The sequence below is a fragment of the Pseudoalteromonas sp. 78C3 genome (genome assembly GCF_002836695.1).
GTDB lineage: Bacteria > Pseudomonadota > Gammaproteobacteria > Enterobacterales > Alteromonadaceae > Pseudoalteromonas > Pseudoalteromonas arctica.
In genome coordinates this window covers 1-51,505 of the sequence record NZ_PJAV01000124.1, presented here as the reverse complement: position 1 = coordinate 51,505, position 51,505 = coordinate 1, and the positions used below count along the sequence as shown (strand labels likewise).

27 protein-coding genes, 1 tRNA gene and 1 pseudogene are annotated in these 51,505 nt (G+C 41.1%); 9 read left to right on the top strand and 20 right to left on the bottom strand.

The window, feature by feature from the left end; translation table 11 throughout:
* Positions 1 to 133 precede the first annotated feature (133 nt).
* Positions 134 to 21,421 carry an Ig-like domain-containing protein gene (locus CXF76_RS05930; protein ID WP_101163259.1) on the bottom strand — a complete coding sequence of 7,096 codons (21,288 nt, stop codon included), beginning with the start codon at positions 21,419 to 21,421 and terminating at the stop codon, positions 134 to 136.
* Between the two features lie 239 nt (positions 21,422 to 21,660).
* On the opposite strand from CXF76_RS05930, the gene CXF76_RS05925 reads away from it, so the two are divergent.
* The 4 genes from CXF76_RS05925 to CXF76_RS05910 all read left to right on the top strand — a co-directional run bounded on the left by CXF76_RS05925 (position 21,661) and on the right by CXF76_RS05910 (position 27,925).
* A complete protein-coding gene (locus tag CXF76_RS05925) occupies positions 21,661 to 23,637 on the top strand; it encodes a TolC family outer membrane protein (RefSeq protein ID WP_024589969.1) in 1,977 nt (658 codons plus the stop codon).
* Between the two features lie 120 nt (positions 23,638 to 23,757).
* Positions 23,758 to 25,896: a type I secretion system permease/ATPase gene (locus CXF76_RS05920; protein WP_101163258.1), complete on the top strand. Its 2,139-nt coding sequence runs from the start codon at positions 23,758 to 23,760 to the stop codon at positions 25,894 to 25,896.
* Complete coding sequence (locus CXF76_RS05915) at positions 25,893 to 27,314, top strand: HlyD family type I secretion periplasmic adaptor subunit (protein WP_101163257.1); 1,422 nt, start codon at positions 25,893 to 25,895, stop codon at positions 27,312 to 27,314. Before CXF76_RS05920 ends, CXF76_RS05915 begins: the two co-directional genes overlap by 4 nt.
* Before the next feature lie 23 nt (positions 27,315 to 27,337).
* Positions 27,338 to 27,925, top strand: coding sequence for a response regulator transcription factor (locus CXF76_RS05910; protein ID WP_010553236.1), 588 nt, complete (start codon positions 27,338 to 27,340; stop codon positions 27,923 to 27,925).
* 22 nt (positions 27,926 to 27,947) lie between these two features.
* Here CXF76_RS05910 and CXF76_RS05905 read toward each other — a convergent pair whose 3' ends face one another.
* The 3 genes from CXF76_RS05905 to CXF76_RS05895 all read right to left on the bottom strand — a co-directional run bounded on the left by CXF76_RS05905 (position 27,948) and on the right by CXF76_RS05895 (position 31,472).
* The gene (locus CXF76_RS05905) at positions 27,948 to 29,903 is read right to left on the bottom strand and encodes a bifunctional diguanylate cyclase/phosphodiesterase (protein WP_101163256.1); all 1,956 of its coding nucleotides are present in this window, start codon (positions 29,901 to 29,903) and stop codon (positions 27,948 to 27,950) included.
* On the bottom strand, positions 29,903 to 30,610 hold the full coding sequence (locus CXF76_RS05900; RefSeq protein ID WP_007583156.1) for a transglutaminase-like cysteine peptidase: 708 nt from the start codon (positions 30,608 to 30,610) through the stop codon (positions 29,903 to 29,905). Before CXF76_RS05900 ends, CXF76_RS05905 begins: the two co-directional genes overlap by 1 nt.
* Before the next feature lie 403 nt (positions 30,611 to 31,013).
* A complete protein-coding gene (locus CXF76_RS05895) occupies positions 31,014 to 31,472 on the bottom strand; it encodes an LPP20 family lipoprotein (RefSeq protein ID WP_008168853.1) in 459 nt (152 codons plus the stop codon).
* 140 nt (positions 31,473 to 31,612) lie between these two features.
* Between CXF76_RS05895 and CXF76_RS05890 the strand changes: the two genes are divergently transcribed.
* The gene (locus CXF76_RS05890) at positions 31,613 to 32,806 is read left to right on the top strand and encodes a flagellar assembly protein FlgT (protein ID WP_024609034.1); all 1,194 of its coding nucleotides are present in this window, start codon (positions 31,613 to 31,615) and stop codon (positions 32,804 to 32,806) included.
* Here the strand turns inward: CXF76_RS05890 and CXF76_RS05885 are convergent.
* The gene (locus CXF76_RS05885) at positions 32,803 to 33,702 is read right to left on the bottom strand and encodes a LysR substrate-binding domain-containing protein (RefSeq protein WP_010553232.1); all 900 of its coding nucleotides are present in this window, start codon (positions 33,700 to 33,702) and stop codon (positions 32,803 to 32,805) included. The genes CXF76_RS05890 and CXF76_RS05885 overlap by 4 nt on opposite strands.
* Before the next feature lie 112 nt (positions 33,703 to 33,814).
* Here CXF76_RS05885 and CXF76_RS05880 point away from each other — a divergent pair, with 112 nt between their 5' ends.
* The 4 genes from CXF76_RS05880 (at position 33,815) to CXF76_RS05865 (ending at position 37,865) form a co-directional block, all read left to right on the top strand.
* A complete protein-coding gene (locus CXF76_RS05880; protein ID WP_010553231.1) occupies positions 33,815 to 34,543 on the top strand; it encodes a glutathione peroxidase in 729 nt (242 codons plus the stop codon).
* A gap of 82 nt (positions 34,544 to 34,625) precedes the next feature.
* Entirely contained in the window at positions 34,626 to 36,074 is a 1,449-nt protein-coding gene (locus tag CXF76_RS05875; RefSeq protein WP_024589977.1) for a dihydrolipoyl dehydrogenase, read from the top strand.
* A gap of 144 nt (positions 36,075 to 36,218) precedes the next feature.
* On the top strand, positions 36,219 to 37,151 hold the full coding sequence (locus CXF76_RS05870) for an exopolyphosphatase (protein ID WP_024589978.1): 933 nt from the start codon (positions 36,219 to 36,221) through the stop codon (positions 37,149 to 37,151).
* Between the two features lie 120 nt (positions 37,152 to 37,271).
* Positions 37,272 to 37,865 carry a DUF4303 domain-containing protein gene (locus CXF76_RS05865; RefSeq protein ID WP_024589979.1) on the top strand — a complete coding sequence of 198 codons (594 nt, stop codon included), beginning with the start codon at positions 37,272 to 37,274 and terminating at the stop codon, positions 37,863 to 37,865.
* Between the two features lie 77 nt (positions 37,866 to 37,942).
* Here the strand turns inward: CXF76_RS05865 and CXF76_RS05860 are convergent.
* From CXF76_RS05860 to CXF76_RS05790, 15 genes and pseudogenes are all read right to left on the bottom strand, one after another.
* Positions 37,943 to 38,017, bottom strand: a tRNA-Arg gene (locus CXF76_RS05860).
* 72 nt (positions 38,018 to 38,089) lie between these two features.
* Entirely contained in the window at positions 38,090 to 38,758 is a 669-nt protein-coding gene (locus CXF76_RS05855) for a FlgO family outer membrane protein (RefSeq protein ID WP_101163255.1), read from the bottom strand.
* Between the two features lie 7 nt (positions 38,759 to 38,765).
* Positions 38,766 to 39,458: a FlgO family outer membrane protein gene (locus tag CXF76_RS05850; protein WP_007583141.1), complete on the bottom strand. Its 693-nt coding sequence runs from the start codon at positions 39,456 to 39,458 to the stop codon at positions 38,766 to 38,768.
* A gap of 13 nt (positions 39,459 to 39,471) precedes the next feature.
* A complete protein-coding gene (locus tag CXF76_RS05845) occupies positions 39,472 to 40,065 on the bottom strand; it encodes a FlgO family outer membrane protein (RefSeq protein WP_007583140.1) in 594 nt (197 codons plus the stop codon).
* Positions 40,066 to 40,121: 56 nt separating this feature from the next.
* Positions 40,122 to 40,751 (bottom strand): SPOR domain-containing protein, encoded by a 630-nt coding sequence (locus CXF76_RS05840; protein WP_024609028.1) that lies wholly within the window; start codon positions 40,749 to 40,751, stop codon positions 40,122 to 40,124.
* Between the two features lie 10 nt (positions 40,752 to 40,761).
* Positions 40,762 to 43,707, bottom strand: a complete 2,946-nt coding sequence (locus CXF76_RS05835; RefSeq protein ID WP_024589983.1) for a hypothetical protein — start codon at positions 43,705 to 43,707, stop codon at positions 40,762 to 40,764.
* A complete protein-coding gene (locus CXF76_RS05830) occupies positions 43,694 to 44,524 on the bottom strand; it encodes a fimbrial biogenesis chaperone (protein WP_024589984.1) in 831 nt (276 codons plus the stop codon). Before CXF76_RS05830 ends, CXF76_RS05835 begins: the two co-directional genes overlap by 14 nt.
* 9 nt (positions 44,525 to 44,533) lie before the next feature.
* On the bottom strand, positions 44,534 to 45,016 hold the full coding sequence (locus CXF76_RS05825; RefSeq protein WP_024589985.1) for a DUF4402 domain-containing protein: 483 nt from the start codon (positions 45,014 to 45,016) through the stop codon (positions 44,534 to 44,536).
* Positions 45,017 to 45,019: 3 nt separating this feature from the next.
* Positions 45,020 to 45,622, bottom strand: coding sequence for a DUF4402 domain-containing protein (locus CXF76_RS05820; RefSeq protein WP_024589986.1), 603 nt, complete (start codon positions 45,620 to 45,622; stop codon positions 45,020 to 45,022).
* A gap of 115 nt (positions 45,623 to 45,737) precedes the next feature.
* Positions 45,738 to 46,292 carry an SPOR domain-containing protein gene (locus tag CXF76_RS05815; protein WP_024589987.1) on the bottom strand — a complete coding sequence of 185 codons (555 nt, stop codon included), beginning with the start codon at positions 46,290 to 46,292 and terminating at the stop codon, positions 45,738 to 45,740.
* Positions 46,293 to 46,663: 371 nt separating this feature from the next.
* Positions 46,664 to 47,347: an SPOR domain-containing protein gene (locus CXF76_RS05810; RefSeq protein ID WP_024589988.1), complete on the bottom strand. Its 684-nt coding sequence runs from the start codon at positions 47,345 to 47,347 to the stop codon at positions 46,664 to 46,666.
* Positions 47,348 to 47,688: 341 nt separating this feature from the next.
* The gene (gene galU, locus CXF76_RS05805) at positions 47,689 to 48,567 is read right to left on the bottom strand and encodes a UTP--glucose-1-phosphate uridylyltransferase GalU (RefSeq protein ID WP_024589989.1); all 879 of its coding nucleotides are present in this window, start codon (positions 48,565 to 48,567) and stop codon (positions 47,689 to 47,691) included.
* A 23-nt stretch (positions 48,568 to 48,590) separates the two neighbouring features.
* Positions 48,591 to 48,890: pseudogene (locus CXF76_RS05800) on the bottom strand (thymidylate synthase); the annotation flags it as partial.
* A gap of 305 nt (positions 48,891 to 49,195) precedes the next feature.
* Positions 49,196 to 49,717, bottom strand: a complete 522-nt coding sequence (locus CXF76_RS05795) for a DUF2971 domain-containing protein (protein ID WP_232785102.1) — start codon at positions 49,715 to 49,717, stop codon at positions 49,196 to 49,198.
* Positions 49,718 to 49,767: 50 nt separating this feature from the next.
* On the bottom strand, positions 49,768 to 50,907 hold the full coding sequence (locus tag CXF76_RS05790) for a hypothetical protein (protein WP_101163254.1): 1,140 nt from the start codon (positions 50,905 to 50,907) through the stop codon (positions 49,768 to 49,770).
* Positions 50,908 to 51,505: the final 598 nt, after the last annotated feature.

Genomic DNA, 51,505 nt, shown 5'->3' with positions numbered 1-51,505 from the left:
CATTAAAAAAGCCTCATTGATTTATCAATAAGGCTTTTTTAATGTCCTTTATTCTTAAATTTCGTTATAAATAATATCAATTTTCTTAATAATGTAGCCCCCTTAATAAATAATTAAGAGGGCTCTATTAATATTAAATATCCGTTTGATTATTACTACTTTCAATTAAGTGTTTAATCATTTCCTCCGATTGATTTTGTACATCAACCGCAGGTGCTGCTGTATCAATGCTTCCCCCGCTTTGGGCTGGGGTATAAGCAATTGCAGAGCCTTCGTCTTCAACCAGTGTATTTAGCGCTATAAGCTGCTCTGCATCTTCGCTAATGATTACGTCATTAATATTAAGCGGTTCTGCCGAACTCATTTGCACCGTTTGCTCAGGTGTTGATAGACCACTCAAGTTACCTAAATCAATTGTTTCAGTGCTTAATACGTTGCTGCTTGAAACTTCATTAGGAATTGTATCGCCTAGAGCCGACTCTTCGCTAAATGATGCAGGGATTGTGTCGCTAGATGCTGAACCTGCTGTTGATATACTAGCAACTTCAGTACCTTCACCATCAATAGTTGTGGTATTACCAGCTTCGTCTTCAAATGTAATTCTGACATCTTTTAAGCCGTTACCTAGTAAAGCTAAAAGATCTATATCCACACTTGTGAAAGCCCAACTTCCGTCGCTTTGAACTGTCGTTGTTTCGTTTCCAACGCTTATACCTAATAGTAGCGAGTTATCTAAAGTAACTGTGGTACCAGGCTCTGCATCTGTAGTGCCATGAAAACCTATAACAGCTATTTTTATAAGTCCTGTAATACCACCGAGTAAATAATCAACTTCAAAATCATTTACTATAGGTGGTGTAGTATCAATAACCAATCCAGATATACTACCGCTTGAAGTTGTATTACCTGATGTATCAGTTGCTACCGCTGTTACAGTATAAGCCCCATCAGCTAAGGTAGTATTAGCTGTTACGCTCCACTCACCAGATGCATCAGCAGTTACTGTTTCCGTTGCCTCTGTAGCGCCACTAAAGGTAACAGTTACAGACTCACCAGGAGCGGCTGTACCTGTTATAACTGGGTTTTGATCTATAGTTAGTACCAATCCTGAATCGATTGTGATTCCTGAATCAACGGCACTGCTTGCTGATCCTTCTCCGATATTACCTGCACCATCAGCAATGCTTACATCAACGCTGTAGTTACCCTCAGGAAGTACTTCTGTAGAGGTCACGCTCCAAGTTCCATCAGGCTCAACTGTTGTTTGAACATTGTGAGTGGCACCTGCAGAATCGGTAAACATAACTATTACAGCCGCACCTGCAAAGCTTCCAGTTACAGAGCCTGTAATGGTAGGTGTTGTTTCTTGACCTATCGTAATAGGATCTATAAGCACAATTGGCGCTGTGTAATCGGTACTTGAAACCATAGTATCGCTAGCAGAGTTACCCGCTGTATCGCTTATTGATGCTGTTGCACTAAAGCTACCTTCACTGAGCGCGGTGGTAGCTGTTACTGACCATGTGCCATTGCCTGCAACTTGAGCGGTAATAGTTTGTGAATCGTTATTAGCATCAGTAATAACAACACTCACATTGGTACCTGCTGGTGCATCACTTATACCTGTTATCGTCGGTAGCGGGTTATTGGTTACAGGTAATTGATCAACTTCAACTGTTGGTGGTGTTAAATCAACAATGCCATCAAGACTTGTACTACTCGTAAGTGACAAGTTTTCAACAGTGGCATCGACTGTAAAAGCACCCTCTGCTAACGGTACTGTAGGTATTAAACTCCATATACCTGCTATAGCCGTGGTGTTATAGGTTGTTGCGGTACCACTGCTATCAGTAATAACGACTTCTACATTGCCATTTAATACATCTGTTGTGCCGCTAATGGTAGGTGTTGTATCGCTTGTATCAATTATTGGGTTTATCAACAAACTTGGCAGGGTTGTACTGACAGTACCTATTTGATTTACAGTGGTTGTATTACCAGCGCTATCGGTACTTATGGCCTCAACTGTAATTTCTCCTTCAGGTAATAAAGGAGCAATGACAGACCAAGTACCATCTCCTAAAACAGTAGTAGTAACTGTTTGTACTGCGGCTGTTGAGTCAGTGATATTTACAGTAATTAAACTCCCTACTTCCTCATCGCTAGAGCCAGTAATTGTTGGTGTTAGGGAATTAAGTACACCTAATGCATCTATTTCTAACGCTGGTGGAATGGTGTCTATAGTTACTTGTTCAATGGCTGACTGCCCAGTATTACCTGCGGCATCAGTAATACTCGCATACACATCATATACACCATCTGATAAGCTAGTTGTTACTAAAGACCACGTGCCGTCGCTACCAACTACAGCATCAAATACTGTTTCATTACCGTTACTATCAACCACTGTTACGTCAATATCTGTACCTGGTGCTTCTTCCGATGTGCCTGAAATAGTTAATAAATCGGTATCGCTAATGCTCAATGGTAAAATTCCAACTACTGGTACTAGCGTATCAACGACGAATTCAAGCGTATCAGTTACTACATTACCTGCTTCGTCTGTAATACTCACATTAGCAACGTGTTGCCCTTCAGATAATGCATCAACTTCAAGTGTAAATATTCCCAAAGCATCAACTGTAGTAGTTAGTACAGTGCCACCATCAAGTTGTATTTCAACAACACCGTTAATTAAATCACTGGTACCTTGGATGATTGGCGTGGAGTCTGATGTTGTGCCAATAACCTGTAAGCCAAGTGTTGGCGATATTGTATCCACCACTCCGGTAAGTAGTTGCGTGGTAGTAATGCCGACTTCACTTAACACGTCAACTGTTACGCTAAATGTACCTTCAGCTAATGATTGAGGAACCTGTACAGCCCACGTATTATCGGCTTGAACTATAGCCGTAAGCTCTTGTACTACATTTTCGCTATCTACCACTCTAACTAGCACTTCGGTGCCTGGGGCTTGGTCGGTCGTACCGCTAATTATTGGTAAATCTCCCTCGCCAGTTACAAAGTCAACCACCGCATTAAGTAACGGCGTTGAAGCATCTACATCTGCAGTCGTAATAGTGGTGGTGTTACCCGCTTCATCAGTTGCAGAGGCTTCAACAACTGATAGACCAATAACATTAACTGCTAGGCCTAATAGCTCCCAATCACCATTTGCATCTGTGGTTACATCGTATGTTAAATCGAGTAAATCACCTGCAAGCTCTAGAGTAACCGTAACGGTTTTACCTTCGCCCAAATCAGATGTGCCAGATAAAGAAACCAACTGACCTAATAGGAACGAAGGCACAATTGTTAGCTCTGGTCCCACGGTATCAACCTCACCACCGGTTTTATTGTCGACCGAAGTATTGCCCGCAGCATCGCTAATAGTTGCACTAACACTGTAAACACCGTCAGCTAAAATATTATTAGCAGCCGCTTGCCAGTCTCCATTGCCATCGGTTTGAACGGTCATTTGATGAGAAACTCCAGCAGAATCAGTAAAGGTAACTACAACGTTTGTATTTGGCTCGTTTGATGTGCCATTAATTAATGGCGTGCTGTCTTGGGTAAGTATTAATGAACTTTGATCAATACTAATTTTGGGAGCAATTGTATCAATAGTTGCTGTATTTGTTGCGTCCCCGGTATTACCCGCGCTATCAGTAACAGAGACTTCAACTGAATAATCTCCTTGTGATAGAGAGCTAGTTGCCTCTACAGACCATACACCACCCGTTTGAACAGTTGTATTTACAGTATGCTTATTCCCGAGTGCATCGGTAAATACCACAGCAACTGCATCCCCCACATTGGCACCTGTCACGTTCCCTGAAATACTTGGAGTTAGATCAGTACTTCCAACAATATCGTCAATAGTCACAACAGGTGCTGTTATATCAACTTCCCCTGTAATACTTGTGTTTACAGGATTACCTGCAGTATCTGTTGTTGAAGCTAAAACCGTGTAAGTGCCCTCGCTCAACTCTGTACTTGCAGCGACTGACCATGTGCCATTTGCACCAACAGTAGCATTAACCGTTTGCTCTGCACCTAAGCTATCTGTAATTAAAATAGCGACTATGGCGCCTTGTGGAGCTGTAGTTGTGCCTGAAATTGTTGGCGTTGTATCATTTGAAATTGTAAGCGGTGTAATATTAAGTGCTGGTGGAGTTAAATCGATAACACCGCTACCTGTTGTATTACTCGTTAAGCCTCCTTCAGTTACACTTACCGAAACAGTAAATTCACCTTCAGGTAGAATATCTGTCGCATCAACACTCCAGATCCCACCTACCACAGTTGTAGTTACAGTATGTGAAACGTTATTAACGTCAGTTATGACAACCGTGATTTCTGTGTTATCTGCCGCACTACTTGTGCCTGATATTGCTGGTGTTTGATCGTTTGTATCAACAATTGTATTAATATTAATTGTAGGCGCATTGGTATTTAACATTGCGGTACTATTTGCAACTGATTCATTCCCTGCGGCATCAGTAACACTTGCAGAAACTGTAACTTCACCATCAGTCAGTGCATCTGTAATATCTACAGTCCAAGCACCACCTGCACCAACAACAGTTGTGTAAGTCTCGGTACTATCTGCATCGGTCACAGTTACTGTAATACTCGTGTTTTCAGGTTCATTGGATGTGCCTGAAATAGTTGGCATGCTGTCATTAATTGTACCTAATGCGTTTATAGTAATACTTGGTGCTTGAGTATCAATAAAGCTCGAGCCTGTATCCACTCCTTGATTGCCAGCATCATCGGTAATACTTACCTCTACATCATAATTACCATCAGGCAAACTTGGCGCCGTAACTTGCCAATCGCCGTTAGCATCAACTATTGCGGTTAAAGTATGTATATCACCGTTGCTATCTGTAATAACTATATCGACCACCGTATCCTGTGGTTCAGTTGAAGTACCATTTATAACTGGTGTCTCAGTGTTAAATACAGTTATGTCATTAAGTACAATAACAGGTACTTGGGTATCAATTGTTAAATCAATAGTCGTGCTGCTGGTATTATTAGCATCATCGGTAACACTGACTTGAGCCGTATAATCACCATCAACAAGTGCTACGGGGACATCTACTTGCCAATTGCCATCAGCACCCACTGTTGCTGTTAGTGTTTGACCGCCGATAAGGATGGTTACATCAGCACCAATCTCATTACTCGTGCCTGAAATTGTAGGGGTTGTATCTATTGTCGCGTTAACTTCGTTCACAATTAATGTAGGAGCAACGCTATCTATTTCACCTTGAGTCTGCTGCGTTGTTAAATTACCAACACTGTCTCTAACCTCTGCAACAACGGTGTATTGACCTTGCGCTAGCTCTGCTGGTACATCTGCTGCCCAACTGCCATCGGCTTGAACAATCGCAGTAAACTCTTGGCTTTGCCCTGCACTATCGGTAACAGTCACGTCAATTACAGTGCCTTGCCCCATATCGGTGGTGCCGCTAATTACTGGGGTGCTATCATTCGATAAAGCATCAACACTAACGGTTAGTTCTGGCGCTACGTTATCAAAATCAAGCGTATTGACTGATGCAATATTACCTGCTGCATCAGTTGCTGTTGCAGTTACATAAGCAAGACTTAGTAAAGGTACTGTTATGTTTGCAAGTCCCCACGTACCATCAGGATTTGTTGTCGCTGTATAAGTTGCGCCAACTAACCCACCAACTAGGTACTCTGTAATAGTGATTACAGAGCCTCCCGGTAAATCAGAATCCCCCGAAAGAGAAACTAAATTACCTAATAAAAACGATGGAATAATTTCAAGATCCGGAGCGGTTATATCGACTTCGCCAGTGTCTGTACCCGTGCCTGTATTGCCTGCAGCATCGGTGATGCTGGCGCTGACGCTGTAGTTCCCTTCGGCTAAATCAGTCGTTGGTGTCGCGCTCCAGTTACCGTTGATATCCGTTTGTACATCAATGGTCTGAACTGAATTGGCAGCGTCGGTAAACGTAACGGTGATGGTACTGTTAGGTGCATCACTGCTACCCGTTACTGTTGGTGTGCTGTCGTTTGTTAATACTGGCGCATCTACACTCACACTTGGTGCTGTGGTATCAATGGTGCCGTTGCCGGTAATATCGGTGCTGTTTCCTGCCACATCGCTGATGTTGGCGGTGATCGTGTATGGTCCTTCTGCCAATGCAGTCGGTACTTCTATAGAGAAGTTGCCGTCTGCATCAACCGTGGTGGTGAACGTTTGTGTATTACCTAAATCGTCCACAACCGTGAAGTTAATAACGGTACCTTCAACCGCATCGCTTGTGCCGCTCAGTGTCGGGGTGATGTCGTTGCTTGAGCCTGGGCTGGTAAGTACAAGTGTAGGTGCGGTGGTGTCTACTTCGCCGGTGCCTGTAGCGGTGGTGTCATTGCCTGCTGCATCGCTCACGCTTGCGCTGATGGTGTATCCACCTTCTGCAATGGCTGCCGGTACAGGAATTGACCACGTACCATTAGCAAGTACGGTGGCGCTCATTGTTTGCGCTGCACCGCTGCTATCGGTCACGATAACCGTTACCGTACTGCCTTGCGATGCATCGCTGGTACCTGCAATCGTTGGCGTGGTGTCGTTGCCTACACCGTTGTTGGTAATAACAAGGCTCGGACCTGTTAGGTCGATCTGACCTGTCTCTGTGGCGCTGCCAATATTGCCCAGTCCATCATCTACCTGTGCGGTGACAGTATATTCACCTTCGGCTAAATCAATTGGTGCATCGACGCTCCATACACCACCCGTTACGGTCGTATCAACAGTCGTAATATTCCCTGCACTGTCTTCAAACGTTAAGCTAATGGTTGTGCCATCAGCTGCATCACTTGTCCCGCGAATTTCTGGCGTGGTGTCATTGGTGTCAACCAGTACATTAATACTGATGCTTGGCGCCGTGGTGTTGAGTGTTGCGTTTTCACTTAATGTAGTGGTGTTGCCTGCGCTGTCGCTTACGCTTGCTTCGATAGTGAGTGGACCATCAGTTAGCGCGTTCGGTACATCCGCTGACCAACTGCCATCGGCTTGTACTGTCGCGGTGAACGTTTCTGTTGTGGTGCCATCGCTCACGCTGATGCTAATAACAGTCCCCGCTGGCGCATTGCTGCTTCCGCTGATTGTTGGTGTGCTGTCATTCGTGGCGCCCACGGTATCCAGTGTTAATGTCGGTGCTAAGGTATCAAGAGTGCCTGATTGAACTGCGCCACCTGTGTTGCCTGCATCATCGGTGATACTGGCTTGTACGGTGTAGCTTCCATCTGGTAATTCAGGGCTAGTTGCTTGCCAATCACCGTTTGCATCCACAGTAGCGGTGATTGGGTGTTCATCACCGTTACTGTCAGTAATAACAATGTTTATAACCGTGCCTGCAGGCTCTGTTGAGGTACCACTAATCACTGGGGTGCTGTCGTTGCCTAAACCCAGTGCATCAACGGTGACAACCGGTGTAATGGTATCCACATTACCACTGCTGTTTGCGGTACTCTCGTTGCCTGCGGCATCGGTAATGCTGGCAACAACGCTAAAGTCACCTTGTGCAAGGGCTGTCGATACTTCGATTGCCCAGTGACCATCGCTGCCTACAACAGTGCTAAGGGTTTGATTGATGCCTTCGCTATCGGTGATGGTGAGTGTAACAGTGCCACCAATTTCATTACTGGTGCCCTGAAGCTCTGGTGTTAAATCGCTGACATCGCCCACGTTTTGAATGGTGAGTAGTGGCGCTTGCGTGTCGATAGTCGTGGTGTCACTCACGGTGGTTTCATTGCCGACACTGTCGCGCACACTTACTTCAATGGTGCTTTGACCTTCACTTAATGGTGTCGCTGGTGTGGCGATCCAATCACCGTTTGCATCCACAAGGGCGGTGATGGTTTGCGGGTTGCCTGCGCTGTCGGTCACTACGATAGTCACTTGTGCCCCCTCGCCCGCATCACTTGTACCGCTTATGATTGGCGTGTTGCTGTCGCTTTGTGCTGCAACATCAACAGTGAGTGTCGGTGGTGTATTATCAAAGTCGTCTGAGCTAATTGTACGGGTATTACCTGCGGCATCGGTCGCTGTTGCGATCACTGAGCCAACATCAAGTAATGATACATCTAATCCGACTAATGACCAGTTGCCATCCGCATCTGTTGTAGTGGTATATGTTGCACCAATACCACCGCCTACCAGTTGCTCGGTAATAGTAATTTCACTGGCTACTGGCAAATCAGAGGTGCCGCTTAGGGTAATTAATAAACCAAGCTCAAACGTTGGTGTAAAGGCAAGTGCTGGCGGGGTTACGTCTACTTCGCCCGTATATGTACCTGTACCTGTGTTGCCTGCGGCATCGGTGATGCTGGCGCTGACGCTGTAATTACCTTCAGCTAATGTACCTGTTGGTGTCGCACTCCAGTTACCATTAGCATCGGTTTGTACATCAATGCTTTGAGTAGCATTCGCTGCATCTGTAAACGTAACGGTAATGGTGCTATTAGGTGCATCACTGGTGCCTGTCACTGTTGGCGTGCTGTCATTTGTTAATACTGGCGCATCTACACTCACACTTGGTGCTGTGGTATCAATGGTGCCGTTGCCTGTAATGTTGGTGCTGTTACCTGCCACATCGCTGATGTTAGCGGTGATCGTGTACGGCCCTTCTGCCAGTGCAGTCGGTACTTCTATAGAGAAGTTGCCATCGGCATCCACAGTGGTGGTGAACGTTTGTGAGCTACCTAAATCATCCACAACGGTGAAGTTAATAACCGTGCCTTCAACCGCATCGCTTGTTCCGCTGAGTGTTGGGGTGATGTCACTACTTGAGCCTGGACTGGTAAGTACAAGTGTCGGTGCAATGGTATCTATTTCACCAGTGCCTGTGGCAGTGGCTTCGTTGCCTGCGGCATCGCTCACACTGGCGCTCAGTGTAAAGGTGCCTTCAGCCAGTACTTGCGTGGCTGCTACGCTCCATGTGCCATTAACCCCTAATGTGGTCGTTACGGTATGAGTAATATTATTACTGTCGGTGATTTCAACGCTCACGGTGCTGCCTTGTGGCGCATTCGCTGTGCCGGTGATCGTAGGTGTTGTGTCATCAGTCACGGTTACATCATTTACGGCAATATTAGGAATGGTCGTATCCACTACGCCATTTTCTGTTGCTGTACTTGTATTGCCGCTTCCATCTGTAACACTCGCTTCAACTTCATAACTGCCTTCAGCTAAGTCAACAGGAGCTTCAACACTCCAGATACCGTCTGTAACAGTTGTTTGTACCGTGTTTGTTATGTCATTACTGTCCGTGAAACTGACGGTGATAATAGTGCCATTTGCTGCACTGCTGGTACCGCTCACATTCGGCGTTGTATCATTTGTATCCATTAATGCATCAATATTAATACTCGGTGCGTTGGTATCTAATGTTGCGCCTTCACTTAACGTGGTGGTGTTGCCTGCACTGTCACTGACGCTTGCTTCGATAGTGAGTGGACCATCAGTTAGCGCGTTCGGTACATCCGCTGACCAGCTGCCATCTGCTTGCACTGTTGCAGTGAACGTTTCTGTATTATTTGCATCCGTGACGTTAATCGTTATAACCGTGCCTACTGGCGCGTTCGATGTCCCGCTAATTGTTGGCGTGCTGTCGTTGGTGGCGCCGACGGTGTCTAACGTCAATGTTGGCGCTAAGGTATCAAGGGTGCCTGATTGAACTGCGCCGCCGGTGTTGCCTGCATCATCGGTGATACTGGCTTGTACGTTGTAGCTTCCATCTGGTAATTCAGGGCTGGTTGCTTGCCAATCACCGTTTGCATCCACAGTAGCGGTGATTGGGTGCTCATCACCGTTGCTGTCAGTAATAACAATGTTTACAACCGTGCCTTCAGGCTCTGTTGAAGTACCACTAATCACTGGAGTGCTGTCGTTGCCAAGGCCCAGTGCATCAACGGTGACGATTGGCGTAATAGTATCCACATTACCACCGCTGTTTGCTGTGCTCTCATTGCCTGCCGCATCGGTAATGCTGGCAACAACGCTAAAGTCACCTTGCGCAAGCGCACTTGGAATTTCAATGTTCCAGTGGCCATCACTTTCAACGGTGGTGGTGAAGATTTGCTCAGTGCCTTCGCTATCGGTGATGGTGAGTGTAACAGTGCCACCAATTTCATTACTGGTGCCCTGCAGCTCAGGTGTTAAATCGCTAACATCGCCCACGTTTTGAATGGTGAGTAGTGGCGCTTGCGTGTCGATGGTGGTGGTATCACTCGCGGTGGTTTCGTTGCCGACACTATCGCGCACACTTACTTCAATGGTGCTTTGACCTTCACTTAATGGTGTCGCTGGTGTGGCACTCCAATCACCGTTTGCATCCACAAGTGCGGTGATGGTTTGTGGGTTGCCTGCGCTATCAGTAACCACTATGGTCACTTGCGCACCCTCACCTGCGTCACTTGTGCCGCTTATGATTGGCGTGTTGCTGTCGCTTTGTGCGTCAACCTCAAGAGTAAGCGTTGGTGGTGTGTTATCAAAGTCGTCTGAGCTAATTGTACGCGTGTTACCTGCGGCATCGGTCGCTGTGGCGATCACTGAGCCCACATCCAGCAATGATACATCCAAACCCACTAATGACCAGTTGCCACCTGCATCCGTTGTAGTGGTATATGTTGCACCAATACCACCATTAACAAGTTGCTCGGTAATGGTAATTTCACTGCCAATAGGCAAGTCAGACGTACCGCTTAGGGTAATTAATAAACCAAGTTCAAACGTTGGTGTAAAGGCAAGTGCTGGCGGGGTTACGTCTACTTCGCCACTGTCCGTGCCGGTGCCAGTGTTGCCTGCAGCATCAGTGATGCTGGCGCTGACGCTGTAGTTCCCTTCAGCTAATGTGCCTGTTGGTGTTGCACTCCAGTTACCACTTGCATCGGTTTGTACATCAATGCTTTGTGTGGTATTCGCTGCATCGGTAAACGTCACTGTGATAGTGCTATTAGGTGCATCACTGGTGCCAGTCACTGTTGGTGTGGTGTCGTTGGTGAGTACTGGCGCATCCACACTCACACTTGGTGCAGCGGTATCAATGGTGCCGTTGCCTGTAATATCGGTGCTGTTACCTGCCACATCGCTGATATTGGCGGTGATCGTGTACGGCCCTTCGGCCAGTGCAGTCGGTACTTCCACTGAGAAGTTGCCATCAGCATCCACAGTGGTGGTGAACGTTTGTGAGCTACCAAAATCATCCACTACGGTGAAGTTAATAACCGTGCCTTCAACCGCATCGCTTGTGCCGCTAAATGTCGGGGTGATGTCATTACTTGAACCAGGGCTGGTAAGTACAAGGGTCGGAGCAATTGTATCCACCTCTCCTGCGCCTGTGCCGTTGGCTTCGTTGCCAGCGGCATCGCTCACGCTTGCGCTTACGGTGAAGTTACCTTCTGCAAGGGCTGTCGTAACAGGGACTGACCACGCGCCACTTCCGCCAACTGTCGCGGTAATGGTTTGCTGTGCACCGGCACTGTCTGTCACAATAATAGTGACTTCACTGCCTTGTGGCGCATCGCTTGTACCCGAGATGGTCGGTGTCGTGTCATTGCTAACACCATTGTCTACAATAACAAGGCTTGGTGCGGTTAAGTCAATCTCGCCTGTTTCGGTGGCGCTGCCGATATTACCTAGGCCATCGTCTACCTGTGCGGTAACAGTATATTCGCCTTCGGCTAAATCAGTTGGTGCATCGACGCTCCATACACCACCCGTTACGGTCGTATCAACAGTCGTAATATTCCCTGCACTGTCTTCAAACGTTAAACTAATGGTGGTGCCATCTGCCGCATCGCTTGTACCATTAATGGTTGGGGTGGTGTCGTTGGTATCAACCAATGCATTAATACTAATGCTTGGGGCCGTGGTGTTGAGTGTTGCGGTTTCACTTAATGTAGTGGTATTACCGGCGTTATCACTAACGCTAGCTTCAATGGTGAGCTCACCATCGCTCAGTGCATTCGGTACATCTGCTGACCAGCTGCCATCGGCTTGCACTGTTGCGGTAAACGTTTCTGTTGTGGTGCCGTCGCTTACACTGATGTTTATCACTGTGCCCGCTGGCGCATTGCTGCTTCCGCTGATAGTCGGGGTGCTATCGTTGGTTGCACCGACTGTGTCTAACGTCAGTGTCGGCGCTAAAGTATCTAGGTTGCCCGATTGCACGGCACTATCGGTGTTACCTGCGGCATCGGTAATGCTGGCTTGCACGTTGTAGCTTCCATCTGGTAATTCAGGGCTGGTTGCTTGCCAATCGCCGTTTGCATCCACAGTAGCGGTGATTGGGTGTTCATCACCGTTACTGTCGGTAATAACAATGTTTATAACCGTGCCTGCAGGCTCTGTTGAGGTACCACTAATCACTGGGGTGCTGTCATTGCCAAGGCCCAGTGCATCCACGCTCACAACCGGGGTGATGGTATCCACGTTGCCACTGCTGCTCGCGGTGCTCTCGTTGCCTGCAGCATCAGTAATGCTGGCAACAACGCTAAAGTCACCTTGTGCAAGGGCACCTGGAATTTCAATATTCCAGTGACCATCGCTGCCAACTAGGGTCTCAAGGGTTTGCACAGCACCTTCGCTGTCGGTGATGGTGAGTGTTACGGTGCCACCAATTTCATTACTGGTGCCCTGAAGCTCTGGTGTTAAGTCGCTGACATCGCCTACGTTTTGAATGGTGAGTAGTGGCGCTTGCGTGTCGATAGTGGTGATGTCACTCACTGTAGTTTCGTTGCCAACACTGTCGCTTACACTTACTTCAATGGTGCTTTCACCTTCACTTAATGGTGTCGCTGGTGTGGCGCTCCAATCACCGTTTGCATCCACAAGGGCGGTGATAGTTTGCGGGTTGCCTGCGCTATCAGTAACCACGATAGTCACTTGTGCACCCTCACCTGCATCGCTTGTGCCGCTTATGATTGGCGTGTTGCTGTCGCTTTGTGCTGCAACATCAACAGTAAGTGTCGGCGGTATATTATCGAAGTCATCTGAGCTAATTGTACGGGTATTACCTGCGGCATCGGTCGCTGTTGCGATCACGGAGCCTAAGTTCAGTAATGAGATATCAATACCAGTCAGTGACCAGTTACCATTGGCGTCAGTGGTTGTGGTGTAACTTACGCCCACACCGCCGCCAACAAGTTGCTCAGTAATGGTAATTTCACTGCCAGCCGGTAAATCAGAGGTGCCGTTTAATAACACTAATGAACCCAATAAGAAGGTAGGTGTAAACGCTAAATCTGGCGGTGTTATATCTACTTCGCCTGTATCTGTACCTGTACCTGTGTTGCCTGCGGCATCGGTGATGCTGGCGCTGACGCTGTAGTTCCCTTCAGCTAATGTACCTGTTGGTGTCGCACTCCAGTTACCGTTAGTATCTGTTTGTACATCAATGCTTTGAGTGGCATTTGCTGCATCTGTAAACGTAACCGTGATGGTGCTGTTAGGTGCATCACTGGTGCCCGTAACCGTGGGCGTGCTGTCGTTTGTTAATACTGGCGCATCTACACTCACACTTGGTGCTGTGGTATCAATGGTGCCGTTGCCGGTAATATTGGTGCTGTTACCTGCTGCATCGCTGATGTTGGCGGTGATCGTGTATGGCCCTTCTGCCAGTGCAGTCGGTACTTCTATAGAGAAGTTGCCATCGGCATCCACAGTGGTCGTAAAGGTTTGTGTATTACCTTGATCGTCCACTACGGTGAAGTTAATAACCGTGCCTTCAACCGCATCGCTTGTTCCGCTAAATATCGGGGTGATGTCATTACTTGAACCAGGGCTGGTAAGTACAAGGGTCGGTGCAATGGTATCTATTTCACCAGCGCCTGTGGCGGTGGCTTCGTTGCCAGCGACATCGCTCACGCTTGCGCTTACGGTGTATGCACCTTCTGCAAGTGCTACCGGTACAGGAATTGACCACGTACCATTAGCAAGCACGGTGGCATTTATTGTTTGCGCTGCGCCGTTGCTGTCGGTGACAACAATGGTTACTTCACTGCCTTGCGGTGCATCGCTGGTACCTGCAATCGTTGGCGTGGTGTCGTTGCCTACACCGTTGTCGGTGATAACAAGGCTTGGTGCGGTTAAGTCAATCTCGCCTGTTTCGGTGGCGCTGCCGATATTACCTAGACCATCGTCTACCTCTGCGGTGACAGTATATTCACCTTCGGCTAAATCAGTTGGTGCATCGACGCTCCATACACCACCCGTTACGGTCGTATCAACAGTCGTAATATTCCCTGCACTGTCTTCAAACGTTAAACTAATGGTGGTGCCATCTGCCGCATCGCTTGTACCATTAATGGTTGGGGTGGTGTCGTTGGTATCAACCAATGCATTAATACTAATGCTTGGGGCCGTGGTGTTGAGTGTTGCGGTTTCACTTAATGTAGTGGTATTACCGGCGTTATCACTAACGCTAGCTTCAATGGTGAGCTCACCATCGCTCAGTGCATTCGGTACATCTGCTGACCAGCTGCCATCGGCTTGCACTGTTGCGGTAAACGTTTCTGTTGTGGTGCCGTCGCTTACACTGATGTTTATCACTGTGCCCGCTGGCGCATTGCTGCTTCCGCTGATAGTCGGGGTGCTATCGTTGGTTGCACCGACTGTGTCTAACGTCAGTGTCGGCGCTAAAGTATCTAGGTTGCCCGATTGCACGGCACTATCGGTGTTACCTGCGGCATCGGTAATGCTGGCTTGCACGTTGTAGCTGCCCTCTGGTAATTCAGGGCTGATTGCTTGCCAGTTGCCGTTCGCATCGACTGTGGCTGTAATTGGTGTTTCATCGCCGTTACTGTCTGTGATAACAATATTCACAACGGTGCCTTCAGGCTCTGTTGAGGTACCACTAACAACTGGGGTGCTGTCGTTGCCTAAACCCAGTGCATCAACGGTGATAACGGGTGTAATAGTATCTACATTACCACTGCTGTTGGCAGTGGTGTCGTTGCCTGCAGCATCAGTGATGCTGGCAACAACGCTAAAGTCACCTTGCGCAAGGGCTGTTGACACTTCGATTGCCCAGTGACCATCGCTGCCTACAACGGTCTCAATGGTTTGCACAGCACCTTCGCTGTCGGTGATGGTGAGTGTTACGGTGCCACCAATTTCATTACTGGTGCCTTGCAGCTCAGGTGTTAAGTCGCTGACATCGCCCACGTTTTGAATGGTGAGCGTTGGCGCTTGCGTGTCTAACGTAATTGTATCTGTAACTGTTGTCGTATTTCCTGCTTCATCAGACACACTCACTTCTATGGTGTTATCACCTTCATTTAAATCTGTTTGTGGAGTCACTTCCCAGTTACCATTTGTATCTACTGTGGTGGTAAGTGTTTGTTCAACCCCGTTTTCATCGGTAATAACAACCGTGATGCTGGTACCAACGTCTGCATCACTAGTGCCTGAAATGGTAGGTGTTGAGTCATTAGTTACAGTATCAAAGTTAACGGTTAAGCTAGGCCCTGATATATCTATGTTGCCTGTAGCCGTATCTGAAGCACTATTTCCAGCAGCATCAGATACTTCAGCTTCTACAGAATAATCGCCCGAGGCCAACTCTTGAGAAAGTTCAACACTCCAATTACCATCGGCATCTGTTGTTGTGCTAAATGTGCGAACAACCCCTTGAGAATCAGTAACCGTTAAATTTATAACCGTGCCTGCAACTACGTCAGTTGTGTTACCAGAAATAACCGGTGTTGTATCATTACTTGTTTCTAGTTCATTTACTTGTATGGTTGGAGGCGTAATATCAATTACAGCATCAAGCTCTGCATTAGCCGTTCCACCACCTATGTCTGTTACTGTTGCACTAATTAAAATAGTGCCCTCAGCTAAATTTGCAGGCGGAGTAACACTCCAAAGACCGTTTTCATCAACAACTGTGGTTAAAGTAATTATTGCACCCGCTGAGTCAGTGATCTGAACTTCAACTTGAGAGCCAGCTTGTGCATTAAAAGTATCACCATTTATTTGAGGTGTTTGATCGTTAGTTTCGCCAATAATATCAATGGTAATGGTCAATGCGCTTGTATCAATTGTGCCTGAAGCACTTGCTGTGCCTTCATTACCAGCGCTATCACTAATACTTGCATCTACAGAGTAGCTTCCTTCAGCTAAAGCCGCGGACACTTCTACAGTCCAACTTCCATCTGCAATTACTTCTGCTGTAATTATTTGTACTATACCGTTAGCATCGGTCACTGTTAAAGTTACGGTTGAACCAGCTGGCTCACCGCTAACCGTGCCTGAAATGGTCGGTGTTGTATCACTCGTATCGCCTAGTGCATTAATAGTAACTATTGGCGCTGTGGTATCAACTTCTCCCGTTGTTGTTGCTGTGGTTTCATTACCTGCGGTATCGGTAACCGATACTTCAACGGTAAATTCACCCTCACTTAATTCGTTCGGCACATCTACACTGAAGGTACCATCGGCTTGTACTTCAGTGGTGATTATTTGTGGGTTACCAGCGTCATCAGTAACTGTAATAGTAACAACCGTGCCCTCTGGCTCCCCCGTTGCGGTGCCTGAAATAGTTGGGGTGGTGTCGTTACTATCAGCCAGTGCATCTATCGTGATCACCGGTGCTGAAGTATCAACTTCTCCAGTCGTAGTTGCTGTGGTTTCATTACCTGCGGTATCGGTAACCGATACTTCAACAGTAAATTCGCCTTCACTTAATTCATTTGGTACATCCACACTAAAGGTGCCATCGGCTTGTACTTCAGTGATGATTATTTGTGGATTACCTGCTTCATCAGTTACCGTAATTGTAACTAATGTGCCTTCTGGCTCACCCGTTGCGGTGCCTGAAATTGTTGGGGTGTTATTATTAGTATCACCTACAGGGTCAATAATCACTGATGGCGCAGCGGTATCAACTTCTCCAGTCGTAGTTGCTGTGGTTTCATTACCTGAAGTGTCGGTAACCGATACCTCAACAGTAAACTCACCTTCACTTAATTCGTTTGGTACATCAACACTGAAGGTGCCATCGGCTTGTACTTCAGTGGTAATGATTTGTGGGTTACCTGCTTCATCAGTAACTGTAATAGTAACAACCGTGCCCTCTGGCTCCCCCGTTGCGGTGCCTGAAATAGTTGGGGTGGTGTCGTTACTATCAGCCAGTGCATCTATCGTGATCACCGGTGCTAAAGTATCAACCTCGCCAGCCGTAGTTACTGTGGTTTCATTGCCCGCAGTATCTGTAACCGATACCTCAACAGTAAATTCACCTTCACTTAATTCGTTCAGCACATCAACACTAAAGGTGCCATCGGCTTGTACTTCAGTAGTAATTATTTGTGGATTACCAGCGTCATCAGTTACCGTAATAGTAACAACTGTGCCCTCTGGCTCACCTGTTGCTGTGCCAGAAATTGTCGGTGTGGTGTCGTTGCTATCTGCCAGTGCATCAATCGTAATAACAGGAGCTGAGGTATCAATAGTACCCGTTGTTACTTCTGTACTTTCGTTACCAGCAGTATCAGTGATTGATACGTCTACGCTGTATTCGCCTTCGCTTAATTCATCTGGTACATCAACAGTGAAAGTGCCGTCAGCGAGTACTTCTGTAGTGATGGTTTGTGGGTTACCTGCTTCATCAGTCACGGTAATAGTAACAACGGTGCCCTCTGGCTCGCCCGTTGCAGTGCCAGAAATTGTCGGTGTTGTATCATTGCTATCAGCGAGTGCATCAATCGTAATAGTTGGTGCGGTATTATCGATAGTTCCTTGTGCTGAAGTTTCACTTTGATTACCTGCCTCATCGCTAACGATGGCATTAACGCCAAAGTCACCTTCAACTAACTCATTAATAGCATCAGCTGTCCAGGTACCATCAGCTAACGTTTGTGTTGTAATTGTTTGTGTATTACCACCAGCGTCCGTCAATGTTAACGTAACCGTTGTTCCGGCTGGTACATTTTGTACGGAACCTGAAATTGTTGGAGTAGTATCGGCGCTATCTGGGATTGCATTAATTGCTATAATTGGAGCTGATAAATCAATTGTTCCAGTACCGGTATCGCTTGCTTCATTACCTGCAGCGTCTGTTACTGTTGCCGTAATTGTAAAGTCGCCTTCAGCAATAGCTTGAGTTGCACCTACTTGCCAAGTTCCATCTTCTGACACAACCGCCGTCAATGTTTGAGACTCACCATTTGCATCAGTAACTAAAACACTAACAAGGCTACCCGGAGCTACATCACTCGTTGTTCCGCTAAATGTAGGTGTTGTATCGTTTGAATCAGCAAAGTCATTTATTGCAACTAAAGGAGGGGTGGTATCAACTGTGCCTAATTGTGAATCTTGAGCTGCGTTACCCGCATTATCAGATACATTAGCTGTTACTGTAAAATCCCCCTCACTTAAAGCAGTTGGAATCTCAATACTCCAAGTACCATCCGCACTTATAGTAGTAACTAACTGTTGCTCAGCTCCTAGACTATCGGTAACAATTAAAGTTACTTCACTGCCCGATGCTAATCCTTGGGTAGAGCCGGTAAGAGTAGGTGTTGTATCGTTTGTATCTGCAATATTGTTAATAGTCACACTTGGTGCGGTTAAATCAACCGTACCTGTAACAGTTGCAGTACTGCTATTGCCAGCAGTATCACTAACACTCGCTGTTACTGTGAAATCCCCTTCACTGAGATCTGCAATAATATCCGCTGTATATGTACCATCGGCATTTGTAAGTGTTGTGAGTGTTTGTTCATTGCCTTCACTGTCAGTTATTACTAAGGTAACTTCTGTTCCTGCTGGTACATCAATTACGTTACCACTTACTGATGGAGTTACATCATTCGTATCCTCAATAGGATTAATCGTGATTGCAGGATCTGTTAAATCAATTTCTCCAGTTTCGCTTGCAGAAGCTGTATTACCCGCAGCATCAGTTACAGTTGCAACCACATTAAACTGGCCTTCAACTAATTCATTACTTGCCTCAACTGACCAGCTTCCGTCAGCACCAGTAACTACTTGCACGGTTTCTGCTACGCCATCGCTTCCTGTAAATGTAACGGTTACTAACGCACCAGGTTCTACGTCTTGTGTAGAGCCGCTAATTGTTGGTGTTGTATCGTTAGTATCAATAATAAAATTAATGCTTATAGTTAAATCAACATTACCTACTGCACTTGCTTGCGCCTCATTGCCCGAGTCATCTATAACCGCTGCAACTACAGTAAAGTCGCCCTCAGGCAGAGGAGTTGTTACTTGTGCAGACCACGAACCATCTTCTTGCGTCACTGCAAGTAATGTAAATGTACTCCCATCGCTTGCCGTAATAGTTAAAGTAATGGTTGTACCTGCAGGCACATTACCGGTGTTACCACTTAAAAATGGAGTGGTATCGTTAGTATTAGCAATTGCATCGATTTGAATTGAAATAGAAGCAAACGTTATTTCGCCGTTTGTTTGCGCAGTAGCCTCATTACCTGCTACATCGGTTACTGACGCAGTTGCGGTAAACTCACCACCTGGCAAGATTTCATTAGCATCAACACTCCATGTGCCATCTTCATTTAATAAAGTAGTTAAAGTTTGTACGCTACCGTTAATATCGGTTACTAATACTGTAATTACAGAGCCCGCTGGAGCGTCTTCCACCCTACCTAAAAATGTTGGTGTAGTATCGTTAGTATCAGCAATTGCGGTAACGGTAATATCTGGGTTTGTTAAATCAACAACACCTTGGTTATTTGCTTGGGCTTGATTACCTGCAGCATCACTTACACTTGCATCAACCTCAAACTGCCCTTCAGCCAATGGCGTAGTTACGTCGATAGACCAATCCCCATCAGCGTTAGTTTGGGTTAATAATGTTTGAGTTTGACCATCAAAATCGGTAATAACCACACTAATAATAGAGCCAGCAGGTACATCTTGCGCGTTACCTGTAATAGTTGGCGTGGTGTCTTGAGTGTCGTTAATATTATTAATTTGTACCGTAGGCGCCGTTAAATCAACTACTCCTGAATCACTTGCTAATGCTAAGTTTCCTACACTGTCGCTTACTTGTGCATCAACCGTAAAATCACCTTCAGGCAAAGGAGTCCCAACTTCTACACTCCAGCTTCCATCGGCTTGAGTAACTGCTGTTAATGTTTGTATTTGTCCTGCACTATCTGTAACAGTAATTGTTACTTGCGTGCCTTCAGGAACCCCATTTGTTGTTCCAACAAGTGGTGGTGTCGCGTTATTTGTTTCATCAGTTACATTTACTGTGATTACCGGAGCAGTTAAATCTACATTCGCTAAAGCTTGATCTACAGCTTGATTTCCAGCGGCATCAATCGCCACTGCGCTTACGTTAAACTCTCCTTCAGATAAAGGTGAGGTAGTAGTAATAACCCAATTTCCTAGCGCATCAACCTGAGTAACAATTGTTTGTACCGTACCTGCACTATCCGTTAACGTGACTGACACATTATCCCCAGTGTTCAACCCAGATACAGTCCCTGTTACTGTCACTGTTTGCGAAGCAGAATCGGCAACAGGATCAATAGCAATAAGTGGAGGTGTTGTATCAATTTCTATAGAAATAGTGTCGTTTATAGGGTTGCCAACAGGATCTGTTGCTTCAACAACAACGGTCACAGGGCCATCCGCAACTGGAGTTGGTAGGGTTATTTCAAAGGTACCATCAGGGCCAATCACAACACTAACTACTTGAGAATTTCCATCAACATCAGTTACCGTTACATTAACTGTTTCGCCAATTAAGTTTTCGCTCGTACCAGTAATTGTTGGTTGTGATGAATTGGTAACACCCAGCTCATTAAGTGAAATAGAAGCTGAAGTTGCGTCAGGCACAATACCATCAGAGGTATCTCTTAAATTAAAAGCTTCAGTAGCGCTTTGATCAAAAGATGAATCAAAAGTAACACTACTAGGATCAACACTTTCAGAAATTCGGATTAACTGTACAAACGAACTGCCTCCATCTGCACCAGCAGCGTTGCCGCCACCAGCAGCTGTTGCTTCTAAGCTATCTAAAAGGTCTCCATCACCTTCTAATGCATCTAAAAAATCTGTAACGTCTGAATTAGCTGCTGTTGATGAGTCTTGTTCTGTACCTAAGCTTGCGATTGCTTCATCTAAACTTTCATCAAAAACAGTTGTTTCGCTAGCGTCTCTTGCTTCTTTAGCTAATAGGTCTGGTGTTATTTTTACCTTTTGATTTGCGGGTATAGATAAGGTTTCACCTTGCACATCTATTTGTAACGACGACTTAATAGCAGTAACAACTAAATCACCTACGGTAATAATGTCACCCACGTTTAAGGCTCTTACCGATCCATCATCTAACACAACACCCGCCGAACCCTGAATATCAATAACTACAAGTTGATTTGCTTCCATTTAGGTACCCTCAAACTTTTTAAAATAACAATCTAATAAGTTAAAGGTAGAACAAAAAAAGCACATAGATACTGGACTCAAGTACAGGTTTAGAAGAAAAATTCAAAAATAAAAAATCAACAAAAAAGTGGTAGAAATTTTTTTTTATGCTACCCGAAAAGATTACTTGCAAAATAAGTACTCCTTTACTAAATATTTAAGAGAGTATTTTTGGTCTTAACAGGATCTAAGAGGAAGAAATGATTATAAAAAACACTTTTAAAAAGCACCAAGGGACTATGTTAATCGGATTAGCGATTACAGCCGTAACTTTATCAAACTACGTGCATGCAAACGAACAATCAGCAATGCCACTTACCTACGTTTCAAGTAAAGCGATTGAAAACAATCCTGAAGTACAAGAAGCATGGCATGCTTTTAAATCTTCTATTTATGGAGTGGATGCTGCCCGTTCAGGTTATTTACCAAGTGTTGATGTATCAGCAAGTGCAGGATATGAAAGAAGAAATTACGGTATTGAAGAAGAATATAACCGTAATACAGCCGAATTAAGCGTTACTCAAATGCTTTATGACGGTTTTAGAACATCGAATACAGTTGACCGTTTTAAACGTATTCAACTTATTAGGTACTTTGAGCTTATTTCTCAAACAGAACAAACAGCACTTGAAGCCTCGATTGCACTACTTGACGTACAAAAATTCAAAGAGTTAGTACAACTTGCAGAAGCTAATTTACAAGAGCACGAGTCTGTATACCAACAAATAGAGCAAAGCGTAGGCGCCGGTGTAGCGCGCGCAGCAGACCTAGAACAAATTAGTGGCCGTTTATCTCTAGCGCAATCTAATGTATTAACGGAGTACTCAAATTTACATGATGTAAGCGCTCGCTACCTAAGGGTTGTAGGTGAGCTGCCTATGAACGATATAAAGCAAGCTGACCTTGATGAAAACAATATACCAATTTCGGTTAACCAAGCGCTAGACGTCGCCTACAAAAACAGCCCTTCGTTTTATGCCTCTTTGTATAATATTGAAGCGCAAAAAGCGAACGCCAAAGCACAAAAAGCGGCCTTTCACCCTAACGTAGATTTATCTGCCCGCTACGGTAGCCAAGATAGAGATGAGCTTGGTCAAAATGAAACCAGAACAGAAGCGCGAGTCGGCATAGATATTAGTTATAACTTGTATAACGGTGGTCTAGATAGCGCTAATTTAGAACAAGCTTATCAAGATATAAACATTGCAAAATATCAACGAGATCAAGCCTGTATTGATATTCGTCAAAGTCTGCAAATTGCCTACTACAACGTCACTATACTAGAGCAAAAGTTGCCAGCGCTTAATCAACACCGCGAATCATCAACTAAAGTTAAAATTGCATATAAAGATCAATTTGATATAGGCCAACGAACTCTACTAGACGTGCTTGATGCCGAAAACGAATCGTTCCAATCAACACGTTCATACATAGTTGCGCTATACGACCGCCAATCGGCTATTTTAACTATGCTAAAAGAAATGGGGAAATTATTGCCAGCACTTGACGTAATGTCAGGTAAATACCCTACATTAAAAGAGCTAACTGACGATCCTATTGTGCATAACGCACAAAATATTTGTCCGAGTTACGATGTAGCAACCACCTTTAGCCGCAAGGCATTTCTACAAAAAAAAGCGAAGCAAGATAATGCCTACATGAGTGTAACCGCTATGCCAAGGTACTTAGATATACCGTTGGAAACCGACACTACACCAAGTAACTTTTTAGATGATGATGGTGACGGCGTACCAAACGAGCAAGACACTTGTCCGAGTACACCGCTGTCAACTAATGTTGATTTATCTGGCTGTACAATTTATAGCGCATCAACCTCGAATATAGAGATTGGTATCCCTTTTTCTGCTGACTCAAGCGATGTAAGGTCTCAATATATTCAAGAAATTAGTCGGCTTGCAGATTTTTTAAAAGAAAACCCAAATAAGCAGGTTGAAATACGAGGTCATGCATCTCTAGATGGAGATCGAACATATAACCGCAAACTATCTGAAAAACGTGCGTTTGCCGTTGCTGAAATTCTAATTAAACAATTCGATATAAAACCAAAACGTGTTAAATCGTTCGGGTACGGTATTGATCAACCTCGAGTAAACGAAATATCAGTAAGAGCGAATGCTGCGAATCGACGTATCGAAGCTGTAATTACTGATAGCTAAGTCAATTAACGTTATGTAAATAACCTAAACTCGGCTTGAAATATTTAAGCTAAATTTATTTCTCGAGTTTAGGTTTAGTAGTAACAACCGCATGCAGTTCTACATAACATTGGATGGTTTATGGAATTAAACGATGTACTTGATCATGGTGGCATACTCGTTGACTGCCTAGCAGTTTTATGTCGCCATCATGATAAAGAGTTTTCAAGAGAAGCACTATTAAATGGACTTCCTCTAACTGATGGAAATCTTACTCCATCAGGTTTTTCGCGCGCAGCTAAGCGCATTGGCTTTAAATCGAAAGTAGTTAATAAGCCACTACAAAAAATTAATACAGCACTACTGCCTGCCATCTTAATTTTAAAAGACAATCAAGCCTGTGTTATTAATTCTATTGATTACGATAAGCAGGTGGTGAGTGTAATTTACCCAGAGCTTACCGAATCAGTTATCGAACAAAGCATTGATGAATTAGCAGGCAACAGTGTTGGTTTAATTATTTATGCACAACCAGAATTTGCATTTGATGAGCGAACACCTGTACTTGAAAAACTATCAAAAGACGGATGGTTTTGGGGAGTAATTAAAGAATGCCGCTCACTTTATAAAGACGTAATCATTTCAGCTATTGCTTTGGGCTTTTTGTCGGTTGCTATGCCTTTATTTGTAATGAATGTATATGACCGCGTAGTGCCTAACCATGCAACAGAAACCCTTTGGGTACTTGCCATTGGTATTTTAATAGCACTCACTGCTGACTTTGTTTTACGCTTAGTAAGAGGCTATTTTGTAGAGCTTGCTGCAAGCAGAATAGATGTCAAAGTATCGGCTGTAATTATGGAGCGGGTATTAGGTATGAAACTAAAAAACCGTCCATCATCAGCTGGCTCCTTTGCTAGCAATATTCAATCATTTGAAGCTGTACGTAACTTTTTTAGCTCCATAACGCTTGTCGCATTAGTCGACTTACCATTCGTAGTTTTATATTTAATTGTTATCGCCATTATTGGCGTACCTCTAAGTTTACCCATTATCGCGGGCGCACTTATATTATTAGCTTACGCTATAGCCGCACACCGCAAACTTGAAGCCCTTTCAGAGCAAACAATGAAAGCAAGCTCAATGCGAAATGCAGTATTAGTAGAAAGTTTAACCAATATTGAAGATGTAAAAAGCTTTCACTCAGAGTGTAAAACACAATCTGTATGGGAAAAGTCGACCATTTACATTGCGCAAGTAAACGCACAAAGTCGACTCGTTTCTAGCTCTATATCAAATACAGCATCGTGGATACAGCAATGTGTAGGCGTGATAATAATGATAATAGGCGTACACCTCGTTATTGAAGGTGAGCTAACTCAAGGCGGATTAATTGCAGCCTACTTATTATCATCTCGTGCTATGGGCCCTATTGGGCAGTCAGCCGCTGTTTTAGCGCAATATCATCATGCCGCAATAGCAATGCAATCACTAAATGAGATTATGGAAAAAGAGGTCGAGCGCCCACCTGGTAAGCATTGGTTAAGACACCCTATTTTAAAGGGCGATATAGAATTTAAAGATGTATGCTTTAAATACTCTGACGAATCTCATAATGCACTCAACGGCGTTAGTTTTAAAATTAAAGCCGGTGAAAAAGTCGCAATTTTAGGACGTAATGGCTCTGGTAAAAGTACATTAGAAAAGCTTATCTTAGGGCTATATGAACCCTGTTCAGGAGCAATTTTGATGGACAATAACGATATACATCAAATTGACCCTGCAGAGCTTCGCCATAATATTGGTTATGTACCGCAAACCGTAGCCCTGTTTTATGGGACCTTAAAAGACAACCTTACGATAAGCGCTTGGCATGCCAAAGACGAGCAAATTATTGAAGCCTGTGAGCGAAGCCAATTATTTGATTTAATTAATTCGCACCCCGACGGATTTGATCTACAAGTAGGCGAGCAAGGCCGCCAATTATCAGGAGGGCAACGCCAAGCTGTAGGTATGGCAAGAGCCATAATTAACGACCCACCAATACTATTACTAGATGAACCAACCTCATCGCTAGATCACAATAGTGAAAGTAAAATTATTAACAATTTAAAAAATTATTCTAAAAATAAAACCCTAATTGTAGTGACTCACCGCTCATCATTACTCGAGCTTGTTGACCGTATTATAGTTTTAGATAACGGAAAAGTAGTTGCTGATGGACCAAAACAAAAAGTAATTGCGGCGTTAAATAATAAAACCGTGGAGCAAGCCTCATGAGTGATAACAAAAAACCACTTGAACAACGCTCTTTTGAATCTGTTAGCAAAGCAATAGAAGCAAGAAAACAAGGTAAGCCATCCGTATTTAATAAACTATTTAAAGGATGGATTTCACCGCCAAATACTCAAGACTGGGTAGTAGATGCACAGTGGGAAAAAATGCAGCAGGAACCAGCAAGCGCTAGGTTACTGCTTTATTTAATTTGTTTAACGTTTATATGCCTTATTGTGTGGTCTGGCTTTGCTAATTTAGATGAAGTTGCTCGTGGCGAGGGTCGTGTTATTCCCTCTAATAAATTACAGCTTATTCAATCTTATGATGGTGGTATGGTCGAAAAAATAAATGTCCGAGAAGGCCAAATAGTAAACGAGGGTGATGTACTCATTAAAATAGACCCTACCCGCTTTATTTCTAGCTTTAGAGAAAATCAATCCAAGGTTGAATCGTTAAGTGCAAAAGTTGCGAGGCTCAGAGCGCTCACTCAAAAAAAGGAGCTCGTATTTAACGAAGATGTTATAAAAAATGCACCTCAGGTGGTTCAACACGAACGCTCTCTTTATTTGAGTAACAGCCAAGAGTTGGAGCAACAGGTAAGTATACACAAACGCCAACTAGAGCAGCGACACCAAGATTATATTGAAGCAAAAGCGGCACTTCAGCAGCATACCAGCGCGCTACGCTTAACAAACAGGGAGCTTAAAGTGACCCGCCCATTGTTACGCACCGGTGCTATTTCGGATATAGATATTATTCGTTTAGAGCGTCAAATAGTTGATTTAAACGGCGAGATAAACAGAACCAAAGCAGTTATAAATAGGAGTCTTTCGGCCATTAACGAAGCTAAAAATAAGGTAACCGAAGTTGAGCTCGTTATGATTAACCGCTGGAACAATGAACTCTCCGAAGCGCTACTGCGACTAGATTCAATTAAAGAAACTGAATCTGGCTTAGCCGATAAAGTAACTCAAACTGAAATACGCTCTCCTGTTAAAGGCACTGTACAACGATTATTAGTTAATACTGTTGGCGGTATTTTACAGCCAGGTAGTGATGTTATGGAAATTGTCCCGCTTGACGCTCAACTTGTAGTAGAGGCAAAAATCCCGCCTAAAGACATTGCATTTTTACGCCCTGGGCAATCTGCAATGATAAAATTTAGTGCCTACGACTTTGCCGTATATGGTGGCCTTGAAGCCGAAGTATTACATATAAGTGCCGATACAATTACAGATGACCGCGAGAATACCTTTTATTTGGTGCAGCTAAAAACCACCAAAAATAATTTTTCAAAAGAGCTGACTATTATTCCAGGAATGACCACTCAAGTGGATATTATTACCGGTAAAAAAACCGTACTTGAGTATATTTTAAAACCGGTTCTTAGAGCTACATCGCAAGCAATGACAGAGCGTTAAAACATTTTATAAATGGAGAAGTAATGCGCCAAAGTATTTTTATTACACAGCCTGAATTTGAATCGAAACACTGGCATACAGCGTTTCCTGGTTGTTTGATATTCACAAAAGAACCACACAGAGTCACGGCATCAAGTATTATTTGGGTTTTAGCCGGCACACCTAATTGGCTTGAGCTTGTTAAAAAGTATTCTCAGCAACGTTTACTGGTTATAGTTATGACTAACGAACTAGAAATAAATCAACTAAGAAGTGCGCTTGAAGCAGGAGCTAGGGGGTACGTAGAAGCACTCGCTACTAAAGTAATTATTGAACAAGTACTTGAGACAATTTGTACTGGCGGAATATGGTTACCAGGACAATTACTATCTAACTTAGTAGGAGCTTTATCAAATACACCGTTTAAATATGCGAGCACATGCGAGCTTGATGTACTCACAAAGCGAGAACGTCAAGTAGTTGATATTGTTGTAACAGGTGCAACTAATAAGCAAGCTGCAGAATCTTTAAATATTACAGAACGCACAATTAAAGAGCATATGAGCTCTATATTTAATAAGCTAAAAGTTCGCGACCGTATTCAATTAATGTTAGTTGTAAAAGGGCATTAACCGCACCGTTAACGCCTATTACTTACTCTTTAATAACCCCATCAAAACCTAAGTTAATAAGCGTATCTATATCATCTTGGCTTGTTACACCTTGAGCCACCACTTTAATGCCAATAGAATGCGCTAACGTGCACACTCCTCGCAGAAATGTTTGGTTATCTTGGCTGTAACTAATATTGTGTCCGTAAACACTATCAACCTTAATCATTTCAAGACCAAATTCCTGAATTTTATTAATTTTAGTAAATTCAGGGCCCACACGTTTTAATGCTACCTTAGCGCCCATACATCGAGCCTGCTCACAAAAATCTTTAAATATCTCAATTTCGCTAACGGCAATACTTTCACGAATATCAAAACAAATTTTAGAGGCTAAATCAGGAAACGCCGAAAGGTACGTAAGAATCGAAGCAAGTGCAGCATCATCAAGTAACGTTTGAGCAGATAATTCAACCGAAATCAGTTCACTTGGTGGCTCAATACTATAATGAGCCACCAACGCCTTAATTAAACCCCAATCTAAACGCGCTAATAACTTTAATCGGTTAGCCCACTGGTAGTAGTAACTAGCACGGTATACTTGCCCACCAAGCTTTAGGCTCAACCCTAATTGATTTTGCATTACCTGCCCTGTAAAGCTCGTTACTGGGTAAGTATTTATTTCTAAATTATTATTGTTGAGTGCCTCTTCTATGGCATTTTTCCAGCTAGTTGCATTATCAAACAGCTCACTTTCTTGCTTGATTTGAGCTACTTTTGCTTGTACATCAGATTGTTTACCCGATGATTTTAAAAGTTCATCCGCACGCTTTAATACATCAAATCGCGTGTCGTCTTTTTGAATATAAGTACAGCTGTGAGGTATCGCTAGCTTAACGTTTTTATACTCTTCAACAAACGATTGATGCATCAATAAAATACGTTCACTGATTACTTGAATATCATCAATATCACTAAATAAAACGGTAAAATCGCTGTGAGAAATACGTGCAATGTAATTTTCAGAAAAGTGTTCTTGGTTGCTCTCTAAGAAGCTAACCAACATCTGTGAAAATCGACGTAGAAAGTTAACCATTTCTACTCGTCCCACTTCCTCACTTACGCGATCGAGGTTAACAACCCTAAATAAAAATAAGGCACCATGGGCATGATCTTTCGATTTTTGTAAGTGAGCCTCAAGCGTTGCACCAAAGTATTCTCTATTTGCTAAACCAGTTAGCTCATCGTGTTGCGATTTAAATCTAAGCTCTTCTAAACGTTTATTATCTTCTTTAATAATACGGCTAAAACGGGTAGATAATTGGTTCATTGATTGCACTAAACGCGCAAACTCAAAAGTGCGCGGAACGCTCGATTTTATAAAACGTTTTTCACCAAATGCATTAGCCTGATACACAACATCATCTAGTGGTTTTAATATCCTACTTAAAAAGTAAGCACTAACTATACAAGCAAAAAAAGCGACAATTAAAAAACTAAAAAATAATTTAAGCGCACTTTCCCATAAGGCTTGCTCAGCATATTGACTATGGCTTTCTATAAACAAAGTACCAAACTGCTGCCAACCATCATTTACTTGCCCAACCCCTGACTGTACATTTAATCCATACATTGATCTAAACCACTGCGGAGCCGTCGCTTTAAGTTCATCGGTAAACGTGCGTTTAACAATCACCTCACCATTAGGGTTTTGTAGTTCTATTCGCTTATAGTGACCGGTATCAAATGTGGCCGATACTAATAACTCAAGCTCAACGGGGTCTTTGTCTAATTGGCTGATCATTAACGCGAGTGAACTGGCGTTATCTACATTTTTTAAGTACAGCTGGGTCGAAAAATAACTTTTAGCCGAATTAGTGCTAATTAAAACACTACTTATAAAGCCTACAAAAATAACAATTAATAATGCAATCCACAGCTCTTGCCTGAGTGTTATTTTTCGTTTTTTAAGATACTTAGATAAGGAAAATGATGCCATTACCACATAACTCCTTCTTTGGTTGTCTGCTCCAAAATTTTACGCCAGCGTGAAAGTCTTGCTGTTGGGCTGGCTACACTTTTGGTTGAATTATTAGCCCATAAACCTTGGCTGTTAAAGCTAAAAACAGGGCTTAAATCTACACGTTTTGCAGCAGGTAAAACCTTTGTTATTAAACTGTCTAAAATAAGTGGCTGAGCGTTTGGTGTAGCAAAATAACCTAACACCATATGTGCTTGCGTTTTGTTAGTGCCCGCAATTTTTGCTTTTACATAAATAAGGCGTAACTTGTCGTCACTCACCCCTAGGGCTCTCAAGCTTATATACTTTGCTATTGCGTAATCTTCACAATCACCTAGGCCTCTGCCTAACGTTTCTAAAGGGGTTGCCCAATAATCATTTTGTTTCCAAAGCAAAATATCAGTTTGATAGCGTAAATTACGCGCAAAAAAATCATTAACAATAAGAATTTGTTGTTGCTCTGGTTTGTTTTGAGTTTGTACCAACATACTTTGCCAGTTACGTGCAACAGCCGCTCGCGCAGGTCCATATTTTTGACCCATCAGCTCAATAAAGGTATTAAATTGAATAGTTAGTCGGCTTGCAAGCACACCACTAGAGAGTACAAAAAACAGTAATAGGTAGCGCAAATTGGCTTTGCACCATATAAATAATTTAGGATTTAAATAAGTTGGCTTAAACGCCATTTACAGAGCCACTGTTAATATAAGTGGCAATAAAATACATCTGTTGAGCACTACGCAATCTGCTTAAAAATTAATCCTAACAACAGCATAGCACTCAATATAAGAGGATGAGATATTTTGAATAACTTTTTTAATCATTAGGGCGTGTTGACCTTTGTGGATTGAGATTTGTTCAATCTAGGGGCGATTAAATCGCGGCGCGAGGTTTGTAACCTAGTGGGCTAAGTAAAAACCGAGCAACAAAGAGTTGATCGTCCCTAGAAAGAACCCAAAGGGCAGCGCATGTTTGGTATTTATACTACGTTATCGCCTATTCATCGAGAATAACCACACTACATAGGCTCCGCCTTGCCTAAAAACCAAACATACTGCTGCAAATTCACCCACCAAAGATCAACACGCCCTAGTAATAAGTTACTTTTTTAACTTCGCGTGGTTTTACTTCACCTATGTATAAATCGTGCACACGCTTCATATTAAGCTCAAGCTCGGTCACGTAAGTGTCATCTACTGCGTAAGTTTTAATTATTTGTGCACCTTTAATAAGCCCCTGCACTTTACTTTCTAAGTAATCGTCTTGAGCAATTGAACCTTCCACCGTTGTTCCGGCGGTAATTTTTTGCCCATATACTTGCTCAGTAAGCTCGCGGTAAGCCTCAAGCTTAGAAGCCTTAATTGCCATAAGTTGTTTTTGCGACGCGTTAGCGCCTTTTTGCAAGCTAATAGGTGCATACCCTATCGCTTTTAAAACGGGGTAATTATTTGGCTCTACATATTTATATTCAACATGCTTATCAAAAACGCTGCTACAACCACCTAAGGTTAAACACCCAAGTGTAATAAGTAATGAAATTGCTCGCATAGCATTTAGCCCTTGTATAGTAATTAGCAGTACATATGCACGTTTAATGCCATTTATAGCATTACTAATAATTACCAAATAACATTGGTACAGTCCTTGCTCTACTTAGTTAATAGCTAACGTTTAATTGGAGTAAAAGTATGAAGTCGTTTTTATTATTGGCATTTGCAGGGTTAAGTGCAACGGCATTATTAACCTTCTCCCCTTTTACTAAAGCGCAGTGGTATGAATCAACAGGCCATGCGAACGTTCAAAATGGTGATACGAGCGCAGCTAAATCTGCCGCTATAAAAGATGCGATTACACAAGCGCTAGTGTTCTCTGGCGCACGGGTTAGCTCTGTACAAACCTTAGTAGATGGCGTGTTAATGCAAGATCAGCTAAAAATTAGCAGCCACGGCGAAATTCAAAAAATTGAACTGATCAGCGAAAATAAATACGACAATAAATTTGCGATTACATTACGACTCGATATTTTTTCTCAAACAGAGCAATGCCCACAAAATAGTTTTAATAAGTTTGTGGCCGTTACACAAAGCCAACTTGTTCATCGTGAACACGCCAAAATGGGTCAAATATTTGACGTAAGCAAAGCGATTAGCAAAAATATTTTTACTTCCCTGCAAAAATCAAAAATGAGCGCAGTACCTATTGCTTACTATAATAATGCAATAAGCGTTGATAAATACTTTTCGCAGCAGCACGACTATTCAAACGCTCAATTAGAAGAAATATCTTCGCGAAGTAACGCTCAATATGTTCTGCTTAGCCAAATAACCAGCCTTTCGACTAGCGACAAACTCAATAACGATTATGCATTTTGGCAAGACGAGGCGTATGAGCGCAGTTACAACATTGAGTTTGCACTGTTTGATGGCACTACCTATGAGCAACTTTGGCAAAATAGTTACCATACTCAAGCAATTTGGCCATTTGAAAAAACAACCATAGTTGATGTTAATAGTGATAGATTTTGGCAATCGCCTTATGGGCAAAGCATAACCGATATCAACCAATCAGTAAGTTATGACATTCAAGCAGCTATGGCGTGTTTACCTACTCAAGGTAAAATAATGCATATGGAAAATAGCAAAATCGTTATTAACTTAGGTAAAGCTCATGGGTTAAAAAAAGGCCAAATGCTAAGCATTGCGCACCATAACTATTTAACCGACGCGGCAGGTAATGTTATGCCACACACCATCACCACGCTTAATAAAATTCGCGTAGAGCAGCTTTATCAGCAAACTGCAGTAGCTGTCAGTATTGATGACAAACCACTACCTGGCGTGCAAATTAACGATGTTGTAGAAATAATCAGCCAAGATCTTTAGAGTTTTTTACTCAATTTAGCTTTTAAATTAGGGTGAGCCGATAACCACTCGCCCAATTGTTCTACACCAGATAAATGCGGATAATGCTTTCTGCATGCAAACACCACATTACGCTGCTGATTAGGAAATATAGGCAAGTAATCAATCCCTACACGGTCGGTACATGCCAACTTTGGTACAAATGTAATACCGTCATCCATAGCCACTAACGCTAATAATGTTTCTAAACTATTACCTTTATACTGGTTAGATACATCGACTCCTGCAGAAAAACAAAACTTTTGGGCTTGATCTTTAAAGCAATGGCCATCACTTAACATTAATAGGCTGCATCCTTGAAGATCGCTCAGCGCTACTTTTTTATGCTTAGACAGCGCGTTATCGTGTGATACCGCCACTAAAAAATCTTCTTTGTATAAAGCAACCGTATGGTAATTAATAAGCTCTGGCACATCGGCTAAAATAGCAAAGTCGAGTTCACCCTTGTTTAAAGCTTCTAAAATTGTTGCTGTTTGCATCTCAATAAACGAAAACTGGCTATCAATAAATGCCGCTTTCATCGATGTTAATAACGCAGGCAACAAGTAAGGCGCAATGGTAGGAATAATACCAATAGTTAATTTACCTTGTAGAGGCTCGTTAGAAGTAGCAGCAAGTTCTTTGAGTATTTGCGTTTGTTCTAAAATAATCTCTATTTGCGTCAACAAACGTTCACCTTTTGCTGTTAAGGTAACTTGCTTGGTTGAGCGATCAAACAAAGTAACGCCAAGCTCATTTTCGAGTTTTTTTACTTGACCACTTAATGTAGGCTGGCTTACAAAACATGCATCGGCAGCTTTGCGAAAATGTTTATATTGCGCTATTGCTTTTACATATTCAAAATCTTTTAAGTTCATATTCAGCTCTACGTGATAGTTTATAACTATCAGTTTAATACAAACAAACGATTGGAACTATATTTAATTATTCACCATAATGGCTATCAACAAATCAAGAGGAACAAAAATTATGTTAAACAATATCGAAGGTCAAACAATCCCAAGTGTTACATTTGCAACTCGTCAAAATAACGATTGGAAATCAGTAACAACAGATGACATTTTTAAAGGTAAAACTGTTGTAGTGTTTTCACTACCAGGTGCATTCACACCAACATGTTCATCAACTCACTTACCACGTTACAACGAATTAGCAGGCGTACTTAAGCAAAACGGCGTTGACGAAATTGTATGTTTATCAGTAAACGATACCTTTGTAATGAACGCATGGGCTGAGCATCAAGAAGCGCAAAACATTACTTTATTACCAGATGGCAACGGCGAATTTACTGACGGCATGGGCATGTTAGTAGACAAGAACGACCTAGGCTTTGGTAAGCGCAGCTGGAGATACTCTATGCTTGTTAAAGATGGCGTGATTGACAAAATGTTCATCGAACCAGATTTACCAGGTGACCCGTTTGAAGTATCTGATGCAGACACAATGCTTGATTACATCAACCCTAAGCAAGCTAAACCAGAACCAGTAAGCATCTTTACTAAACCTGGCTGTCCTTTCTGTAAAAAAGCAAAAGAGCTTCTTGCAGAAAAAGGCTTCGCATATGAAGAGATTGTTATGGGTGCAGGCGCATCACTAACAAGTTTAAAAGCTGTATCTGGTCGTGACACTGTTCCACAAATATTCATTGGTGGTAAACACATCGGTGGTTCAGACGACTTAGAAAAATACTTTGCTTAATTAATAAGTAAATTAAATACCTAACGTTAGTAGGTAAAAAATAGGGGCTTTTATGCCCCTATTTATTAGAGGAAAAAATACGATGAAAGAATTGCAAACCGATGTTGTTGTTATAGGCGCAGGCACTGCTGGTTTAAGTGCTTATCGTAATGCTAAACAGTTCACACAAAATGTATTAATGATCGAATCAGGCCCATACGGCACCACATGTGCACGTGTTGGTTGTATGCCAAGCAAGTTATTGATTGCAGCCGCAGAAGCTGCACACGCAATTGAAATGGCTCCTGCATTTGGTGTTCATAGCTCAAAGCCTATCATTGATGGCAAAGCAGTTATGGCACGCGTTAAAAGTGAACGAGATCGTTTTGCAGGATTCGTAGTAGAAGCCGTAGATGAATTACCAGATGGTGATAAAATTCGTGGTTACGCTAAATTTTTAGACACAAACCGCATACAAATAGACGACCACACAATTATTACAGCAAAACGCTTTGTAATTGCCACCGGTTCACGCCCTTCGTACCCAGGCGTATTTAATAACTTTGGCGACAAACTTATTATAAACGACGACGTATTTGATTGGGATGACCTACCAGAATCAGTCGCTGTATTTGGCCCTGGTGTAATAGGTCTTGAAATTGGCCAAGCACTTAGCCGACTAGGCGTAAATGTAAAACTATTTGGTGTAGGCGGCGCAATTGGCCCACTTACAGACCCAGTAGTAAAAGACTATGCAAATACTGTTTTTGCTGAAGAATTTTTTGTAGATACCGACTCAAACGTATCTGACATGATGCAAGTTGGTGACAAAGCACAGCTAACTTACACCGACAAACAAGGTGAAAAACACACCGAACAGTTTGACTACGTACTTGCAGCCACAGGCCGAGTACCTAACGTAGATAAACTAGGCCTTGAAAACACAGGCATTGAACTTGATGAACGCGGCGTACCGCACGCAGACACACACACAATGCAGTGTGGTGAATCGAACATATTTATAGCAGGCGATGCGAGTAACATGCTCCCATTGTTACACGAAGCATCAGACCAAGGTGCTATTGCAGGTCAAAATGCCGGGCGCTTCCCAGATGTGCGTATAGGTCTGCGCAGAGCTAAAATTGCAGCTGTATTTAGCGACCCACAAATAGCAATGGTAGGCGAAAGCTACAAGCAAATTACCGACCGTTTAGGCCCATGTGGTTGTTTTGAAGTAGGCGAAGTCAGCTTTGAAAACCAAGGCCGTAGCCGAGTAATGCTTAAAAACAAAGGTCATATGCGTGTATATGCAGAGCAAGGTACAGGCTTATTTTTAGGTGCAGAATTTATTGGCCCACAAGCCGAACACATCGCTCACTTACTAGCATGGGCTGTACAAAACAAAATGACCGTACCAGAAATGCTTGAGATGCCATTTTACCACCCAGTAATTGAAGAAGGGTTACGTACCGCCCTTCGCGATTTAAACGCCAAACTTAAATTTGGCCCAGACATTGTAAATTCATGTATGGAATGTGGCCCAGGCGCATAAACTATTTGCCACACATACAAACTTGCTAGCAAAAGCCAAAACTAACGTTTTGGCTTTTTTTTATAATTTTTTTAAGCTGACCTCTCAAAAAAAAATTTAGCTGTTACACTTAATTGGTAATTCAATTAAAAAGATGGAATAGCTATGCCCAATAATAAATTTAGACTAGTCACTCGCAGCGATTTTGATGGCTTAGTTTGTGCCGTATTGCTTAAAGACTTAGACCTAATTGACGATATTTTGTTTGTTCATCCAAAAGACATGCAAGATGGCAAAATAGACATTACCGAAAACGATATTACGACCAACCTCCCCTACGTTGCAGGCTGTCACATCGCATTTGATCATCACCTTAGCGAAACCGTTCGTAACTCAAGCGACATAAAAAATCATATTATTGATCCAGAAGCCCCATCAGCAGCTCGCGTAGTTTATGACTATTATGGCGGCGCTGAAAAACTTCCAAATATTTCTGTTGAAATGATGGACGCGGTAGATAAAGGCGATGCTGCTCAGTTTTCAAAAGACGAAATATTAAACCCAACCGATTGGGTCTTAATGAACTTTATTATGGATGCGCGAACTGGACTTGGCCGTTTTCGCGAGTTTAAAATTTCAAATTACCAATTAATGATGAAACTGATTGATGCGTGTAAAGATCAGAGCATCGAAGAAATCCTACAAATGGAAGACGTAGCCGAACGTGTTGCTTTATATAACGAGCATAACGAAAAAGCCAAAGAGCAAATTTCTCAATGCGCTACCGTCCATAAAAACTTAGTGGTCCTTGATTTAACCCAAGAAGAAACAATTTACGCCACAAACCGATTTGTTATTTATGCAATGTACCCCGACTGCAATATCTCGATTCATAAAATGTGGGGCCTTAAAAAACAAAACGTAGTTTATGCCGTTGGTAAATCAATCACTAACCGCAGCTCAAACACGAATGTTGGCGAACTGTGCCTTAAATACGGCGGTGGTGGCCATTTAAATGCAGGTACTTGCCAAGTAGAAACAAGTAAATCTGAAGCCGTACTTAGTGAGCTAATCAATACGATTACAAGTGATGGCTAATATTAACTTACAATAACCAGAGTCATATAATAGCTCTGGTTATTTTATTTTAGTAGAGTGAGCTTTAATCGATCTCTTTTTCATATAAATTTCTGTAATAATAAAAGAAATAATGACCTCATGTTAGATACTAAAAACTTCGAAAAAACACTTTATCAAGATACCAAAAAAGCGTTTAAAAACATTATACAAAAATACGGTAACGATCTTTATGTAATGGGCTTTTACCACACAGGTAGCTACTCACTACTTCCAATGTTTAATACCTTATCGGATTTAAAAAAAGTATTTGAAGAAGAGTACGGCAATGATGTAAGTAGTTTTTACATGGCTAAATGGAATCCAGAAGACTACCCCACGCTTGAGGATTATTCCGAATACTTTGATGAAACAACTCTAGAGTGTCAAAAACTAGAAAACAGCATTGATTTGTTTCAATCAGATATAGAAGCAATGGATAATTGGCATCAATGGCTTACAACCATGGAGAAAGTGCTCATACAATTAGATACCGAAGGAATATTTTCAAATGGTATCGAACGCGAAAAAATTACTTTAGCAATACTCGCCTATAATGAAGAAGAAAGTATTCAATTTAAAAGAATCAAACGACTTAACCCACCAACTGTTCTAGCACAAATTCAAACTGACTTTGAAGCCATGATTACAGAGCGTGAAAAATGCGAGCAAGAAGCTTTAAACGCCTTCAATTAAAAAGTGCAACACTACTACATATACGATATACACAAAGTATAAGGGAGGGAGGTTAAAATATAACTCATTGATTTTATTGGTAGCCCCTGCAAGAATCGAACTTGCAACTGCCCCTTAGGAGGGGGCCGTTATATCCATTTAACTAAGAGGCCACAAATAAGCTGTGTGCTTAGAAGTGTGAATTATAACGGCATCTGGTTTTTTATATCAAGCGACAACTGAACTTAATTGCTTGATAAGTATATATCTTCTTTATTTAGTACATAAATTGGGATTAGTTTTCGACTACTCGCGACGATTTTTTTTGTATGCGCGTTAATTACACGTGTATTTACAACAACAGCATCATGGCGATAAATTAATGTACCCGCTAATACATGGCTCGCCATTTGCTCTTCGCTAAGCTTTTCAATATCGCGCGAAAAAGCAAAATCACCACGGCTATTTACATCTATTGTTTGGGTTGTTTTAAAATCAACCACGCCATAACCAAACTTTTGTAACTGATGAATTAACGTCTCAGATATTTGATTACCCAATTGATTACTTTTAGTAAGCGATGAATCAAGATCGACCAAGGTAGTAACGGCAATATTAATATTGGCGTTGGTATCACTTTCAAACTCAAGCGTATCAACCAAATCAAGCGCCATTTGCTCTACATAGTTAGCAAGTGTTTTATGGTGCTGAAGTGGTGTAAATTGATTGCCGTTAGCATCATCTTGAGTTGATTTTTGCTCGGCTGTTTTAAGCATGCTTGCTAAGTCATAATTTACTTGTGTGGTTGAAGATGCATTCATTTCAGCACTTTCATTATTTTGAGTAAAGGCACAACCAGTTAAATTAGCTAAAGCAAAAAAAACGATAAAGCGGTTAAATAATTTACTATACATAATTATCTCACTTGCTTGCTTGTTTTAACATTATGCCATCAGTGCGATAGCTACTATTAAGCGCATCAACAACTGACTGTGGAATAAACCCTTGTGCAGAACCTACCACGGCCTTACTTTCTAGCCCAACAATACGTGCATTAACAAGTACACCACCTTGATGGTTTACAAGCGTACCGGCTAGTACATATTTAAAGTTTTGATCTTGATTTAGCTCTAAATAGTCGCGACTAAATACAAAGTCGCCTGTTGAGGTAACACGCATATAATCAGTTGTTTTAAAATCAATAACGGGTACACCAAAGCTATGTAATTCATGCATGAAGCTTTCTGCAATTTGGTTTCCTAGTAAGCTACCATCGTTGTAGTCTTCATCTAAAAAAATAAAACTCGAAACAGCTAACGGTGTTTGTTCACTTACATACTGTAAGTTTTCAACCATGTCTTGCATTATGCCGCGCACATAATGGTTAATATTTTTGCGCATTGGCGGTGTTGCTTTTGTGTAGTTATCTTGTGGAGCCATTCCTGACTGAAATAAGTTATCGTCAGAAACAGGCGCTGCAACGTCGCGTTGGTTACTCACCAGTTGGTTGCTTTGCTCACTTTGTGGTGTTGTGGTGTCTGTATTCATTGTGCCTAGTATTTGAGAGCAACCAAAGCCCAGTGGTAAGCATAATGTAATTAATAGGTTTTTCATTTTGTGCTCCAAATTAGTATTCGCTTCGGTATAAAAGTCCGTCACGCTGCTGAATTTTCTCATTGCCCCACATTACATTAATTGGGATCTCGGTACTTCCCGCAGAGAGCACCTGTTTATTTTCTATATTCACAAGCCGTGCATTAACTATGTATGCATGCTGCTGACGAGTCACTGTTCCTGTGATAACTAAGTCAATATTTTGGCGATTACGTAATTTACTTAAATCGCGACTTAAAATACTGTCTGAGTTTTCTGATAAAGAGAGGTTATTCCCAAGTCTGTACTCAACGGTGTGATAACCCAGTTGAGTAAATTGTGTAAGCAGACTTTCTTGGATCTGCTGACTTAAGCCTGAGGCCTGCCCTGTCACTAATTTTGTATCTAGTGCATCTGCATAAAAGAAGCTACTAACGCCAACACGTGCATTAGCATTTAATGCTCCGTTTAGGTGGTTAAGTTGCGACGTTAAATTAACTACATAGTCATTAACCGTAAAAGGAGCCATGGCTGCTTTAGGTGCATCTGTAGGCACACTTGGTTCTGGCGGCGGCACCAAGTTACAAGCAGCTAAATTTAAAAATAATAAAGGCAGTAAAAGGCGCATAATTGCCATCCTCTTCAAAACATACTGAGGATGAAGCAATTTGTATGCCGACTTAACTATTGTGCGATAAAGGGCTGATCTACGTAATAGCTAACTAAACAATTTATATTTTGGCTCTTTAATTTTTGACAGTCAGCCATAGCGTTTTTTTTGTCTATGTATGCGCCTAGCTTTAAACGGTTATACATAACTCCTTTTACATTTATTGTTTCAACATTCATCACAAAGTTATCGCCTAGTAAGCTAGGAAGCTTTTTTTGTAGTTGCCTAAAAGCTAAAGAGAGTTGTTCTTTTTGCGTTATTGAAAGCACTTGTAAAGCAAATTTAGGATCAACTGGTTTTTTTAATTGTAAATTGGAGCGATTAATTTTGTTGGTATGAACGATTTCTGCTTTTATTACTGGTGCGTTTTTCTGCTCATTTTCTTTTGCAATTGTATTGAGTTGCGATATTAGTAAGCTTAAGTCTTCTTCAATAAGTAATAAACGCGCAAGTTCTGGCTTCATATTTTGCCACTGCTGGGAGCTTATTTTTAAAGTTTCAAGTTCTTGCTTTGTTATTTTTACGTAGCTTTTTTCGTCAGTTACGTTGGTCTGAGTAGCACTTCCATCAATTGCTTTATTATTTGCACAACCATAACTTAGCAACATTGCACTGATTAAAAATATACATTGAACTCTTTTCATCCTAATTCCTTTAATGGAGTATTTTATGTGTTTCAACAACACACTTTAATCCTTGCGCTTTTACTGAGTCGCATACAGAAATAAGCTCTGGCGAACTGTTTGTTGCGTACGCTAAGGCTAAAATAAATTTATTTTTAGCTTTATCATGCATATAAAAAGCTTCTTGCTGCTCTATTCGTGGTGCTATTAAACGGTAATAAATTTTTAAGATATTTAACGAACTAAAACTTCCTGCATTGGCAATGCTTCCAGTTGTTGCACTGAGCGCCTTTAACGTTAAATCAACGCCCATTACTACATCTCCTTGAGGCGATAAATTAACTGTTATATTTTGAGTGTTTTTTAGCTGCTTGCGTTGTTTATATTCATCATCAATTACTGCTTTATACTGCCCCGGTTTAAGGTCTGTAAATAAATAATAGCCATCATATGCTGCTTGAGTTTGTGCAACTTGATCCCCTTTCTCATTCAACAGCGCTATATTTGCAAAGGGTTGGATCTGTGTTGTATCACCTTTTTGTTGATAAACAACTCCCTCCACTTCACTTGCATTATTTAATGCGAAGTCCATATACTCTACAAAACCAGCCCTTGGGGTAATAGAAAAACCCTCGTTAGCTGGTATTAAAAACGGATCTTCAAAACTATTTCTATCAAGTATTATATCTGTTGTACGATTTGCTGGCATTGAAGTTAATAGCGCAACGCCATGTTCGTCTGTAATTGCTTGACGATAATTGTGAACGCCTTTTACTTTTACGCCGGCAACGCCGTGCTCATCATCATCCATAATACCGTTATTATTTTGATCTAAGAATACGCGTAACATTAAACTACCCGTGTTAGTTAAGCTGCGCTTAGAGACAAAATATGTATTGTGTTCAACATCAAAACCTAAGCTAAAACGGCTATAAATACCGAGCCGCCAATCATCGTTACTGTTGTAGTTTAAGTTACTCGTTAAACTAAACTTGTCGCTTTGCCAATTGAGCCCTAATTCGGCCGATTGAATATTATTACGAAGTGAATCAGTTAAAGTAAGTTCCGCTTGTAAATCTCGGCCCAAGTTGCGGCTAAACTCAGCCTCGTAACTAACAAGCTCACTTACTGGCGATATACTATAATCTATACCAAACCTTGTGTAGGTTCTCCCAAAGCGCTTTTGAAAACGTGTTGTTCCAAAAGTACTCTTAGAGCTATCGTCTTGTTGCCACAGCAATTGGTTACTTAGTGCAAATCCTGAATATGAGTAGTTGAACTGGTTGCGTACTTGTTTAAAACGCCCTCTAATATCACTATCGTCATATAGGACGTTATTTTGATAAGAAAGGCGTCCATAGGTATTATTCATTAGCCCACCAGCTAAATTTATTTGGTAGCTGTTAAAATCTTGCTGCTGTTCGTCGGTACGATTTGTAGCGCTAAAAAGTAGTGATTGTTCGGCAATTTGAGTTCGGGCTGTAAATTCAAATTCTTGTTCATTGTTATTATTTTTTTCAACATTCGCATTTAATAATAATCGGTCAAATAAGCTTATGTTGGTACCAAATGCATACTTAAGTAGATCGTCATCTGTATTTTTTTGACCTGATGTAGCAGTGTATACAGATATATTATCTGTAAGCCCTTGCTCATATCTACCCGCAATTTGCCACCCCTGCCCCTGCGAGCTTGAAACATTGTTATTTAGTAACTGCTTGCCTTGTTCAGTAACCGACAATTCATAGTTACCTTGTCCCTGCTTAAGTTGATTTCCGTCCACAAAGTAATAATCACTTTTACGCTCAACTTGACCTTGAGGCCCATAAAAAATAAGCTCAAAATTATTAGCTCCAAATAATAGGTTTATATTATCAAAAATATAACGCCCATCTGCGAGGCTAAGCTGCTGGTCTATTAATATTTCATTACGATACAGCTCTACATCCCAACCTGGCTGTATAGCACCGCTTAAGTTAATTTGATTATTGACTATTTTTCTATTGGTTACATTATTAGAAACTTTAACACCTCGGGCATACTGACTACTGTAGCTATTACCAACTTGCGTGGCGATAACATCACCAAAAGATATTTCAGTAGGCATGAAGCCGTTTTTTATTTCTTTGTCTAAGTTTTGCTTTGTAAACGTTAACCTAGAGTTGGTAAGTAAGTCAGTACTTCGTCCAGACAAAAAATACTCTGCAGATAAATACGCAAAGTCTTGAGTGCCTAAAAGTGAATAGTTCGTAGAATGCCTATCATCGCTCGCGGTAAAATTTAGTTGTAAGTCGGCAACCGGAGAAGATAGCGCTTTATATGGGCTAGCTTTCCATGGCAGCGTAGGTGGCGATCTTTTGTTAGGTGATTTAAGGTTGCGCGACTGTCTGTATCTTTGTTGTTCAACCGGTAAGGGGCTCTCTGAGCTTATAAGTAATTCTAAATCTGGGTAATCAATATTAAACTCTAGATTTAAAGCATTATGTAAACTTTGAATATCTACATAAATATCATCTTCAATGGTAATTTGATTTTTTGCTAATAAGTAGCTCTGTGTAGGACTAGTAAATACAGCGGGTGTAACCGCTGCATTTAGAAAAAGAGGTTGTTGATTTGCTCCAACACCTTGAGCAATTCGATTGCTAGCATCAACATTCATTGCAAATTGTAGAATGTCAAATAAGTCGCTTAAACTAACTTGTACACTTTGCTCGCTTTTAATTGCTGCAACTTCACCTAAGTAGTATGAGTTTAAATAAAGCGAAAGTATTAATAACTCGCCTGTGGCGATTCGCTGTTGCTGATTTTCTTTGTTTTTATAATCAATTACTTCAACGGGCTTAGTTAGCTTTAGTTCAATTGCGCGTAGTGTTGTTAAAGCATCCCCTACGGAAGAATTAGGATTAGCGATTACACTATTACTAAGCAAACTACTTATGCTTAGTAATAGTGCATACAATAAATTATTTAGCGTCATTCACTGTTAAAACATTAAGTGATTGTGAAGTTAAAGGCAGAGTGTATTGTGCAAATGTAAGGTCTTTATATTCTTGACTGCCTTCATATTTAAAAATGACTTTTCCTGTTTTATCTAAATTTTTGTCACTAAATAAACTAAGGGTTACAAACGCATTATCCACTTCTGGATAAATACTTAAATTACCAATTTCTGCAATTTTAACTTGCTCGTTATTGCTATCAACAAAGTAAGCACTTAATTTACCGTAGCTACTAAACTTACCTTCTCGTTTTATATTCAATAAAAACTGAGGACGTTGATTGCTTTCATTTAGCACTAGTTGAGCTTGCTCTATGGCAACTTCTGGCTGTTTCATGTCTTTACGTAACAAAATAGGAATGCTGTAGCTCATAATCATATTAACTTTTATTGAGCTTGTTTTATTAGTATTTTCACCAGGCAATGCTTGAAATAGAAGATGAGAGCGGTACTCACCAGAAGCTAGGCCTTTAGGTTTACGTATTGCTATTTTTACTGTTTGTTTTTCACCAGGTGCTAAACGCATTTGTTTTGGTGACAAACGTGCCATTGAACTTAAACTTTCGCTTGTAGCCTCTGCCAACTGTATGTAGCCACCGCTAGGTTGCGCTTGCTTCTCACTCCATAAAACACGATATGTTTGATATTCATCACCTGTATTAATTACTGTAACTTTAGCGGTTCGTTGGCGTTCATCAAAACTAATACGGGTTGGAGAGATAAGTAAATTTGCGTATGCATTTTTTCCTAAAATACATACACTCAGTGCGAGCAGCACTACAACTTTATAAAGCATGTTTTTCCTTTAGTAATCAATCGTAATTTCTAATTGGGTGTCAGTAATAAAACTACCATCTAAGTAACTTTGGCTAGTCCCTGTCGTTATTAAACGGCCACCTACTTTGAGTAAAAGCTCTCCAAACTCATCGCTAGTTTGCGTTCTTGGTAAATCTACTAATACAACCGAAAACTTGGCACTATTAGCTCCTAGTGCTTCACTTTGCAATGTAGAGTCACTCGTTTTGTTAAACGATATTTGAGTAAGGGGAGGTAAATCGGTAAATAAAAGTTCTGCGGGATTACCCTCAGTTAATACGTAAATATTACCAAATGTGGTTGTTTCACCTTCATGGCTAATGGTTATAGAGCTTAAGGTATTATTTTGAGGGATAACTAAAGTGCCAAAATTAAGCGCTTCTTGTTGTATGCTTGCGCTATAGGCTTGCTCGCTAAACATTAACGAAAGCCAAGCAGAAACATACAAAAAGCGCATTGTTTGTTTAAACACTAATTAATATGACACTTCAATATTAAAGCTACCAGAATACTCACCATCAGGGTAATCCACACTTGATGCGTTTGATGAAGTAGAAAGAGTCGCGCCTATATTAAATGATACAGCGCCATCAACACCAGCCTGTAGGTTGGGCGTAGCACTTGTATATAATCCACCAGCATTAGTACCGCTCGTTATAAAGTAAGTCCAAGTACCTACAGTAAAATCAGGTTCATTCAACCCTTGACCAGCTAAAGGTTGTACTAAAGTATTTACTGGGTCGCTAATGGTTAAAATAGAATTTGGTACTACATCTGACACACTAAAAGCACCCGCTTCACCACCTTCAATTATTGATATAGTTGCCACATTACCAGCAGCGTCGTCTTGCGAGGTAACATTAGTTGCATCAGGATCAGGATTAATTGTAAGCGTAGCTTGCAGATTGCCTGTAGGATCTGAAATAGCACGAATAGTACCAAAATTTAAATCGTTATCTTTTGTGAGTACTACAGCATTTTGTACCGTTACTTTCGCTTCAAATGACTCTGTAGCAGCATAAGTGCTAAACGAGCTGACCACGGTGGCTACAGCTAATGCAGATAAATAAAACTTCATGCTAAATCCTTATAAGAAAATGGGCTTTATCAAATATTTGCCCAACTATAGTTAGTATCGACTATTAGTACAAATACTTTAATACTATATAAGTTTAAAAGGCCTAATTTATTAATTATATTGGCTTTCCGACAAAAGCAGCAATATTACATGCTTGATCAAGCTGATTAGCTAAATAACAAAACGCACTTACTTGAGCATCGTTTTTAAATGGACCTACACGTAATCCATACAAAGTCATATTATTATTTTTACGTTCAAACATAGTAAAATTAAATTGAGTAAATGCACTGGGGTATAATTGCTTAAGCCTTTCGACTCTTGCTTTAACAAGCTCTGGCTTTAAATACCAACCAAGCTGTGCTCCAATTTTAGTTTCATCTGTTAAGGTGAGTTCTGAATTTTGTAAGTTTGGTGTTTTTACTTCGGGAGTGTTATTTAGTGCCGTCGGTTCCAAATTCTGTGAAGGCTGATTACCATAGGTGATATCGGTTTTATTTTGCATGAGTAAAGGAGGGTTTTCAGTTAATTCACTTCGAGACGATAACGCCATAATTAACAGCTGTAAATCATCTTCCATAGCAGTTAAACGACCAATGCTTTCTTGCTGTAAGTGCCACTGCGAAACATACTCTTTTACTTGTTTATCAGTAATTAAAGAATGCTGCACGCTCTCGTTATTTACAGTTGCGCTGCTACATCCATATAAATAAAAAGATAAGAATAAAACTGATATTAAATGACAAGACTTAAAATACCGCATTGCAAAATGCACTCTACTAACCAAGATAATAAATCAAAGCAAATTTTGCGCCACTTTATAGCAACTTTTTAATTAAGTAGTCTATTTTGAGGTAAGAAAAGCCATATCGATAACAAGGCAAAATTTCATCATTTAGTTGGTATCACTAATTGTTGCTGCATTGCTCTAACTCCGGCATACATGCCGTCGTATATCAAAAATTATTAGCGAAGTTAGCGTCAGGTCTAATCCTTCAAATTGATTAGGTATTATTGTAGATTGATATTACATGCTGTGCGCTAAAGCTTTACTGGCTTATCAGTGTAGTTACTTACTATGCAATCGAGTTTGTACAGTTTGAATACGTCACAGTCTGCTTTTGCATTTTTAAAGTTTTGGTAAGAGCCAAGTTTCAGCCTGTAAAACATTTTGTCGTTTATTTTGGCGGTTTCTACGTTAGTCAATATTTTGTCTCTAAACAACGGCGCTGCTTTAGCATTTAGCTCTTGCCATGCTTTAGCCACACCTTGCTCGGAGTCAACCGAAGCTACTTGCAAAGCAAATACATGTTTAGGTGTATTTAATTTTACAGTTTGTTTTTTATCACTGTAGTTTTGTTTAGCTTGTTGGCGTGACTTAACATTGCGTGTGTTTCGTGGTGAGCGTACAGACTTGCTGCTGTACCCTTGATTAGACTGCGCAATAGCTTTGCTGTTTATAATATCAATATGATTTACGAGGTAAGTTATTTCTTTTTCTAATCTTAAAATTCGCTCTATGCCTTCACGAGCTTGTTGCCACTGCATTGCGGCATCTTTTAGCTGAGCAAGTTCAAGGGCTGTAATTGATACGTAGTCAGGCGAGTTACTTTGAGGTTGTTCATCAATGGTTTTTATTTCAGGCGAGACGCTGCATGCTGTACCAAATAAAAGCATTAGCAAGCTAAGTAAAAGCCCAATGTTATTTTTTTTATATATAAACATGTATTAGTTGTCCTGAAAGCAGTGTTTTTACACTACATTTCAGTTAAACATTCTCACAAGAAAGCGTTTAACTTTATTTAAGCTGTGAGCCATAAAACTAGCTCTTCGCATGCTTGTCAGTGTTTCGTAAAACACAACGTTGCATACTCCATCCCTTCCTTGAGAGCATTATTTAATACAAATTCAATGCCAATTAACACAAACTTTACAACATAAATAACAATATGTCTGTAATGACTTAAAAACTTTTATTTTAGAGCTATTCCTTTTCTAATTTTGATCCTGATAAAACTCATAAAAAAAGGCGCCGATATAGGCGCCTTTCATGTTTTCGTTAACTGTTAAATCAGTTTTTTGATAAATGATTTTAATTCATCGGCAAATTCATCGCGACGAAGTGCAAATTCAATCGTTGCCTTTAAGTAACCAATTTTACTTCCACAATCGTGGCTGCGGCCTTTTATAGCGTATGCATCTACTTTTTCGTGTTCCATTAACATCGCAATTGCATCAGTTAATTGAATTTCGTCGCCTGCACCTTGCGGAGTTTTTGCAAGTAACGGCCAGATATTTTCGCTTAATACGTATCGACCCACTACAGCTAAGTTTGATGGAGCTTCATCTACTGGCGGCTTTTCTACCATATTAAATATTGGCGAGCTTTCACCTTGCTTTAAGTCAACATCACCTAAATCAACCACACCAAACTGGTTAACTTGTGCCATTGGTACTGGTTCTACCATAATTTGACTGTGCTTGGTTTTCTCAAAATTAGCGATCATTTCTGCTAAGTTATCTTTTTTAAGATCGCTCTCTACATCATCAATAATTACATCTGGTAAAATAACTACAAACGGTTCGTTACCAATAATAGGCGCTGCACAACTAATAGCGTGGCCTAAGCCTTTTGCTTCACCTTGGCGTACGTGAATAATGGTTACGTCTTTAGGGCAGATTGCTTGCACTTCGGCAAGTAATTGCCGCTTAACACGCTTTTCTAAAGTAGCTTCTAGTTCAAAACTTGTATCGAAGTGATTTTCGATTGAATTTTTACTTGAGTGCGTCACTAACACTATTTCTTTAATTCCTGCAGCAACGGCTTCGTTTACTACATATTGAATTAAAGGACGGTCTACCACTGGAAGCATTTCTTTAGGAATTGCTTTAGTGGCTGGTAACATACGAGTACCAAGGCCCGCTACTGGGATCACTGCTTTCATTTTATGTTTTCCTTAATCTTTTATTATACTGAAAATGGATATTGAATCGCTTCATGGCATTGATAGCCTGTTACTTCAAAGTCGTCTCGTGTTACCCACGTTTCTATGTCTTCTAATGATGTAATTTTTGGATTAATTTTTAACTGAGGTGACGCAAATGGCTCACGCGTTAACTGCACGTCTCGCATCAGTTCAAGTTGGTTTTCGTAAATATGTGCATTAGCAATTTTATGATACGCCTTACCAGCTTTGTGGCCGGTAATTTGAGCCACTAACGCAAGCAACACAAAACACTGAATTTGATTGAAATTAAGGCCAAGGGGTTTTACAACCCTTAATTTATGCACAATACGTTATGCAATATAGTAAAGTGTGAAGTATTTGCAATGTGCAAAATTATTTTATGCACATTTCGAAATTAATTTTAATACTCGAACAATGAACTCTTTACTAACTCTAAAATTAACTTTTATCAATTCGGATATTTATATATTCTAACTTAAAGAGTACCCAACAACCACTTATCAATTTTCGTTTTAAATTATATATTCTTAAATTAAATACAAAGTCAGAAAAGTGCCATTAGCAGACATCGACTTTAATGTCTTAAGTCAAGATTTGACCCCATTCACTTTTTACTGTATGAAACTTTACGCAAATGATAAAACTCATCAACCACGCTTCTCCTTCTGTTGAAAAAGGGTGAAGTATTATCAAACCCGATACAGAACCCTTTATGCGAATACGCATAATGTGACCACATCAGAAGATTGTCGTTTTTTTCCGTTAGAGAAAGAACACCAATTAATGTGTTTGCTTTATCAATAAAAACACTAGTTGTTTCACTGCCCATTTCTTTAAATTTAGTTTTCAAAGAAGGCCAATGCTGTTCATATAATTTACGTGTAACGACTTCTAGCTTTGCAGGTGAAATTTGTGTGCGTATTTCTGAGGGTAATTTTTGAAGTTCTTCTAAAACGATTGTTTTAAGATCTTCATCCATAGCCTTATCGAACTCTTCCTTTGAGGTCACTGACGAAATTACAGGCCGAAATTCAAAAGGATCATTAAAATCGGCTGGCTGAGTAAAACGTATATGACCAGAAGCTAAAACATCAATTCTATCGGGCTCTAGGTATTTGAAAAGCAAAAAACTCTCCCCTGGATTTATAATGCCGCTTATTTTCTTGTTATAACAAACTACACATTAATAAGCTTATTTTCAACAAACCATAAGCCGAAATCAGGGCATTCATATTTTATATCTAAAAGTCTATTTTCATATGCCGTCGCAAGCTCTAATTCATATATTTCTGACACAATCCCCCAACACCTAAACTCTAACAAGTCTGATGATTCAAGCATATTTTCTTTTAGAAATGTCCAATTAGCAGAGCCCTCAGGCCAAGCATTACATATTGATTTTAGATAAAAATTTCCGTCTTCCATTATCTCAAATAATGAGAAAGTGTTACCTGTTGCTTGATATTCATCCAAAACACTTTGCAATTCATGAGCGATTCCTTTTACATCACAAGTTTCATATAAATTATTTTCAAATGGGTTGATGTCCACGATAGTAATGCTATAGGCGGCAACACTCCCAAGCCTGTGATCTCTCCATAAGAAAGCGAAGCCATTAGAATGTAGTCTAGATGACCTATTAACTATTCTATAAAAAGAAGATCTTATTTGCTCAAAATGTCTTTCTAGATCAGCGATACCCCCCCTAGAATAAATTTCATTTCCATATAAACAGAGTTGATAACCACTAAAACTATTAGGACTTAATAGTTTTTGAGAATGATTATTGGTAAATTCGTATGGGTCAATGCATTCTAGCTTAATTTCCGAACCTACATATACAGGTTTTAAACACACTATTCGTCTATTGAGCCAGTAAATTTCATTAAACAAATAGTTTTTTAATAAAGTAGGCCATTCGTTTGAAATAATAACATTTATAACATCTCCGTCAGAAATTCCAGGGAAGTATGATTTTACTGCATTAGCGTATGCGCTTAATTCTGTTGCTGCCTGCCTAGTTGGGCCTGCAATATTTTTCAATTCAACGATTACCCAAGATTCAGTTTCGATAGAATACAATAAGAAGTCAGGTCTCAAAATTTCATTGGGAAACTGTGATATGTCCTTATCCTCACAGACTACTTTTGTCATACCCAACGCGCGTAAGCAATATTTATAACTATCTAAAATTTTTTTATTCGAATGCGAAAGTCCTATTCGATGACGCATGGGTAAAATAAGATTAGAAAGTCCCTCAACATCTTGGAGTTGAAGACTAAGCCAATTTTGCATAGCTTTTTCTGAGTGAAACATATTTACCTCCTTGTTAAATGAATTGTTGCTATAACAATCTAAAAGTGCGCTCATCGCGCATATTTTTACTATATAAAGTTTTAACAAATTACCTAAAACATAACTATAACTAAGTTTTTTAAATCTTTAAATAAAGTTAAATAGAACGACATTTGCGTGCTGCTCATTTTCATGAGTATATTCGCAAAGAAAAGTTTGACCAATCAACTAACTATAGTATTAAGCAAATCTCGATGTCTGGTTATAGCTCAAATAAGACCCCGAAAAGTTGCTCATATAGCTATCTAAGTTAACGCTGTAAAAACAGAAGTATGTTTCGATAACTACCTTTAAAGCCATAAAAACGGAAGTTTGCTTCTGAAATATAGAAACACAGGCTTAAAAACCGGAAGTTTATTTCCGTTTTGTACTTTAAGATTATAAGTCGGTGTTTATTGAAGGCAGGGAAGTCCAAACTCGTTTCTGCCCCAAAACAAGTTAGGGAAAATTATTTAATGATTGCTTTGAGCAGTCAAGAGACGGTCCAAGTCGTTTAATACTATTGGCTCTATTCTACAAAGCGAATGTCCCGCTAACGCATTTTCTTTTTTCTGAATAT

What these genes read in the sequence shown, in the direction of transcription:
- CXF76_RS05930 (WP_101163259.1), bottom strand. Translation starts at nt 21,421, where the DNA reads ATGGAAGCAAATCAACTTGTAGTTATTGATATTCAGGGTTCGGCGGGT.
- CXF76_RS05925 (WP_024589969.1), top strand. Translation starts at nt 21,661, where the DNA reads ATGATTATAAAAAACACTTTTAAAAAGCACCAAGGGACTATGTTAATC.
- CXF76_RS05920 (WP_101163258.1), top strand. Translation starts at nt 23,758, where the DNA reads ATGGAATTAAACGATGTACTTGATCATGGTGGCATACTCGTTGACTGC.
- CXF76_RS05915 (WP_101163257.1), top strand. Translation starts at nt 25,893, where the DNA reads ATGAGTGATAACAAAAAACCACTTGAACAACGCTCTTTTGAATCTGTT.
- CXF76_RS05910 (WP_010553236.1), top strand. Translation starts at nt 27,338, where the DNA reads ATGCGCCAAAGTATTTTTATTACACAGCCTGAATTTGAATCGAAACAC.
- CXF76_RS05905 (WP_101163256.1), bottom strand. Translation starts at nt 29,903, where the DNA reads ATGGCATCATTTTCCTTATCTAAGTATCTTAAAAAACGAAAAATAACA.
- CXF76_RS05900 (WP_007583156.1), bottom strand. Translation starts at nt 30,610, where the DNA reads ATGGCGTTTAAGCCAACTTATTTAAATCCTAAATTATTTATATGGTGC.
- CXF76_RS05895 (WP_008168853.1), bottom strand. Translation starts at nt 31,472, where the DNA reads ATGCGAGCAATTTCATTACTTATTACACTTGGGTGTTTAACCTTAGGT.
- CXF76_RS05890 (WP_024609034.1), top strand. Translation starts at nt 31,613, where the DNA reads ATGAAGTCGTTTTTATTATTGGCATTTGCAGGGTTAAGTGCAACGGCA.
- CXF76_RS05885 (WP_010553232.1), bottom strand. Translation starts at nt 33,702, where the DNA reads ATGAACTTAAAAGATTTTGAATATGTAAAAGCAATAGCGCAATATAAA.
- CXF76_RS05880 (WP_010553231.1), top strand. Translation starts at nt 33,815, where the DNA reads ATGTTAAACAATATCGAAGGTCAAACAATCCCAAGTGTTACATTTGCA.
- CXF76_RS05875 (WP_024589977.1), top strand. Translation starts at nt 34,626, where the DNA reads ATGAAAGAATTGCAAACCGATGTTGTTGTTATAGGCGCAGGCACTGCT.
- CXF76_RS05870 (WP_024589978.1), top strand. Translation starts at nt 36,219, where the DNA reads ATGCCCAATAATAAATTTAGACTAGTCACTCGCAGCGATTTTGATGGC.
- CXF76_RS05865 (WP_024589979.1), top strand. Translation starts at nt 37,272, where the DNA reads ATGTTAGATACTAAAAACTTCGAAAAAACACTTTATCAAGATACCAAA.
- CXF76_RS05855 (WP_101163255.1), bottom strand. Translation starts at nt 38,758, where the DNA reads ATGTATAGTAAATTATTTAACCGCTTTATCGTTTTTTTTGCTTTAGCT.
- CXF76_RS05850 (WP_007583141.1), bottom strand. Translation starts at nt 39,458, where the DNA reads ATGAAAAACCTATTAATTACATTATGCTTACCACTGGGCTTTGGTTGC.
- CXF76_RS05845 (WP_007583140.1), bottom strand. Translation starts at nt 40,065, where the DNA reads ATGCGCCTTTTACTGCCTTTATTATTTTTAAATTTAGCTGCTTGTAAC.
- CXF76_RS05840 (WP_024609028.1), bottom strand. Translation starts at nt 40,751, where the DNA reads ATGAAAAGAGTTCAATGTATATTTTTAATCAGTGCAATGTTGCTAAGT.
- CXF76_RS05835 (WP_024589983.1), bottom strand. Translation starts at nt 43,707, where the DNA reads ATGACGCTAAATAATTTATTGTATGCACTATTACTAAGCATAAGTAGT.
- CXF76_RS05830 (WP_024589984.1), bottom strand. Translation starts at nt 44,524, where the DNA reads ATGCTTTATAAAGTTGTAGTGCTGCTCGCACTGAGTGTATGTATTTTA.
- CXF76_RS05820 (WP_024589986.1), bottom strand. Translation starts at nt 45,622, where the DNA reads ATGAAGTTTTATTTATCTGCATTAGCTGTAGCCACCGTGGTCAGCTCG.
- CXF76_RS05810 (WP_024589988.1), bottom strand. Translation starts at nt 47,347, where the DNA reads ATGTTTATATATAAAAAAAATAACATTGGGCTTTTACTTAGCTTGCTA.
- galU (WP_024589989.1), bottom strand. Translation starts at nt 48,567, where the DNA reads ATGAAAGCAGTGATCCCAGTAGCGGGCCTTGGTACTCGTATGTTACCA.
- CXF76_RS05790 (WP_101163254.1), bottom strand. Translation starts at nt 50,907, where the DNA reads ATGTTTCACTCAGAAAAAGCTATGCAAAATTGGCTTAGTCTTCAACTC.